Annotated in this window: 41 protein-coding genes and 6 tRNA genes (1 of these 47 only partly in view); 38 read left to right on the top strand and 9 right to left on the bottom strand. The window is 34.3% G+C overall.

Features of this window, described 5'->3' with window-relative positions; all coding sequences use genetic code 11:
* Positions 1-49 precede the first annotated feature (49 nt).
* Positions 50-661 (top strand): nucleotidyltransferase family protein, encoded by a 612-nt coding sequence (locus tag KMW28_RS09460; RefSeq protein WP_169665362.1) that lies wholly within the window; start codon positions 50-52, stop codon positions 659-661.
* Positions 662-715: 54 nt separating this feature from the next.
* On the opposite strand, the gene KMW28_RS09465 is transcribed toward KMW28_RS09460, so the two are convergent.
* A complete protein-coding gene (locus KMW28_RS09465; protein WP_066207940.1) occupies positions 716-1,519 on the bottom strand; it encodes a 3'-5' exonuclease in 804 nt (267 codons plus the stop codon).
* A gap of 21 nt (positions 1,520-1,540) precedes the next feature.
* Positions 1,541-3,394 (bottom strand): M61 family metallopeptidase, encoded by a 1,854-nt coding sequence (locus tag KMW28_RS09470; protein WP_169665361.1) that lies wholly within the window; start codon positions 3,392-3,394, stop codon positions 1,541-1,543.
* Between the two features lie 286 nt (positions 3,395-3,680).
* Between KMW28_RS09470 and KMW28_RS09475 the strand changes: the two genes are divergently transcribed.
* Both KMW28_RS09475 and KMW28_RS09480 read left to right on the top strand, forming a co-directional pair.
* The gene (locus KMW28_RS09475) at positions 3,681-4,568 is read left to right on the top strand and encodes an MBL fold metallo-hydrolase (protein WP_169665360.1); all 888 of its coding nucleotides are present in this window, start codon (positions 3,681-3,683) and stop codon (positions 4,566-4,568) included.
* 23 nt (positions 4,569-4,591) lie between these two features.
* Positions 4,592-5,758: a sodium:calcium antiporter gene (locus tag KMW28_RS09480; RefSeq protein ID WP_066207934.1), complete on the top strand. Its 1,167-nt coding sequence runs from the start codon at positions 4,592-4,594 to the stop codon at positions 5,756-5,758.
* Between the two features lie 409 nt (positions 5,759-6,167).
* Here the strand turns inward: KMW28_RS09480 and KMW28_RS09485 are convergent, their stop codons facing one another.
* Together KMW28_RS09485 and KMW28_RS09490 are read right to left on the bottom strand one after the other, a co-directional pair.
* Positions 6,168-6,980 carry a hypothetical protein gene (locus KMW28_RS09485; protein WP_169665359.1) on the bottom strand — a complete coding sequence of 271 codons (813 nt, stop codon included), beginning with the start codon at positions 6,978-6,980 and terminating at the stop codon, positions 6,168-6,170.
* Between the two features lie 87 nt (positions 6,981-7,067).
* Entirely contained in the window at positions 7,068-8,573 is a 1,506-nt protein-coding gene (locus KMW28_RS09490) for an MBOAT family O-acyltransferase (RefSeq protein ID WP_169665358.1), read from the bottom strand.
* Positions 8,574-8,748: 175 nt separating this feature from the next.
* Here KMW28_RS09490 and radA point away from each other — a divergent pair, with 175 nt between their 5' ends.
* The 4 genes from radA (at position 8,749) to KMW28_RS09510 (ending at position 15,241) form a co-directional block, all read left to right on the top strand.
* On the top strand, positions 8,749-10,152 hold the full coding sequence (gene radA / locus KMW28_RS09495; protein WP_066207927.1) for a DNA repair protein RadA: 1,404 nt from the start codon (positions 8,749-8,751) through the stop codon (positions 10,150-10,152).
* 5 nt (positions 10,153-10,157) lie between these two features.
* Positions 10,158-12,065: an OmpA family protein gene (locus KMW28_RS09500; RefSeq protein WP_169665357.1), complete on the top strand. Its 1,908-nt coding sequence runs from the start codon at positions 10,158-10,160 to the stop codon at positions 12,063-12,065.
* Between the two features lie 177 nt (positions 12,066-12,242).
* Positions 12,243-14,141 carry a ribosomal protection-like ABC-F family protein gene (gene abc-f, locus KMW28_RS09505; RefSeq protein WP_169665356.1) on the top strand — a complete coding sequence of 633 codons (1,899 nt, stop codon included), beginning with the start codon at positions 12,243-12,245 and terminating at the stop codon, positions 14,139-14,141.
* Complete coding sequence (locus KMW28_RS09510; RefSeq protein ID WP_169665355.1) at positions 14,105-15,241, top strand: hypothetical protein; 1,137 nt, start codon at positions 14,105-14,107, stop codon at positions 15,239-15,241. Before abc-f ends, KMW28_RS09510 begins: the two co-directional genes overlap by 37 nt.
* 99 nt (positions 15,242-15,340) lie before the next feature.
* Here the strand turns inward: KMW28_RS09510 and aceA are convergent, their stop codons facing one another.
* Together aceA and aceB are read right to left on the bottom strand one after the other, a co-directional pair.
* Positions 15,341-16,615, bottom strand: a complete 1,275-nt coding sequence (gene aceA / locus KMW28_RS09515) for an isocitrate lyase (RefSeq protein WP_169665354.1) — start codon at positions 16,613-16,615, stop codon at positions 15,341-15,343.
* A 181-nt stretch (positions 16,616-16,796) separates the two neighbouring features.
* Positions 16,797-18,401, bottom strand: coding sequence for a malate synthase A (gene aceB, locus KMW28_RS09520; protein WP_169665353.1), 1,605 nt, complete (start codon positions 18,399-18,401; stop codon positions 16,797-16,799).
* 481 nt (positions 18,402-18,882) lie between these two features.
* Here aceB and KMW28_RS09525 point away from each other — a divergent pair, with 481 nt between their 5' ends.
* The 7 genes from KMW28_RS09525 to KMW28_RS09555 all read left to right on the top strand — a co-directional run bounded on the left by KMW28_RS09525 (position 18,883) and on the right by KMW28_RS09555 (position 21,518).
* Positions 18,883-19,533, top strand: a complete 651-nt coding sequence (locus KMW28_RS09525; RefSeq protein WP_066207911.1) for a hypothetical protein — start codon at positions 18,883-18,885, stop codon at positions 19,531-19,533.
* 80 nt (positions 19,534-19,613) lie between these two features.
* The gene (gene surE / locus KMW28_RS09530) at positions 19,614-20,375 is read left to right on the top strand and encodes a 5'/3'-nucleotidase SurE (RefSeq protein WP_169665352.1); all 762 of its coding nucleotides are present in this window, start codon (positions 19,614-19,616) and stop codon (positions 20,373-20,375) included.
* Between the two features lie 171 nt (positions 20,376-20,546).
* Positions 20,547-20,630: transfer RNA gene (locus tag KMW28_RS09535), tRNA-Leu, on the top strand.
* Positions 20,631-20,656: 26 nt separating this feature from the next.
* Positions 20,657-20,740: transfer RNA gene (locus tag KMW28_RS09540), tRNA-Leu, on the top strand.
* Between the two features lie 30 nt (positions 20,741-20,770).
* Positions 20,771-20,854, top strand: a tRNA-Leu gene (locus KMW28_RS09545).
* A 19-nt stretch (positions 20,855-20,873) separates the two neighbouring features.
* Positions 20,874-20,957: transfer RNA gene (locus KMW28_RS09550), tRNA-Leu, on the top strand.
* Between the two features lie 186 nt (positions 20,958-21,143).
* Positions 21,144-21,518 carry a hypothetical protein gene (locus KMW28_RS09555; RefSeq protein WP_169665351.1) on the top strand — a complete coding sequence of 125 codons (375 nt, stop codon included), beginning with the start codon at positions 21,144-21,146 and terminating at the stop codon, positions 21,516-21,518.
* Positions 21,519-21,569: 51 nt separating this feature from the next.
* On the opposite strand, the gene gcvT is transcribed toward KMW28_RS09555, so the two are convergent.
* Positions 21,570-22,667 (bottom strand): glycine cleavage system aminomethyltransferase GcvT, encoded by a 1,098-nt coding sequence (gene gcvT, locus KMW28_RS09560; protein ID WP_169665350.1) that lies wholly within the window; start codon positions 22,665-22,667, stop codon positions 21,570-21,572.
* Positions 22,668-22,911: 244 nt separating this feature from the next.
* Between gcvT and cysM the strand changes: the two genes are divergently transcribed.
* Genes cysM through KMW28_RS09575 form a run of 3 tightly spaced genes read left to right on the top strand, consistent with a single transcriptional unit; the run spans position 22,912 to position 24,920 of the window.
* The gene (gene cysM, locus KMW28_RS09565) at positions 22,912-23,790 is read left to right on the top strand and encodes a cysteine synthase CysM (RefSeq protein WP_169665349.1); all 879 of its coding nucleotides are present in this window, start codon (positions 22,912-22,914) and stop codon (positions 23,788-23,790) included.
* Positions 23,791-23,796: 6 nt separating this feature from the next.
* Positions 23,797-24,306: a DUF3347 domain-containing protein gene (locus KMW28_RS09570; RefSeq protein WP_169665348.1), complete on the top strand. Its 510-nt coding sequence runs from the start codon at positions 23,797-23,799 to the stop codon at positions 24,304-24,306.
* The gene (locus tag KMW28_RS09575) at positions 24,306-24,920 is read left to right on the top strand and encodes a MarC family protein (RefSeq protein ID WP_169665347.1); all 615 of its coding nucleotides are present in this window, start codon (positions 24,306-24,308) and stop codon (positions 24,918-24,920) included. Before KMW28_RS09570 ends, KMW28_RS09575 begins: the two co-directional genes overlap by 1 nt.
* 81 nt (positions 24,921-25,001) lie before the next feature.
* Here KMW28_RS09575 and hisD read toward each other — a convergent pair whose 3' ends face one another.
* Positions 25,002-26,288: a histidinol dehydrogenase gene (hisD, locus tag KMW28_RS09580; RefSeq protein WP_169665346.1), complete on the bottom strand. Its 1,287-nt coding sequence runs from the start codon at positions 26,286-26,288 to the stop codon at positions 25,002-25,004.
* Between the two features lie 14 nt (positions 26,289-26,302).
* Entirely contained in the window at positions 26,303-27,160 is an 858-nt protein-coding gene (gene hisG / locus KMW28_RS09585; protein WP_205958214.1) for an ATP phosphoribosyltransferase, read from the bottom strand.
* Between the two features lie 399 nt (positions 27,161-27,559).
* Here hisG and KMW28_RS09590 point away from each other — a divergent pair, with 399 nt between their 5' ends.
* The 21 genes from KMW28_RS09590 to KMW28_RS09690 form a co-directional block, all read left to right on the top strand.
* Positions 27,560-30,640, top strand: coding sequence for a tetratricopeptide repeat protein (locus KMW28_RS09590; protein WP_169665345.1), 3,081 nt, complete (start codon positions 27,560-27,562; stop codon positions 30,638-30,640).
* Positions 30,641-30,646: 6 nt separating this feature from the next.
* Positions 30,647-32,329: a TonB-dependent receptor gene (locus KMW28_RS09595; protein ID WP_169665344.1), complete on the top strand. Its 1,683-nt coding sequence runs from the start codon at positions 30,647-30,649 to the stop codon at positions 32,327-32,329.
* Positions 32,330-32,510: 181 nt separating this feature from the next.
* Positions 32,511-33,512 (top strand): HU domain-containing protein, encoded by a 1,002-nt coding sequence (locus tag KMW28_RS09600; RefSeq protein ID WP_169665343.1) that lies wholly within the window; start codon positions 32,511-32,513, stop codon positions 33,510-33,512.
* A gap of 27 nt (positions 33,513-33,539) precedes the next feature.
* The gene (locus KMW28_RS09605) at positions 33,540-34,232 is read left to right on the top strand and encodes a MotA/TolQ/ExbB proton channel family protein (protein ID WP_169665342.1); all 693 of its coding nucleotides are present in this window, start codon (positions 33,540-33,542) and stop codon (positions 34,230-34,232) included.
* A gap of 5 nt (positions 34,233-34,237) precedes the next feature.
* Positions 34,238-34,645 carry an ExbD/TolR family protein gene (locus KMW28_RS09610; RefSeq protein ID WP_066207882.1) on the top strand — a complete coding sequence of 136 codons (408 nt, stop codon included), beginning with the start codon at positions 34,238-34,240 and terminating at the stop codon, positions 34,643-34,645.
* A gap of 2 nt (positions 34,646-34,647) precedes the next feature.
* Positions 34,648-35,577 (top strand): hypothetical protein, encoded by a 930-nt coding sequence (locus KMW28_RS09615; RefSeq protein WP_169665341.1) that lies wholly within the window; start codon positions 34,648-34,650, stop codon positions 35,575-35,577.
* 50 nt (positions 35,578-35,627) lie between these two features.
* Positions 35,628-36,170, top strand: a complete 543-nt coding sequence (locus tag KMW28_RS09620; protein WP_169665340.1) for a hypothetical protein — start codon at positions 35,628-35,630, stop codon at positions 36,168-36,170.
* 132 nt (positions 36,171-36,302) lie between these two features.
* On the top strand, positions 36,303-36,893 hold the full coding sequence (locus KMW28_RS09625; protein WP_169665339.1) for an HAD family hydrolase: 591 nt from the start codon (positions 36,303-36,305) through the stop codon (positions 36,891-36,893).
* Between the two features lie 300 nt (positions 36,894-37,193).
* Positions 37,194-38,492, top strand: coding sequence for a phosphopyruvate hydratase (gene eno, locus KMW28_RS09630; RefSeq protein ID WP_066207875.1), 1,299 nt, complete (start codon positions 37,194-37,196; stop codon positions 38,490-38,492).
* 222 nt (positions 38,493-38,714) lie between these two features.
* On the top strand, positions 38,715-39,773 hold the full coding sequence (locus KMW28_RS09635) for a DUF4856 domain-containing protein (protein WP_169665338.1): 1,059 nt from the start codon (positions 38,715-38,717) through the stop codon (positions 39,771-39,773).
* Positions 39,774-39,867: 94 nt separating this feature from the next.
* Positions 39,868-40,947, top strand: coding sequence for an imelysin family protein (locus tag KMW28_RS09640; RefSeq protein WP_169665337.1), 1,080 nt, complete (start codon positions 39,868-39,870; stop codon positions 40,945-40,947).
* The gene (locus KMW28_RS09645; protein ID WP_169665336.1) at positions 40,937-42,286 is read left to right on the top strand and encodes an HTTM domain-containing protein; all 1,350 of its coding nucleotides are present in this window, start codon (positions 40,937-40,939) and stop codon (positions 42,284-42,286) included. The genes KMW28_RS09640 and KMW28_RS09645 overlap by 11 nt, the downstream gene beginning before the upstream one ends.
* A gap of 5 nt (positions 42,287-42,291) precedes the next feature.
* A complete protein-coding gene (locus KMW28_RS09650) occupies positions 42,292-44,685 on the top strand; it encodes a TonB-dependent receptor domain-containing protein (RefSeq protein WP_169665335.1) in 2,394 nt (797 codons plus the stop codon).
* 176 nt (positions 44,686-44,861) lie between these two features.
* On the top strand, positions 44,862-45,443 hold the full coding sequence (locus tag KMW28_RS09655; RefSeq protein WP_169665334.1) for a TetR/AcrR family transcriptional regulator: 582 nt from the start codon (positions 44,862-44,864) through the stop codon (positions 45,441-45,443).
* 184 nt (positions 45,444-45,627) lie between these two features.
* Positions 45,628-48,627: a golvesin C-terminal-like domain-containing protein gene (locus tag KMW28_RS09660; RefSeq protein ID WP_169665333.1), complete on the top strand. Its 3,000-nt coding sequence runs from the start codon at positions 45,628-45,630 to the stop codon at positions 48,625-48,627.
* A gap of 386 nt (positions 48,628-49,013) precedes the next feature.
* Positions 49,014-50,348: a dihydroorotase gene (locus KMW28_RS09665; RefSeq protein WP_066207863.1), complete on the top strand. Its 1,335-nt coding sequence runs from the start codon at positions 49,014-49,016 to the stop codon at positions 50,346-50,348.
* 149 nt (positions 50,349-50,497) lie between these two features.
* Positions 50,498-50,571 (top strand) — tRNA-His (locus KMW28_RS09670).
* Between the two features lie 29 nt (positions 50,572-50,600).
* Positions 50,601-50,674, top strand: a tRNA-His gene (locus tag KMW28_RS09675).
* A gap of 610 nt (positions 50,675-51,284) precedes the next feature.
* Positions 51,285-54,362, top strand: a complete 3,078-nt coding sequence (locus KMW28_RS09680; RefSeq protein ID WP_169665332.1) for a SusC/RagA family TonB-linked outer membrane protein — start codon at positions 51,285-51,287, stop codon at positions 54,360-54,362.
* A 50-nt stretch (positions 54,363-54,412) separates the two neighbouring features.
* Complete coding sequence (locus KMW28_RS09685) at positions 54,413-56,047, top strand: SusD/RagB family nutrient-binding outer membrane lipoprotein (RefSeq protein WP_183363928.1); 1,635 nt, start codon at positions 54,413-54,415, stop codon at positions 56,045-56,047.
* A 723-nt stretch (positions 56,048-56,770) separates the two neighbouring features.
* A protein-coding gene (locus KMW28_RS09690; protein ID WP_169665330.1) for a SusC/RagA family TonB-linked outer membrane protein crosses the window boundary here: on the top strand, positions 56,771-57,671 show its start. It continues 2,171 nt past the right edge of the window; the window shows 901 of its 3,072 coding nt (coding positions 1-901); its start codon is at positions 56,771-56,773; the stop codon falls past the right edge of the window.

Consider the following 57,671-nt stretch of genomic DNA (forward strand, 5'->3'; position numbering starts at 1 on the left):
AAATTTTATAAATCTTAGTTCAGTAAGATCAATTTTATACAATTCATACATGCAGTCTATCGGAAAAGTAGGGGTGCTAATTATAGCAGCAGGTAGCTCTAAGCGCTTAGGTAAACCAAAGCAGTTACTTGAATATAAAGGAAGAACCTTAGTACAACATAGTATTGACAAAGCAAAACAACTACAAAACGTTGATATTGCTGTTGTGCTTGGGGCTTATTATGACGAAATTAGTGATGTAATCAAAGAGGATGGAGTTCATATTGTCAATAATGAAACTTGGCAAGAAGGGCAAGGAGGAAGTATTGCTAAAGGAGTAAAATTTTTTAATGATGCTGAAGAGAAATATTCTAAAGTATTGATCTTATTATCTGATATGCCATTAGTCGATATCCCTCATTTAGGAAATCTGATAGAAAAAGCTAAAGACAGAAGAATTGTAATGTCTAAATATGATGGATTTACAGGAGTGCCAGCTGTTTTTGATCAGACAGTATTTCCAGAATTGATGGCTTTAGAAGGTAATTTCGGTGCAAAATCGATTGTTAGAAAGAATAAACATTCTTATGCCTCTGTAGATTCAAGAGTACCTTTCTTAGATGTGGATACTGAAAGTGATTACCACAAATTATTGAAGTATTCTAAAGAAATAGGAATGTAAAACATACGTTACAAAAAAAGGGTTGAATCTTAATCGAAAGATTCAACCCTTTTTTTATTGAAACTGACTTTTAATTCTAATCTGAGTCAATTTATTTTTTGTATCCAAAGCAAAGTCATTATTTATTATCCAATCATAGTAATGTGGATCTTTTTTTAATGTATCTGCTACTGATTTACCTTTATATTTCCCAAAATTAAAAATGGGGTCACCTTCGTTATTTAGTACCATTCTACCTGCAAAATCAACCAAATTTTTAGCTGTCAGTTCATGAAGTGCATTCATGTCATTTTTAACAGGCTCATAATCCTTTCCGTTTTTATCTTTGATAGTTACCCCTTCATAATGTTTTACTTGAGCGTCGATCACATCAAGAGTAGCGATAGTGTCTGCTTCTGCAGAATGAGCATCTTCCAATTCTCTTCCACAATAGAATTTAAGTGCAGCACCTAAAGTTCTAGGCTCCATCATAAAGAAGATTTTTTGGGCATCAACTATTTTTCTTTGGCTAAAATCAAATTCTATCCCTGCTCTAAGAAATTCTTCTGTGATCACTGGTAAATCAAATCTTAGCACATTATAACCACCAATGTCACAACCTTTCATAAAAGCGGCTACTTCTTTAGCGATTTGCTTAAAAGTAGGCATATCTTTTACGTCTTCATCATATATGCCATGTACTTTAGAAGAGGTACTAGGAATATGCATTTCTGGGTTACATTTATATGTTTTGATGGTTCTTTCTCCATTTATATCCGCCTTAACCATAGAAATTTCAATAATTCTATCTTTTGTAACGTTTGTTCCTGTAGTTTCAAGGTCAAATACTACTAAGGGGTTTTTTAAATTTAAATTCATTGTTGGTAGTATGGTTATTTTTTAATTTTTTTCATCAGAGATTTTTCCTAACCATAATTCTCTTAAATGAAGGGCTTGCGGTGAGCGCTTTCCATTTATTTCGAAAATATTATCCTCAGTCTGATGATTAATTACTGTTTTCGATTTCAATTTAACAATTTTACCTTGTCTTCTTACAGTAACTTTAATATTTGTGTTTTTTTTAGGAGAGTTTACCACTTCATTAATTATGTCTGAAATGTTCTCCATAGTGATCTCTTGCTTGTTATACTTTAAAAGTACATCGCCTAACTGATAACCCATTTTTTTTCCAAATTCATCTACATCGGAGAGGTCCTCAACAAATAGTTCATCTTGATCATTGATTGAGATTCCGATATTACCAAATGTACCGGTGGCAATTTCTCTACTTTCTGCGTAATCTATACCAACTTTAGCCATCATCTCTTCAAGAGGAAGAGGGGTGTTACTGTCGACATATTTTTTGAGGTATGTGGTTGTCTCTGGTATCCCACTTAATTCGCCAATAACAGTAAAAAGTTCTTCATCCTTAAAAGGTTTATCACTGCCATATTTTTTAGACAGTTTGAGCATTAAGTCTCTTAAGTTTTGTGTCCCATTACTATGCTCTAGAATAACTAGGTCAAGCCCTAAGGCAATTAATGCTCCTTTTTCATAAACGTTAGGGTATTGATCTCCATATTTATCTAAACAGCCTTTACTCATGGTGGTGAATGCAATGTTTCTATTGTATAACTTAGTGGAGTTTAAAATCTTTTTCCCTATAGAATTCATGTAGGTCGTACGATCAATTACACCGTTTTTAACTAAAGCTAGACCTGCAAAATATTCTGTTACTCCTTCATATAACCATAAGTGTTCTGACATTTTTGGCTCTATATAATCAAAATGAGCTATTTCTTCAGAATGAATACTTAAAGGAGTGAGAATATGGAAAAACTCATGGGCAGCAATTTCCTGAATTATTGGAATGATCATTTTAGGCTTTCCAGTAGGAAGGAAATAAAATGAACTGTTCCAGTGTTCCAATGCTCCCATAGCACCTGATACACCAGGTTTGTCGGTTAGATAAATAATAAAAGTATAATGGTTGGTGGGTAAATCGCCTTTCAAAAAGGTTTGTTGTGCTTTAAGAACCTTTTTTAGTTCTTTACTAATCAATTTAGCGGTTATTGATTTTTGTGGAGACCTTAATCCAATTTTTACTATTGTATTTCCAACTTGAATACTGGCTGTGTCTGGTTTAGAATACATTATGGGATTGTCAACCAAACGATGATAGGAAGGTGCAGTATATACATCTAAGCTATCGGTGTTTATTTCTTTACTTAAGGAAGTTACTCCATAGAGTTTTTCATTATTTATTACTTTTAATACGAAAGTGTTTTCGACCATTCCATCAAAATATCCAAAAAAGCCATGGTTGTTAAGGACAAAGTTTTCATCCTTATCAATATTTGTTCCTGCAGGTTCAAATATTTTTTTTGGTAGCTTAGTATCCCATGTATCATCAACTAAATAAGAGATTTTCGATATGTTTTTAGTAGAAAGGATTCTCCAACGGTTATCATCAATTTTTTTAATTGATAGGGGTTGGCCCGAAGTATCGAATGCTTTTAAATCGGATATAAAACGACCATAATTATAAACTTTGTATGTACCAGGAACAATAGCAGGGAATTGGAAAATGAGTTCTTCTTCATTTAAATCATCAATACTTAATTCCACTTTCAGTTGATCATTATTTACCTCATTTAAATTAATCTGATATTTATAAATAAACGGGTTTTGTCCTAACAATTGAATCGCGAAAAAAAAGAATATTTGATAGCATAAGTAAAATTTAAATTTCATACTCATCATTAAATTAAAAAATGGTCAATGCTTGTTCCTAAAGATATATCTTACCACAGTCAAGTTGTCGCAAGATACAAAATAAGTATTGAATTGTTTAGTGAGTTGTTTTGATAAATTATCATCAAATTTTATCTATTTCTTAGAATTATACTTTAATTCAAGTTATATTCATTTCGAATTACAGAAATCTTAAATTAGTTATTATGATCATTTTAACACGATGATGAATATAATTTTTTTAATCAAATTCTGGTTTTTTACTTAAATACAATACATATATTCAATGAATTCAATTCAACCCATCGATTTAAATTTTTTAGAATGTAAAGAAGCCATCGCCTCTTACCTTATTGAAACTTCAGAAGGACCAATTTTAATTGAAACTGGACCTCATTCAACTTATCCAATCCTAAAAGAAGCTATAAAAAAGCAAGGTTATGAAATAGAAGACATCAAACATGTTTTTATTACACACATTCATTTAGATCATGCAGGAGCAGCTTGGAAGTTTGCTGAACATGGAGCGAAAGTTTATTTACATCCTTTTGGTGTTAGACATATGGCCGATCCTTCTAAATTAATGGCTTCAGCTAAAATGATTTATAAGGACGATATGGATAGATTATGGGGAGAGATGCATGAAATTCCTGAAGATCTATTGATCGCTCCAGAAAACGGGTCTACGATAAAAATAGGTGATGTTGACGTTACTGCTTGGTTTACACCGGGACATGCAAATCATCATATCGCATGGCAGATTGAAGACTTTTTATTTACAGGAGATGTGGCTGGTGTTAAAATAGGAGATGGCCCTGTTGTGGCTCCTTGTCCTCCTCCAGATATCAATTTAGAGAAATGGCAGGCATCAATTGATTTAATTCGTAAAATTTCTCCATCTAAATTATACTTAACTCACTTTGGTGTCGTTACTGATGTAGTGAATCACCTCATTGCACTTGAAAAAGACTTATATAAAGTTGCAGAAATTGTGAAAAACTACAGCGAAAACGACTATTCTCTAGAAAAAATGGAAGAACTTTTCACAACATATGTAAATAATGAGTTAAAATCATTAGGTTTGAAGGATGAAGCGCTCAAACAATATGATGCTGCCAACCCACCTTTTATGAGTGTGGCGGGATTATTGCGTTATTGGAAAAAAAAGAACTAATAAGTCAAATAGATTAACAAAGAATGGATATTTTTTTCGGTCTACTCATTATTTTTATTGCTTGTATTGTCATCTGGAAAGCGTGTGATGGATTTGAAGATGCCTCTGGATTTCTGGGTAGAAATATGAAAGGTGGTGTGAAGGGAGCTACAATCGATGCTATAGGTAGTTCGATGCCTGAACTTTTTACTACTTTTTTCTTCTTGGTTATTGCAGGTGATGCCAAAGGTTTTGCCAGTGGTATTGGTACTACATCAGGTAGTGCAGTTTTCAACATCATGATTATCCCAGCCGCGGTAATAATTAGTGTTATTGTAATTAATAGAACAGTTAGCTTTATTAATGTCAATCCAAAGGTTATTTTACGTGATGGTATCGCTTTGATGCTAGCCATTTTATGTTTAATCATATTTGTTTCAGAAAATGAGCTGACATGGAAACATGGGGCTTTTCTAATGAGTTTATATGTGGTTTACGTTGTTTCTTTACTATTCATCAAAATGGATGACCATGGTGACGAACACGATGATTATGAATATGAAGCAGGTGAAGGTGGACGTTTAAAAGCATTATTGCATTTAGATTTGTCTCATGCAATCATTGGCAATAAAGAAATGAATACTGGTAGAGCTTGGTTCTTGCTATTAGCTTCTACTGGAATTGTAGGTGCTGCTTGTCATTACCTTACAATTGGATGTGAAATGCTTGGACACGGTATGGGATGGGATATGTATATCGTAGCATTAATCTTTGCCGCAGCTGCTACTTCAGTGCCGGATACTATTATCTCTGTAAAAAGTGCCAACAATGGTGCATACAATGATGCGATTTCAAACGCTCTAGGGTCTAATATTTTTGATATCTGTTTTGCATTAGGAATGCCTTTAACAGTATATACATTAATGAATGGATCTATTCCAATGGAAGGTGATGATACAATGGCTTTTATCGGTCAGTTTAGAATTATACTACTAATTCTGACAGGTGTATCCACTCTTATTTTCTACATAGGAGCAAAGAGAAAACGTTTGGGAGCCAAAAGTGGTTATTTCCTCGTAACATTGTATGTAGTATTCATTATTTATACTCTTGCCTATAGATATAGCCCAGAGGCTATTAGCGGTATTCAAGATGCCTTATTGCAGATCAATGATTTTCTAGTGAATCTTAACCCTTTCCATAAGGTTTAAGGTTTAATAAAATATCTAATCAAGAAAGAGGTTGTTTCATAATTCAATGAATCAACCTCTTTTTTATTATTTCTTATATATAGAAGTAGACAAATTAATTGATAAGACCATAAATTGATGATTTACTATCATATTAAGTAATGCCTCATTGTTGTTTTTTTATCAAGGACTAAATAAAGTTATCGGAAAGACGCTAATTCTAGAAGGAATCTTTGATGTATTACGAAGAATTATCTAATGACAAAGAGATTGAATTTACTTAAATATTGATACAGAATCATTTATATAATTGCTTTAATATCTCAATAAGTCTAGAGACTATTTGATATTCACCCTTGATATATAAAAAAAGACATTGCCTCTTTATATGTAAAATGACAATGTCTTATATATGTGTTATTCTTTATTATTAAGAACCGTGATTTTTTATCTCTTTTAGAATTTCAGCATATGCATAATTAATAGATTCTTGCATGATGTTTAAGGTCTTTTCACCATCATAAGTATGCCATTTATTAATATATGACCTTAGGGTATTATCTGAAGTTCCTGTGAATACATACATCATATTAGCAATTTGATTCGTCATCATCACTTGTTTGTATTGATCTGTGAACATCCCTTCTGTATTACTAATAATTTCACTTTCGACTTTTTTCTGATCAGTAGGCAGATGTTCGTTTATTCCAAGAGAAACATCAACTAAAGTATGATACAAAACACTTTCTGACATTCTACCAATTTTAAGTAATTGGTAAATGTTGACACATAGGTTAAATCTTTCTTGATCAACACTATGCATGTCGAAATTGTTGACATACTTTGCTTTGTCTATTTTTTCAAAACGAGTTAAAGATCTATTTCTTGTGCCATGGATATCCTCGTTAATGGGATTCTCTAAGAATAAAATAGATTTATTCAGTAAGTCTTCATTAACTTGAGTCGCTATGTACTCTGTTATATGATGATTTACATTTTTATTAGTGAGATAAAGTTTAATAATCGCTTTAATCTCTAATTCTGATGGAGCATTTTCAATAAATAGAAATTCTTCATCAACTTTTGCAGATGCAATTTCATCAGTTTGCCTTGTGTAATCAGTTAATCCACTTAATCGAAGAAATTCTTGTGCTTTTTTTTGTCTAACACTCTGAGCGTTAAGATCTATACACACTAAAATAGAGCACAGAGAGATTAGATACTTTAAATATTTGTAGTTCATTATCAGTTGTTATAATCGAATGAATTGGGTAAAAGTAAGCTATTGTAAAGTTGAACAATACCTATATGTAAATATACGTGAATGTGATTAGAATTGAAAATAAATAAACGGTTGTATGTCAGAAGATCTACTTTGAAATAAAATAAACCCTACAAAAAATAAGAATGCTGCTTTAGCAAAATCAGGCATTGTGATGAATTCTAAGGCTAATTTATCTTTCCAATGTTGTGGAATCCAGTGGATAAAGAAGCCAAAACCCATTACAATGAAAACATATTTGTATGCCATAATTACCTCCAAAGCAATAGAAAGATCCATGTTTGTTAAAATCTGACTAATCATACTATTTGCGTGTTGCATGTCCTCCGCTCTGAAATATATCCAAGCATAACACACAAAGTGAAATGTTATGATACCACCGATTATATTTTGATATTTAAAATGCCCAATTTTTTTTCCAGCATACTCCATCCAAAGTTTATGTATTGCCAAAGCACCTCCATGCAAACATCCCCAAATTATAAATCTGAAATGAGCACCATGCCATAATCCACCTAATAACATTGTAATAAATAGATTGATGTATGTTCTTACTTTTCCTTTTCTATTTCCGCCTAGTGGTATGTATAAATAATCTCTTAGAAAGGAAGATAGGGAAATATGCCATCTTCTCCAGAAATCCGTGATGTCAGTTGCTTTGTAAGGCGAGTTAAAGTTGAGTGGTAATCGGAAACCTAATAATAAAGCCACTCCAATAGCAATATCAGTATAGCCCGAGAAATCGCAATAAATTTGAATGGCATAGCCATATGTGGCCATTAAGTTTTCAAAACCAGAATAGGACCAAGGTGACTCAAATATTCTATCCACAAAATTAATAGAGATATAATCGGAGATCATTATTTTTTTGACAAGCCCAGCTGCTATTAAAAATAATGCATGTCCATACTCACTTTCCTTTAGTTTATATTGTTGATGAATTTGAGGGATAAACTCAGAGGCTCTAACAATTGGACCCGCTACTAATTGAGGGAAAAAACTAACAAAAAGTGCGAAATCCCATATGTTGTCCACTGGTTTGATGTCGCCTCGATAAATATCAACCGAATAACTAATAGTTTGGAATGTATAGAAAGAGATACCTATCGGAAGGAAAATATTCGATGTATCCATTCCGGCATCAAAAAGACTATTGAAAAAGGCGGCTAAATAATTTTCTTGTTCTATTTCTAAATTGAATAAAGTATTCAACCCATCAGTAAAGAAGAAGGTATATTTAAAATAGGCCAGTAAGCTTAAATTTATGACAGCACTTATAGAGACAAGCAGCTTTCGTGTTTTCTTATCGTTAGAATCAAATATCTTTTTACCTATATAGTAGTCTATTATTGTTGAAAAAAGTAAGAGTACAAAATAAAAACCACTCGACATGTAATAGAAATACAAACTCGCTAAAAGCAAAAGAACATTTCTAGTCGTGATATTTTTATAAATAAATTGATATATCAGTATAATGGAACCAAAAAGGACCCAAAAAAGAACTTGTGTAAATAATAATGGACTGTTTTCGTGATAGGTAACTAACTCTAACATTTATAAAATTTGTGTGTTGAAAAAAATCACAAAAAAATTATTGATCGTTTGATCGTATAAAAAATGAATATCAGACAAATTACTAACTTTTTTTAGTTGAATTATAGAATAAAGTATTTATTTTTCAGATCTAGCTTTATAATTAAGCAGTTGTACAGATCGAAATAGCATAAAAATGGCTAAAAAAATAAAAACAGCATACTTCTGTCAGAATTGTGGATTTGAATCTCCAAAATGGCAAGGGAAATGCCCTGCTTGTAATGAGTGGAATACTTTTGTTGAGGAACTTCAGAAAGAAGAGGCACCCAAAAAAGGGGATTGGAAGATGAGTTCTAATCCTAAATCAGGAGGGTATGTGAATGTGGGAGCTGAAACGGCAAAACCTACTAAAATAACTGAAGTAAAGTATGAGAAGGAAGCGAGGATCATCACTTTAGACGAAGAACTGAATAGAGTTTTAGGGGGAGGAATTGTTCCTGGATCTGTGGTAATGATAGGTGGAGAACCTGGAATTGGTAAATCGACTTTAATGCTTCAGATTGCTTTATCACTTAATGACAAACAAGTGCTTTATGTGTCGGGAGAGGAATCGGGACAGCAGATTCGACAAAGAGCGGAAAGAATCCCTTTTTCATCCGAAGAAACTTATGTATTGACTGAGACTGATACTTCAAAGATATTCGCTCATGTTGAAAAAATGACGCCTGATGTAATGGTGATTGATTCCATACAGACTTTGGTGTCCCCATTTTTAGAGCAAGCAGCAGGTAGTGTGTCTCAAGTAAAAGAATGTGCGGCGGAGTTAATTCGATTTGCAAAAGACACAGGTACTCCTGTTTTAATGATTGGCCACATAACAAAAGAAGGAAGCTTGGCTGGTCCAAAAGTATTAGAGCATATGGTAGATACCGTACTTCAATTTGAGGGAGATCGACATATGAGTTACCGTATTTTGAGAACGGCAAAAAATAGATTTGGGTCAACATCCGAATTGGGTATTTATGAAATGATCTCATCGGGGTTAAGACAAGTAAGTAACCCTTCGGAAATATTGCTTTCTCAAAGAGACGATGGACTAAGTGGAATCGCAATTGGTACAGTTATGGAAGGTAATAGACCATTATTGGTAGAAATACAATCATTAGTAACACCTTCAGTATACGGTAATCCTCAAAGAAGTTCTACAGGATTTGATGCGAAACGATTAAATATGCTTTTAGCCGTATTAGAAAAAAGGTCCGGTTATAAACTCAATTTCTCTGATGTGTTTATCAATATAACAGGAGGATTGAGAGTAGAAGACCCGGCAATAGATCTTGCAGTTGTCGTTTCTTTAATTTCTTCATTTGAAGATATTGCTATTGAATCGACTACTTGCTTTGCTGCAGAAGTTGGGTTAGGTGGTGAAGTGAGAGCAGTTTCAAGAATTGAAAATAGAATTTCTGAGGCAGAAAAATTAGGATTCAAAGAAATGTTTATATCAAAATACAATACAAAAGGTATAGACTTTTCTAAATTAAAAATGAAGGTGATACCAGTTGGAACAGTAGCCGAATTGGCAGAAAAATTATTTACATAAAATTCATGAAGTACCTTTTAATAGTAATTTCATTACTAATCACTGCATCAACTTTTACTTCTGCTCAAAACAGTAGCAAAGCGAATAAATTTTTTGTAAAAGCAGAAGAAGCTATTCGTTTAAGACAGTTAGAAGATGGGAAAGCGCTGTTATATAAATCTATAGATGCTGATAGTACTTATGGAGATTCTTATTATTTGTTATCTTATTTATACATACTAGAAAAAGATTATCAAAAATCAAGAGACTTGTATGAAAAGTTGATGGAGTGTTGTGCTGATAATCCGAAATATTTGCTAGCACATTTATCTTTAGCACAATTTGAATGGTCAAAAGGAAATTATAAAAGTGCATTAGGTTATGCTAATGATTTTTTGAACTTCAAACCTGATAGAAAGTTATATAGAGAAGTTAAAACAGCGCATCGAATTATTGCATCATGTGATTATGCCATAGCAAATATGGGAAATAAACTACCTTATGCGCCTATTAATCTCGGCGCTGAAGTCAATGTTCACGATCAGCAATATTTTCCAGCTATCACAGCGAATGGTCAGGAAATGTATTTTACGGCAAGAGATGAAAAGACAGATGAAAACATCTATCGTATTCAAAAGGTAGATGGGGAATGGGCGTCTCCCGAAGAGGTGACAGAATTAAATACCAAGTTTAATGAAGGAACTTGTTCTATATCAGCCGATGGATCATTTATCATTTTTACTTCATGTGAAAGTACGAGAGAGTTGCCAGGCTATGGTAGTTGTGATTTATTTATGGCAAGAAAAGTCGGGGATCAGTGGTTGAAACCAAGAAACCTTGGACCAAATATTAATTCTAGAGATTGGGAATCACAACCTTCGCTTTCTGCAGATGGAAGAGTTTTATATTTTGTTTCTGATCGACAAGGAGGAATGGGGAAAAAAGATATTTGGGTGTCTGAGTTAGGTTCAAATGGACAATGGATGCCTGCCAAAAATCTAGGCGATCAGATAAATACAACAGAAGATGATATTTCTCCATTTATTCATGCCAATGGGAAAACTCTTTATTTTTCATCAAAAGGCCATTTAGGATATGGAGGCTTGGATATTTTTAAGTCAGAAAAAGAGGGAATTAACCGTTGGTCAAAAGTAGAGAATATCGGTTATCCGGTAAACGATCATACCGATCAAGTAGCCTTAATTGTAGGAGCAGACGGTACGAAAGGATATTTTTCAAAAGAAGAAATACAAGAAGATGGCTCAAGGAATAGTCATCTAGTTTCTATTGATATACCAAAAGATGCACAGCCATTAACAGTAAGTGGTTATTTAGAAGGGGTAGTTTATGATGCTATTACTAAGAAACCTTTAAAGGCAGAATTAGAGTTAAAACTTCTTGAGACAAAAAAGACAGAATCTACTTTATTATCTGATGAGAAATCGGGTAAATATTTGATCGTGTTAAACCAAAATGAAGAGTATGCTTTATATGTATCAAGACCAGGTTATTTATTCCAAAGTTTAACTTTTGATACTCATGATATGGGAACAGAAGGAAAAACAATGGATATATTTTTAGATAGAATAGAAAAAGGAAAAAATGTGACCCTCAATAACATCTTTTTCGATTCTAATAAATATGATCTTAAACTGAAGTCTCAGACAGAATTGGATAAAGTGTTGTTGTTTATGCAGAAAAACAAAGATATTAATGTTGAAATTGGTGGGCATACAGATAATATTGGTAACGATAATTATAATTTGGATTTATCTCAAAAAAGAGCGGAAGCCGTGGTACAGTATCTAATTGATAAAGGAATAGACTCCAATAGATTAACAGCCAAAGGTTATGGAGAGAAAAAGCCAATTGATAATAATACGACAGATGAAGGAAGAACCAATAATCGTAGAATTGAATTCTTAATTCTATAAGACTTCTTTCAAAGAAATATACTTATACAATAACCTCGAATTATTTTCGGGGTTTTTTGATACAATTTTTTACCATATCAACATCAAAAACACTCTAGAAATGATTATTATATCCTTAAAGACCTATTTAATATTCTTTTCTTCTATTTTTGTTGAGAAGTTAAAATAAAAGATAGGATGAATTTATTATCAGTCGATAATGCAACAAAATATTGGGGAGAAAAACCCCTTTATGAAAATATAAGTTTTGGAATTCAACAAGGTCAGAAAGTAGCCTTAGTAGCCAAAAATGGTACAGGGAAATCTACACTGTTAAATTCAATCGCAGGAAAAGAATCATTGGATGGTGGAGAAATTGCCATTAATAAAGATATCACTATTGGTCTTTTAGAGCAGGAGCCACTGTTTGAAGAAGGACAGAATGTTTTGGATTATGTTCTATCAAGTGATTCTCCCATTTTAGGGGCGGTAAAAAATTACGAGGCAGCTTTACAAGCTTCCTCATTAGATTATTCGGATGCGGTTTTAAAGCAATTGGATAAAGCTACAGCCAAAATGGAAGAAATGAAGGCTTGGGATGCTGAAGCAAGAGTAAAGCAAATCTTGACTGCTTTCAAAATCGAGGATACATCTCAAAGAATGGATTCCCTTTCTGGTGGTCAGCAAAAAAGAGTGGCCCTAAGTAAAGTACTCATTGAAGAACCAAATCTTTTGATTCTCGATGAGCCAACCAACCACTTGGATTTAGATATGATTGAATGGTTGGAGGAGTTCTTAACGCGTTCGAAACTATCAATTTTATTAGTTACCCACGATAGATATTTCCTTGATAGAATTTGTAATGAGATTATTGAGCTTGAAAATTCAACGATCTATACTCATAAAGGAAACTATTCATATTACATCGAGAAAAAAGCTGAAAGAGAAGCGAATGAAGCTGCATCTGTAGAAAAGGCTAAAAACTTGATGAGAAAAGAACTCGATTGGGTAAGAAGAATGCCTAAAGCGAGAGGTACAAAACAGAAGTTTAGAATGGATGCTTTCAAAGATTTGAAAAAGAAAGCACATTCTGGCAAGAAAGACGAAAAGGTAGAGATTCAAGTAAATATGTCACGTCTAGGAAGAAAGATCCTAGAATTTGAGAACGTATTTAAATCGTATGGAGAAAAGAAAATTGTTGAAGATTTCTCTTACACCTTTAAAAGAAAAGAAAGAGTAGGTATTGTAGGTAATAATGGAGTAGGGAAATCTACTTTCCTTAACATGCTTACAGGTACTGAATCCATTGATAAAGGGACAATAACAAAAGGAGAGACCATTGTGTATGGTTATTATACTCAAAAGGGATTGTCATTCGATGAAGACATTAAAGTAATTGATGTTGTACGTGATATTACCGAAAATCATCAAATGTCTGATGGGACATCACTTACTCCTTTACAACTTCTAAATAAATTCTTATTTACGCCAGAGAAACAGCATTCATATATTTCAACTCTTTCAGGAGGTGAACGTAAACGCTTGTATCTCTGTACTGTCCTTCTAAGAAATCCAAACTTTTTAATCCTAGATGAGCCGACGAACGACTTGGATCTAGATACACTAAGTGTATTAGAAGACTTTTTAGAAAGTTTCCAAGGCTGTGTTATTGTGGTTACCCACGATAGATATTTCATGGATAAACTGGTAGATCACTTATTTATTTTTGAAGGTGATGGTGTGATCAAAGACTTTAATGGGAAGTATTCTGAATATAGAGCTTACCTTGGTGAAGTGGAGAAAGAAAAGAAGCAGGCACTAAGAGAGGAGAAAAAATTAGAAGAAAAGAAAACTGTTCAAAAAACAGTAACGAAGAAGCTTTCTTATAAAGAACAGAAAGAATATGAAGCTTTAGAAGCTGAAATTGAAACTCTGGAATCTCAAAAAGAAGAATTGGAAGGGAAATTGTCTGATGGTAGTGTAACATCACCTGATGAAATCAGAGAAGTTTCTGAAAAACTTGGAGAAGTGATGGAGGAAGCTGATGAGAAAATGATGCGATGGATGGAACTAGACGAAATTGCCAATGGTGGTTAATTGGTGTACTTCAAATAATTGTATTTAACTTAAATGCACAATCTGCGGAGCAGCTTTATTTTAGAGCTGCTTATCGTGATGTGCATATTTTAGATATTGATTCTACAAAACATTTTTTTACGTTACCAATGGCTTATGGTGAATCCGAAATTTTAAATTTACCAGAAGCCAATGATATTTCACGTCTTCAAATTGATAGTGTCCTGTTAGTCTATACGGATCACCCGAAAGACTTCGATTTTTCTAAATTGAATACTGATCGAATAAAAGCATTTGCCAATTGGTTTGATGGTGCTATTGATGACCCTGTGATTCGTTGGAGAATCATAAAACAAGTAGGAGGTGAGACCAAAAAAGAGTTTTCAGATATGTTTCATGGTATCGTAGTTTATTACGATAAACATAAAAGACACGATTTAACTCCTGAAGAAGAAGTGAAACGTAGAAAGCACATCGATCAAAAGTTTCATCATTTAGTGAAAAAAAGGTTAGGAGAGGATCAAGTTCTAACTGAAACTACTTCCAAAGTATTTGAGAAAAATAGGGATAATTGGAACAAAGCAGTTGTTGTTAGTGATTGGACCGGAAGTATGTATCCTTACACTCTAGATTTACTATCATGGTTAATTAAAGAAAGAGCTCAAGATCAGGTGATCGGTTTTGTTTTCTTTAATGATGGAGATACTAAATTGAGTCATCAAAAATTAATAGGAAGCACTGGAGGGATTTATAGTATTAAAAGCTCTAAAGTGATGCCGGTGATGGACTTAATGTCCAAGGTGAAAAAGAGAGGGGATGGAGGAGATATTCCTGAAAATGATATAGAGGCCATTATAGAAGCACAAACAAATTTTCCAGATGCAAATACTTTCATATTGGTGGCTGATAATCAATCTAAAATACGAGATTTGGAATTGATAGGTAACGTCAATCATCCTATTCATATCATATTAAATACCGCCGAGGAAGATCATTTAGGAATTCCAATAGTTCTTGATGATTATAAAAAAATTGCATTATTTACTAAAGGAAGTATTTATGTCAACAATCAAGAATTTAAAACGATCGATGAAATAAAAAGTCTGAGATCGAAAAAATAACAAAAAAACCTCACCTAAATAAGGCGAGGTTTTTTAATAACAAGTAACATATAAAGTTAGTTGGAAGTTGTCTGTTAGAAATGATTGAAAATAAATGCTTTAGAACTGAGCTGTCTCTGTACTACCCTTCATAGCTGTTGTAGACGATGTACCATTGGTCACCGTATTTTGTACAGCATCAAAATAAGTAGTACCCACAAAAGCTTGGTGTTTCACTGCTCTGAAACCATCTTTTTGTAAGCTGAACTCTTTTTCTTGTAACTCAGAGTAGCCGGCCATTCCATTTTCTTTGTAGGCTTTAGCCAATTGGAACATACTTGTGTTTAAAGCATGGAAACCAGCTAGAGTAATGAATTGGAATTTGTAGCCCATAGCAGCAAGCTTTTCTCTGAATGTGCTCATTTCTTCTTTACTAAGCTTAGATGCCCAGTTAAATGATGGAGAACAATTGTAAGCAAGTAGTTTACCTGGATATTTTGCGTGAATTGCATCTGCAAAAGCTTGTGCTTCTCCTAAATCAGGGTGAGATGTTTCACACCAGATTAAATCGGCATAAGGAGCATAAGCTAAACCTCTTGATATTGCTTGATCCAAACCATTATTTACCTTGTAGAAACCTTCAGATGATCTTTCACCATAGATAAATTCTTGATCTCTCGGATCGATATCTGAAGTGAGAAGATTAGCAGCATCAGCATCTGTACGTGCAACAATAATAGTTGGAATACCGCAAACATCAGAAGCTAAACGAGCAGCTACTAATTTATTTATCGCTTCTTGAGTAGGTACAAGTACTTTACCACCTAAGTGACCACATTTTTTTGCAGAAGATAATTGATCTTCAAAATGTACTCCAGCGGCACCTGCTTCAATCATCATTTTCATAAGTTCGAAGGCATTTAAATTGCCTCCAAAACCAGCCTCGGCATCGGCAACAATCGGCACCATATAATCAATGTCGTTTTTATCTGCAACTGACTGAATTTGATCCGCACGTCTAAGCGCATTATTAATTCTTTGAACAACTTTCGGTACAGAGTCGGCAGGGTATAAAGATTGATCAGGGTACATTTGACCTGCCAAATTCGCATCAGCAGCTACTTGCCATCCACTTAAGTAAATCGCTTTTAAACCTGCTTCTACTTCTTGGATAGCTTGGTTACCCGTCAATGCTCCCAATCCAGCCATGAATTCTTCAGTATGTAAACCCTTCCATAATTTTTCAGCGCCCATTCTCGCCAAAGTGTGTTCAACGACAACATTACCTTGAAGCTTAATTACTTCCTCAGCTGTATATGGTCTTTCAATATTGGACCATCTTGGGTTATTTGCCCATTCTTTCTTTAGTGCTTCAATTCTTTCATTCTTAGTCATAATCGATGTTGTTTTTTGGTTTTATAAAAATTTAGGGTGTACGATACCAGGGCATAAAAAATAGCCTTTTCAAGTACGTATTAAAAAAAGTGATTAAACCACCATCCAATTGGATGAGAACATCAAGAAGATGATGGTTCTAAGAGCATGTCCCAAATAAGCTCGTTAGATTTTATCTTAATTAATCAATTTGCTGATAAGCAGGTAACGTCAAGAATTCAACGAATTCATCAGTTAATACCAATTGATCAAATATGTCTTTTGCTTTTTGTAACTTACTTTGGTTGAATTTTTCTTCTCCCATGATGGTTCTGAAATGCTTCATCACATCGTCAGCAACTTGATGATACAATTGTTCATCAATCAATTGTCCATCATCTGTCTTCGCATTGTTTTTTATCCATTGCCAAACCTGAGATCTAGAAATTTCTGCAGTAGCAGCATCCTCCATCAGGTTGTAGATCGGAACTGCACCTTGGCCGTCTAACCATTTACTGATGTACTGGATTCCTACATCAATATTAGTTCTCAAGCCTTTTAAAGTGATATCACCTTCAGGTACCTTTAATAAATCCTTGGCAGTGATTTTCTTAAATTCAACCGGCTTTTTGATGTTATTCGGTGCTCCCATATATCTATCGAATACTTCTCTAGCTACAGAAACTAATCCCGGATGAGCTACCCAAGTGCCATCATGACCTGCTAAAGCTTCGCGAGTTTTGTCTTTCGCAACTTTGTCAATTGCCTTTTGATTGGCTTTTTGATCATCTTTGATTGGAATTTGTGCGGCCATTCCTCCCATAGCAAAAGCATTACGTTTGTGGCATGTTTGGATTAACAATTCACAGTATGATTTCATAAAGTGTACGTTCATTGTCACCTTTGCTCTATCGGGAAGGGTATACCCTGGAATATTTCTCAATTTTTTGATGTATGAGAAAATATAATCCCAACGGCCACAATTCAATCCTGCTGAATGTTCTTTTAGCGCGTACAGGATTTCATCCATTTCAAAAGCTGCTAAAATAGTCTCAATCAATACAGTAGCTTTAATAGAGCCTTGTGGAATATTAATATATTCTTGAGCGTAAATAAAGATGTCATTCCAAAGTCTTGCCTCTAAATGACTTTCAATCTTAGGCAGATAAAAATAAGGAGCACTTCCATTTTCAAGTAAGGTTTTTGCATTGTGGAAGAAGTACAAGCCAAAATCAACAAGTGACCCTGAACAAGCTTTACCATCGTACTCTAGATGTTTTTCTTCTAAATGCCATCCTCTAGGTCTAACGAAAAGCGTAGCAATTTCATCGTTTAGAGAATATTCCTTAGCTGTGACCGGATGCGTAAAGCTAATTGTTTTGTTTACAGCATCTTTCAAGTTTTGCTGTCCCTCCATACAATTTGTCCAAGTTGGAGAATTAGCATCCTCAAAATCAGCCATAAATACATTTGCACCAGAGTTCAAGGCATTGATGATCATTTTTCGATCAACTGGACCTGTAATTTCGACCCTTCTGTCTTGAATGTCCTTTTTTACCTCAGCAACAGTCCATTCGCTATTTCTAATATAGGCTGTAGCCGCAAGGAAGTTAGGTAGTTTTCCACTATCCAATTCCTCTTGTCTTTTTGTTCTTGCTTCTAAAAGAGCAAGTCTTCTTTTATTGAACCTTTTATGTAAGGCTGCAACAAAATTCAAAGCTTCATCAGTTAAGATTGCTTCGTGATCCATCATCATATCGCCCATGATATCGATGGTTTTCTCGGTTAAAGTAGACTTAAGATTCATTTATACAAACGTTAGCTGTTGGTGATTTGATGTTGATACAAATATATAGAAAGCGAAATGAATAAAAAAAGCGAAAATTCGCTAGAAATATTTTTTTGATCATTAAAAAATATAATTATAGAATGATTGATACTTATTTAAATTATTATAAATGAATATAAATATGTAAATATATTTATAAATGTTAAAAAGCGAAAATTCGCTAAAAAAATGAATAAATATTCATTTATACAATTTCAACTTAGTATAATACAATTTGTCGATTTCATTAATCAAAGGAATACATAGGATCTATTTGATACACATTGAGAAGAATTTGTCTGATTATTTCAATTTCACAAATAATAAATGTATTTTTATTTAGAAGGTCGATGAGGAAAAGTCAAATACAGATGAAGATATTTGTCAGTTTCTTTTCTTTTGCTTTATCACTTTTCAGCTTTTCAATTTTTATATATAAACTTGACTCAATTATCATTCAATGTTAAGGATCAAAATTCTAGGACTAATAAGTGCTCTTTTTCTATCATTTAATATTAATGCTCAGGAATTTCCATCAGAATACTGGCACTTTGGAGAAGTAGATCTAAATGACGGGACTACTCTGAAAGGAAAGCTTAAATATTCCTTAGAAGAAGGAGTGGAGTCTATTCAGATAATAGTGAATGGCGTTATTAAATCTTTTGGTGCTCAAAATGTAAGATCTTTTCAGATAATGGATGCCATGACACGCAGGGAAAGGTATTTTTATTCTTTGCCATTTAAACAGTCTAAAGGGTATGTGAAGAATCACTTTTTCGAATTATTAGAAGATGGTGAACCTTATATATTATTGATCAGAGAAAGAATAGCTGAAATTTCTGAGACATCCTACGATCCTTATTGGGGATCTAACTATAATAGTAGGAGAAGAGTTTTGGTGTATGATTTCTATTTAATGGATATGTATGCTGAAATTAGGCAAGTGGATACTAGAAAATTGGAGACGATGCTTGTGTACTTTGGTAAGTATAAAGATAAAGTGGAAGCATTTATCAAAGTAAATAAATTGGATTATCAAGATCGTGAAGACTTTTTACAAATAGTGCGTTACTATGATACTTTAGTTGAACCTGAAGTAACAAATAAATAACGCTTATTATCAGAATTTAATCAGTAAATACTTATATATTTAACGGGCAATATTGCCCGTTTTTTAATTTAAAAGAAAATATGAAACCCCTTATCTTAATTACCAACGACGATGGTATTACATCTAAAGGAATTGGATTTTTAGTCAACATTATGCATCAAATAGGAGAGGTGGTTGTAGTTGCACCTGATAGTCCTCAATCTGGAATGGGACATGCAATTACAATTCATGATCCATTAAAATATTATGAATCTGATATTTTTAGCGAATTAGGAATTAAAGCCTACCAATGTTCGGGGACTCCAGCAGATTGTGTGAAGTTGGCAAAGAATCATATCTTAGATCGATTGCCTGATTTAGTTGTAAGTGGAGTAAACCACGGGAGTAACTCATCAGTAAGTATTCTTTATTCAGGAACAATGAGTGCTGCATTAGAAGCAACTATTGAAGGATTGCCTGCTTTAGGTTTTTCAGTATGTGATTATAGTTATGATGCAGAATTTGATCATACAAAAGAATTAGTTTCTGAAATTGCTAAAAAAGTAATTGAAAAAGGATTGCCTAGCGGTACTGCTTTAAATGTGAATTTCCCTAAAGTAAGTGATGAACCTATTAAAGGATTTAAATATTGTCGACAAGCTAAAGGGAAATGGCAAGAAGAATTTGATGAAAGAACAGACCCAAGTGGAAGACGATATTTATGGTTAACTGGTAAATATGTGCTCTTTGATGAAGGTAATGATACTGATGAATGGGCTATTAACAATAATTATGCAAGTGTAGTGCCTGTAAAAATTGACTTAACAGACCATGATTATCTTCAAAAACTTCTTTCAGAATAGGTTTTTTGGGGTGTTCAAGAAAAAAAATAGAAAATTTTAATGCTAAATTTCAAATGGTTAAGGATTGGATATTGTCAACTACATTAAAGTAGTTTGGTTTCTAATTTTTAACCATGCATATTTGCATCGCTTTCGAACGGAGAGCTGTAGAAGAAATACATTTCTTGAAATGCCTGGGTGGCGGAATTGGTAGACGCGCTAGACTCAAAATCTTGTGTGGGTAACCACGTGTGGGTTCGAGTCCCACCCCAGGTACTTTTTTCAATAAATATATTTTTTAAGCCTAGGTGGCGGAATTGGTAGACGCGCTAGACTCAAAATCTTGTGTGGGTAACCACGTGTGGGTTCGAGTCCCACCCTAGGTACTACAAAAACATATTATTATAAAAACATTTGCTCGGGTGGCGGAATTGGTAGACGTGCTAGACTCAAAATCTTGTGAGGGTGACCTCGTGTGGGTTCGAGCCCCACCCCGAGTACAATAATGTTTTTATAATCGCCTGGGTGGCGGAATTGGTAGACGCGCTAGACTCAAAATCTTGTGAGGGAAACCTCGTGTGGGTTCGAGCCCCACCCCAGGTACAAAAGGTATTGTTAATTCAATACCTTTTTTTTGCGTCTATAAAAAAGTTCCTCATGTAAATAAAATTAAATATTTTAACAAAATTTCAACATTTATGATCTACTACCGTTAAAATTTAGTATATTTGCATAACGAAATTATAATATTAAGTGCTTTTGTTAAAACGATTACTATACGGGATATTATTGCTACTACTAATAAGTAGTTGTGAAGAAGACATTCAAGGAGATTTGAATGGCGATATTCTATATACAAAAAAGTATGAGTTAACTTACAGTAAGCCACTTAAGTTGGATACGTTTCAAGCTGAACTAAGAGGTGAAGATCTCGATACATCAGTTCTACACTTTACAATAACCAGATACGACGGTGTATTGCTATATGAAGAGTATGTAGATGCACAAAGTATCCTAGGAGATGGAAAAGACTTGGATTCTTTGGATGTTGATTCAAAAAATAGATTAGTTCATAGTAGAGTAGACAACTTTTTACAAGATAAATCAGAGTTAATCATTTTATTCGAAAAACTCAGGCCTCAGGTCAAAGATATATTACAATAAAAAAACCTTATCAAATTAATGATAAGGTTTTTTTATATCTATATGTATCAATTAACTTTTGTAAAAAGGAGGTTTTGAAACAACAGCTTTCAATTTTCTATTTCTTACTTCAATAAGAATTTCAGAACCAGGTTTCGTTAGTGGTCTATTTACATAGCCAAGAGCAACGCCTTTACCAAGCATAGGAGACATAGTGCCAGAAGTTAATTTACCAATTACTTCACCTTCTTGGTTTAATACGTTATATCCACCTCTTGGTACACCTCTGTCCAATAATTCAATACCTACAAGTCGTCTAGTAACACCTTCTTCTTTTTGTTTCTTAAGGTTTTCTGAGTTAACGAAATCTTTAGTGAATTTAGTTACCCAGCCTAATCCAGCTTCAAGTGGAGAAGTAGTATCATCGATATCGTTACCATAAAGGCAATAACCCATTTCTAGACGAAGCGTATCTCTAGCACCTAAGCCAATTGGTTTAATGTCAAAGTCAGCTCCAGCTTCAAAAATTTTCTCCCAAACAGTTTTTGCAACATCGTTTGGTACATATAATTCAAAACCACCAGCACCAGTGTAACCAGTAGCTGAAATGATTACATTATCAACACCTGCAAATTTACCTTTAGAGAAAGTATAAAACTCCATTTCAGATAAGTTTACATCAGTAAGTGATTGCATTGCCTCTGCAGCTTTTGGACCTTGAACGGCAAAAAGAGACATTTCATCTGAAATGTTTTCCATTTCAACGCCATCAGTATTGTGGCTAGAAATCCAATTCCAATCTTTTTCGATATTAGAAGCATTCACCACTAGCATGTATTCTTCATCTTTGATCTTGTAAATGATTAAATCATCAACAATACCACCTTTGTCATTAGGAAGACAAGAATACTGTGCTTTACCATCAAACAATTTAGAAGCATCGTTTGAAGAAACCTTTTGAATAAGGTCCAATGCTTTTGGTCCTCTTAACATGAATTCACCCATGTGAGATACATCAAAAACACCAACACCATTTCTTACTGTTTTATGTTCCTCGATGTCCGAAGAGTATCTAACAGGCATGTTGTATCCTGCAAACGGAACCATTTTAGCTCCTAGTGCTTCATGCACATCGTTTAGGGCAATTGTTTTTAATACTTGTTCTGACATAATTATTTAAATATATGTGTTTTATGTGGTGAGCTTTTTATAAAAAATAGGCTCAAAAATAGAGATCGAAGACGACCTTTGTATTGAATTGCCAAAAGTAAGAGATAGGATTCGAATTTCATATACTTTTATTAATATACATTACTTAACTTTTACTAAAACATTGAGGGTCTAAATATTGAAAACCAACAAAAAAATGAAGAAATTAGCGTTTGTATTATTCTTACATTCAAACTAAAAATATATGTCCTCAGTACTTTCATTAGTAGGAAATACTCCCTTAGTAGAGTTACAAAATATAAATCCCAATCCAAACGTTAGAATTTTTGCAAAATTAGAAGGTCAGAATCCAGGTGGTAGTGTAAAAGACCGTGCTGCTTTTAATATGATTAACGAAGCAAAAAAGCGTGGAGACCTTAAACCAGGGATGAAACTAATTGAGGCAACAAGTGGAAATACAGGAATTGCTCTAGCCATGATGGCAAGTCTAATGGGTGTGGAAATTGAATTAGTAATGCCTGATAGTGCAACGATCGAAAGAGTGAAGTCGATGAAGGCCTATGGAGCAACTGTTACATTAACTCCTCAGAAAATATCGATGGAAGGTGCTAGAGATTATGCATTATCTAAAGTTGAAGAGGGTGGTTATTTTATGTTGAATCAATTTGATAATCCGGATAATTATTTAGCACATTATAAGACAACAGGTCCAGAAATCTGGAGAGATACTAATCAAGAAGTGACACACTTTGTTTCTGCAATGGGTACTACGGGTACAATTATGGGAACATCAAAATATTTAAAAGAACAATCGTCAGATATCACTATAGTAGGAGCACAGCCAGCTGATGGAGCAAGAATACCAGGCATCAGACGTTGGCCTAAAGAATACCTGCCAAAGATTTTTAATGAATCACGCGTTGATCAAAAAATGGATGTTTCTAAAGAACAAGCAACTGATACTGCTAGAAGGTTAGCAAAAGAAGAAGGTATTTTTGCAGGAATGAGTAGTGGAGGTTCATGTTATGTGGCTTTAGAAACGGCCAAAAAAATGGATAAAGGCGTTATTGTATTTATCGTTTGTGATAGAGGAGACAAATATCTTTCAACTGATTTATTTTAATATAGAATGAGAAAATTAATTTTATTACCTATCTTTTTAGTAGCGTTGTTGTTTTCATGCCAATCAAATGAAGGTAAAAAACAAGTGAAGGAAGAAGAAAAAGTCGAGCTTAAACCCGTAGTATATGATACTGCTAAAGCAAAAGGTCACCAAGCTTATTTTAAGTTATCTGAATGTTTAGTGAAATCAAATCCTACTGCAGCTCAAACTTATGCAAAACGTCTTTTAGCTACAATGCCAGAAGGGATTGATGTTGGGGTGAAAACAGCAACTGAAAATATTATTGCAAGTGCCGACTTAGCAACTCAGAGAAAGGAGTTCCAAGCAGTAACAGCTTATTATCAAAAAGTAGCAGAAGAAGGAAATGCAGGTATGGATGTGTATGTTGTTCACTGTCCAATGGCATTTAATAATACTGGTGCTGATTGGTTAAGTGCTACTAATGAGGTGGACAATCCTTACTTTGGAGATGAAATGCTACACTGTGGTAGAGTAATGAAGGAAATCAAAAAATAATGAATGAGTATTTGACATTTTCACTAACAGTGTTTTTAAGCTTTTTTGCTGTGATGAACCCTATTGCTAATACGCCTATATTTTTAGGGGTAGTAGAAGGTAAATCTAAAAAAGAAATAAAACACATCGCCAAGAAATCTACATTAACAGCTTTCATTATAGTGGTTGTTTTTGTTATTGCCGGGAAGTACATTTTCCAATTATTTGGAATTACTATTCCAGCATTTAAGATCACTGGGGGAGTATTACTCTTCTATGTTGGTTTCGAAATGTTGATGTCAAAGAAATCAAAGATTCATAATAATGATACCGAAGAAAGTTCGGACAGTATTGCTATATCTCCTTTAGCCATACCGATTTTAGCAGGTCCAGGAACTATCGTCACAGCTATGAATCAAGTGACTGATGCAGGATATGATAAAATAGCTATTGTTTGTATTGTTTTCGGAGTGATGATATTGCTTACCTACTTGGCATTCATATTAAGTGATAGAATCCTTGAGAAATTAGGAGCTAATTTAATTGCCGTTGTGGGTAAAATTATGGGATTGATTCTGGCAATAATAGGCACAGATATGCTGGTTGCAGGAGTAAAGTTAGCGTTTGATTTATGATATTGGATCTATAAAATTAAAAGGCTTCTCTAAACATATACAGTTTAAAGAAGCCTTTTTACTTTTATCTTAAATATAAGATTATTTCTTCAACGAATTCAACCTTACAGTCACCGCATTTTTATGTGCTTGCAACTCTTCGGCTTCAGCCATTCTTTCTACGTGAGGTCCAAGTGCACTTAAACCTGTTTCGTTAATCTTTTGGAAAGTGATTTTTCTATAATAACTATCCAAAGAAACACCAGAATAGTTTTTAGCATAACCGTACGTTGGAAGTGTATGGTTAGTGCCAGAAGCGTAATCTCCGGCAGATTCAGGAGTAAGGTGACCTACAAAGACAGATCCAGCGTTGATAATTTTGTCACAGATGTCATCGGCATTATCAAGAGATAATATCAAATGTTCTGCGGCGTATTCGTTCACAAGATCTAAAGCTGTTTTTGGATCTTCAATTAAGAAACTTCTCGAGTGAGTTAAAGCTTTCGCAGCAATTTCTTGACGAGGTAATGTTTTTAATTGATTTTCCACTTCAACCATTGTATTATCAATCACTTCTTGAGAAGAAGAAACGAGAATTACTTGGCTATCAGGTCCGTGTTCAGCTTGCGATAATAAATCGGCAGCAATGAATTCTGGGTGAGCAGTTTCATCGGCCCAAACTAAAACTTCTGATGGACCTGCAGGCATATCAATGGCAACACCTTCTTTAGTAGCCAACTGTTTAGCTGCAGTAACGTATTGGTTGCCTGGTCCAAAAATTTTAGATACCGCTGGTATGGTTTCAGTACCGAAAGTCATGGCAGCAATTGCTTGTGCACCACCTACTTTAAATACGTTTTTGATACCAATTTTATGGGCAGTATATAAAATAGCAGGGTGGATGTTTCCTTCTTTGTTAGGAGGAGTACATAAACAAACCTCTTCACAACCTGCAATAATCGCAGGAGCACCGATCATAATGACGGTAGAAAATAGGGGAGCAGATCCACCAGGGATATACAAACCTACTTTTTGGATAGGAACACTTTTTCTCCAGCAATTGATGCCGTCCATAGTTTCTACTTGTAACGTTTCTGTTTTCTGAGAAGCGTGAAAAGTAGTAATGTTTTGGATAGCAATATCTATAGAAGCTTTAAGGTCGCTATCCACCAATTGGATAGCGTCCTCAAATTCTTTTTCAGAAACAATAATAGAATCCACCTCTGCACCATCGAACTGACGAGAGAATGCTCTAAGAGCAGAATCGCCGTCGGTAGCTACGGTTTTAAGAATGGGTGCGACTTGTTTTTCAATTTCCTCCATTCGCATGGCAGGTCTTTGAAGCAATTCTCCCCAAGTGGATCTATCAGGATTTTTATAAAACTTCATAAGCCTTCTTTTTACTAAAGAATCATTTTCTCGATAGGTACAACTAAGATACCTTCTGCACCTGCTTCTTTTAGAGCTTCAATTTTGCTCCAGAAATCATCCTCTGCAATTACTGTATGAATAGAAACATACTCTTCGTTAGCCAAAGGAAGGATAGAAGGAGATCTCATACCTGGTAAGAGATTGATGATTGTTTGAAGGTTCTCCTTAGGAGCATTCAAAAGAATATATTTGTTGTTATCAGCTGTTTGAATCGAATTGATTCTAAATAATAACTGATCAACAATGGCTTTTTTCTCGTCAGATAAACTTGGAGTAGCTATCATTAATGCTTCAGAATCGAAAATACTTTCAACTTCTTTCAAATTGTTTTGCATCAATGTCGACCCTGTACTTACTAAGTCACAAATTGCATCAGCAAGACCAATATTTGGAGCAATCTCTACAGAACCAGAAATTTCATGAATATCTGCAGATACACCATTTTCTTTAAGGTAATCACCTAAAATTTTAGGATAAGATGTAGCGATACTCTTTCCGTCTAAGTCCTTTAGACCGTTATATTCTTTTTCTTTTGGAATAGCAATGGATAAACGGCATTTAGAGAAACCTAGATGATGGATAGTGTCTACATTTTTATCTTTTTCAACCGCCTCATTGGCACCTACGATACCGAGATCCGCAACGCCATCTTGTACGTAACCCGGAATGTCATCATCACGAAGGAATAAAAATTCTAGAGGGAAATTGCTAGCTTCTGCTTTTAAAGCTCCCTTCATTCTAGGAATTTTAATTCCACACTGACGGATCAAGTTTAATGATCCCTCACTCAAACGACCTGACTTTTGGATTGCAATCTTAAGTTTTGTCATAATTGTTTTGTGTTATCCTTTGATAGTCAAACACTTTAAAAAGTTAATAATGTAGTTCAGTTCTTTAAATGAACGTATTATATGATCTAACTTTTTTAGTTAAATCAATTTTATATCAAATCTACTTATATTTTTAGAAAATTACATCAAATAAATGTTTTTAAAGGTAGATTTATAAATAAATAAACGAATTGTTGATAATTAAGAAATGTAAGTGCTTATATATATTTCTGCTTTTAATAATGGCTTCAATCATCGTATAACGTGAAGAATATTTAATAAATTGACAAAAACACACATTTTATCACCTCGTTAAGGGATTTATGAGATAAAATATTTATTTTGAAATACTTTTTCAATTGAACTAATTAGAAGTTACTTCAATCCCCGATACACGTAATGAATCAAAGACTGATCATATACCTTTTCTTTTTTGCCTTTACTTTGAATAGTACTGCATCACTTTTCGCACAAGGGCAACTATATTACTCAGAACAAGAAAGAATGTTTAATAAAGCGAAAGTTTTATTTTCTGAGAATAATTTTTCGGCTTCACGTAGGCTATTTAAGCAATTCACTAATAAATATTGTGGAGAGAACGAGAAATGCATTGAGGCAGAATATTATTTAGCACTTTGTCAGATGGAATTGGCACATCCCGATGCCGATAAGCAAATTGAGTTTTTCGTTAAAAAATATCCTGTACATCCGTTTTCTAAAAAAGCCTATAAAGCATTAGGGTCTCATTATTTTGAGAAAGGGGAGTATGCCAAGGCATTGGAGGCGTTTAATAAAGATCCGTTTTTTGATTTTTACGATGATAACGATAGAAAAGTAGCCTATCAAGCAGCTTATGCCAATTTTGATCAAGGCAACTATAAAGAAGCCAACAAGCTTTTTCAAGTATTAAAGAAAGGCACTCACCCTTATGCAAATAAATCAAGTTATTATGCCGGTTATTTAGAATATGATAATGGAGATTATGAAACTGCTGCCACTGATTTAGAAAAAGCAGTCAATGACCCTGAAATTAGACCATACGCTTATGCTTTATTGCCATTAGCTTATTATAAGCTTGGACAAGAAGATGAAATGCTAAAAATGATCGCTGAAGCCAGAAGTAATGATATACACCTTCCTTCAGATGCTATGTTATTTGCCGCAAAAGTCTATTTCAAAAAGAATAATTTCGAAAAAGCCAATTTGTATTTTGATGAATATTTAAAAGATATTCCATTATTCGCTGTAGATCGAGTAACCTCCTACCAAATTGGATATACAAAGTTTAAAATTGATGACCCGAAGGATGCTTTGCCTTATTTGTCTAATGCAGCAGATAGTAAAGAAAAGGATAAATTAGCTCAATTATCAGCTTATAATTTAGGAGTAGTGGCCCTTAGTTTGGGTGATAAAGAAAAAGCGATGATTGGTTTTGAGCAAGCGTCCAAATTAGAATTCAATAAAACAATACAAGAACAGTCGTCTTATAACTATTGCAAATTATTATTTGATCTTGAATTGTATTCTTCAGTACCACGAGCATGCGATTACTTTTTGGCTTACTTCCCTAATTCGGGTAGATATTCAGAAGTGGAAAATCTAATGAATGTTGCTTTTGTGAATTCTGGAGATTACTCAAGAGCATTAAAGATATTAGATAAGAAATCGTATTTGACGGAAGCTGAACAGAGAGCGTATCAAGAAGCAGCCTTTAATAAGGCAGTAGAGTTAGGGAATGATAATAATGAGGAAGGAGAGGTGAAGCTTCTGAGGAAATCTCAAAAATATCCTTTTAATGATGATCTTTTGCAGGCATCAAATTTCTTTTTGGGTGAAGGATATTCAGCACTAAATTATTTTGATACCGCAGCTTATTATTACAAGAAAATCCCCCAAGAATCAGAATATTACTTAAAATCAAGATTCGGACTAGCCTATGTACAATATGCTGAAGCGGATTATACATCAGCAATTGATAATTACTCTTATTATATCAATAATGGCAGAAGTTCTGAACCAAGATCTAGAATAACAGAAGCTATAGTGAGAAGAGCCGATTGTTATTTTGGAACACATAAATACGAAGTGGCCGATCGATCGTATGCTATGGCAGAAGGTAATAATTCGGAAGAGCAAGATTATATTGCTTATCAAAGAGCACAGATAAAAAGAGCAAAAGGAATGAAAACAGACGCTTATAGAGAATATAAATCTATTGTGTCTGAGTATGGTTCATCTGCTTTCGCTCCATTATCGGCTTATCATGCTGCTAATTTGTTAAGAGAAGGATATAAATACAATGATGCGATTAAAGAATACAGCATTGTAATTGATAAATATCCTCAATCATCTGTATATATATCAGCTATTGCTAATAGAGCGTTGGTGTATTCATTGTTGGCTCAAAATGATTTAGCGGAAAAAGATTATAAATACCTGATTGATAAAGATCCGGTTTCTCCAGAAGCAGAAAATGCCATTGAAGCACTTCAGGAGATGGATAATGATACGTATGTGGTATCTGAATTGGATCACTATAAAGCTATTTTTAAAGAAGCAAATCCAGAAAGTAACGCAACCTTGATAGATGATTTCAATACTGCAATGAAACCGTATCAGGAGAAGGATTATGCTAGAGCTGTACAGACTTTAAATCACTTTTTAGTAACAACGCCTTCTTCAAAATTCTCTGATGATATTTATTTTTCATTAGGTTTTTCTCATAAGATGTTGAAAAATAATCAGGAAGCAATTAAGGCTTTTGAAAAGGTAGAACACATGCCAGAAAAGGAAAAGTCGTTGAGGTATGTGAGTGATTTACATTTGGAAGAAAAAGAATACAAAGCAGCTATAGAGTCGTATAACGAATTGGATAAAATAGCTACACGTAGAACTACCAAATGGGCAGTGAATGTAGGTTTAATGAAAGCACATTTTGAAGAGAAGGATTATACTGCATCTTCTGCTTATGCGAATAAGATAATTGATGAAAAAATGTCTCGCTATGTTTTAGAAGCAAGGTTATTTCTATCAAAAATAGATTTTGAAAAAGGAAACTATAATAAAGCGTTAACTAGTTTTGATCAATTATCGAAGGAATCAAGTAGTGAAATTGGAGCACAGGCACAATATTATACAGGTGTTTGTTTAAGAAAGGTTGCCTTGATTTATCAAGAGGGAAATCAATCGATTGGCACTTCAGAATCTAAAAAATTAATTGATCAGAAATTCACAACAAGTACACAGGCTTTATTAGGTGTTCAAAAGAAATTTGCAGGCTATCCAATATGGACATCGAAAGGGTATTTATTAATTGCAGAAAATTATATTTCTATAGATGATCTTTTTAATGCAAAAGCAACTTTAGAATCGATTCAGCAATATTCGGTTTCTCAAGAGGATAAAATTTCCGCGACTAAACGATTGGAGGAAATTAAGCAAATCAAATTAGATAAAAGTACTGTAGCACCAACAAACTAAGATAAAATGAGAAAGTTAATGATATATATGCTCATTTTTTGTGGAGCAACGACAATAGGTTTAGGACAAAATTCTAATCTGGAAAATGCAGAGGTAGTGATCGAAAAACAATCGAGTTTTGAACTACCTGTGATGAGTAGAGATTATGAGAAAATAGATAAGATTCAACGTAAAAATAAGAAGGTTCCTCAGCAATATAATGTTACTCTCATTAATGAAGAAGTGGCTGATTCCTTGCCACAACAATTACCTGCTGTACTAGATCAAAGAGAGGAAAAGAAGTTTTACGATAAATATATCCGTGCCGGTTTCGGTAATTATATCACTCCATATGTTGAGTTAGGCATTAACGGGAATACCAATCCAAATTTCGATTATGGAGTAAAGTTTTATCATAAATCATCTCAAGAGGGAGCAGTTGGAAGAAAACTTTCGGCAGAAAGTAGAAACGAATTTGATGCGTTTGCAACAAAATATTCGGATTATGGAATTACAAATGCTTCTATCAACTATAATCGACAGGGAACACACTTTTATGGTTTCACTGCCGATCCGAATATGATTTCTCAAGACAGCATCAAACAGATTATTCAATCTATAGGCTTTGATGTGAGTCATGAAATCCCATCTTATTTAACTGGGAATGATCTTTCATTTAAAGGAGGGTTGTTATTTGATTATACTTTTGATCATTATAACGCTAATGAAGTTGAGTTGGGTCTTCAATTAGAGGGAGATTATCAATTAAATGAGGATGCAAAAATCAATGCTCACTTAAAAGGAGCCTATAATCAGTATAACAATAAAACACTCACAGATACAGAAATCAGCCAAAATAGAAGTTGGTTTAAATTGGGAGTGAATTACCAGACTTTTTTAGATGATATTTATATTAAAGCGGGATTGAAATTAGCTTACTCAGGCGACACTTCTCAGTATGATAAAGGCTTTTATATATATCCCGATATCCTAGTGCGTTATACCATTAGTGAGGATGAACTAGCTGCTTTCTTTAAAGTAGATGGTGACTTAGAATTGGTCAATTATAATAATGTGACAAGCATGAATCCTTGGGTTAATAATAATCTAAACTTATTACATGAGGATAAAGCAATAAATATTCAATTAGGAGCAGAAGCAAATTTATCTGATGAAATTGGCGTGAAAGGTAGTATTGGTTATGCATTATCAAACAATATGGGCTTTTTGATAAATTCCCCAACAGATGTTTCGAGATTTGAAATGGTCTATGCCACTAATGACAAGACTGGCAATTTCAAAATTGATCTTGAGGGCATGTGGAGTAAAAGAGAATGGGAAGTGATCGCTCAAGCAAGATTGAACGCATACAATGTTCAAGATACTTTAATAGGTAAGGCGTATCATCGACCAATTTCAGAAAATACTATTTCAGTGAAATATAAATATTTATCCAATTGGAAATTCGGTGCTGTAGTATATAATAAGATAGGGATAAAAGCTGTAGAATTTGATCCACAAACGGGAGCAAGAAACGAAATTAATTTGCCCGTAATATTTGATTTGAATCTAACAGCACAATATCAATTCAACGAAAATCTATCTGCTTTTGGTTTAGTCAACAACTTGTTTAGTCAAAAATACCAAGAGTATTATAGATACAATGTTAGAGGATTTCAATTGATGGCAGGGGTGAGTTATAAATTTTAATTCCTGTAATACGTAGAAATCAGTAGAAAAATATAATAATGTGTAGCATATTTAATTATATAACACAAAAAGAATTTTCATTTTACAATTGATTCTTTAATTTAGTGTATGATGAATGGTGTGTTTTGTATAAAAAATCCATTATTCAATTTTTTGGCATTTACTCTTTAATTATAAACGCATGATTGCAGATGCAATAAAAAACGCACTTTTAGATTGGTGCGTGGTGGTTATTCCTGACTTGGGAACATTTTGGTCAGAAGAAAGTGGGGCAGAATTATCGCCTTCAGGTAATCTGATTAAACCACCTCATGTTAATATCTCATTTAAGACAGAAATTGAAGACAAAGATAGCGATGTCTATTCTTTGGTGGAATTTATTTCTAAAAATGAGGATTATGATGCTGAAGAAATAGCGATTCAAATCAGTATGTTTGTTATGAACATCAAACAGCGTCTTGAGGACGGAGAGACCGCACCAATTGGTGATTTAGGTTATTTCGTTCAGGAGGATGGTGAAGAAATTGAGTTCAGACAAAGAAGCGAGAGTAATATCATTCCAGATAGCTTTGGATTGCCAAAAATAACTGCAACTCCACTCGTTCAAGAAGAAATTCTTGAGGACGAACCAATATATGATACCGAAGAAGAAGTTTTTGAGGAAGAAACGAAATCGAAAAAGCCTATTTGGTTATTTGTGGCTATTCCATTGATTATAATTTTTACAGCAGCAGCCTATTTCTTCTTCAAGCCAACAGTAGATACACCTATGGCTGAAAATGAAACAGAGGAGACGGTGCAAAATGAACAAGAAGAAGTTTCTACAACTTCGGATGATGAAGTTAGTGAAGAAGATAATGAAGAACCCGCTGCGGTAACTTCTGATAATTCAGAAACAACGATTACTCAAGAAGAGGAACCAAAAGAAGAAATTGTTTCTCCTGTTTCATCAAGTGAAAGAAATGGAAACGTTCATATAGTTATTTCTTCATTTGGTGCAAGAGTAAATGCTGAAAAAGCAGTGAAAGAAGCAGAGGCAAAAGGATTTAGTCATGTAGGAGTAATAGCTACTAAAGATAAATTTAGAGTGGCTATTAAAGGATTCAATTCTCACCAAGAAGCAAAAGCAGATTTAGCTGATGTCCAAAAAGTATATAAAGGTGCTTGGATTATCAGAAATTAAATTGACACAATATAAACCATACTATAGATGAACTTTTTAATGAGTGTTTTACAAGACACGGAAATGCCAGAAACTGGTATGCAAGGAGTTTTTGAGGAATCACTTTCTTTATTTGAATTGATCGAAAAAGGAGGTATCACTATGATAATCTTAGGGGTACTATTCGTGATTGCCTTTTATCTTTTAGTCAATAAACTTTTAACCATTAGAAAAGCGAAAAAAGATCCCACTAAAATGTTGGATAAAGTAACCGCTTATGTTCTAAAAGGAGATATTGATACCGCCAAAAAGTATGCAGATAAAGAGCCTACTCCAATGGGGAAGATGATTAAGACTGGCTTAAACTATATTGGTACAACTTCAAAATTAGATATGATTGAAAAAAGTATCGAAAATGTTGCAAAAATTGAGTTATATAAGCTTGAGAAAAATGTGGCATTAGTAGGTATGATTTCAGGTGCTGCACCAATGATTGGTTTCTTCGGGACAGTAATAGGTATGATCAATGCATTTATTGCTATCTCTCAGGAAGAAGGATCAGTAAGTCCTAAGCTTTTATCATCTGGTATTTACGAAGCAATGATTACTACTGCGGGTGGTTTAGCAGTAGGTATTTTTGCATATATCGCATACAACTATTTAGTAAGAGCGATGGCAGACGTTGTTCATAAAATGGAAGTGGTGACAATTGAGTTTATTGAATTACTTCAAAACAATTAATCATCATGGGATTAAAACAAGAGAATAAAATTGACCCATCATTTAACATGTCGTCTATGACGGATATGATCTTCTTGTTGTTGGTCTTTTTTATGTTGACATCCAATTTTGTAACACCTTCTGGTTTACCTATATCAGTACCAAGTAGTAAGACCTCTACTAAGGTAATGCCTAAAGTGTCTGTAAGTATTACAAAAGATTTAAAATACTACGTAAACGAAGTGGAGGTTCCTTTAAACTATCTAGAGGAAGAATTAAAAAATGTACTACCTCAAAAAAAGGAGGGAGTAGTCGTTTTAACAGTAGATAAAGAGGTTCCTGTTCAACATTTAGTGAATGTTGCCGGAATAGCAGCAGGTTTAAAGGCAAAAGTGTCAATTGCCACAAAACCGACATCGAAAGTGGGTAAGTAATTATGGCCTTGAAGAAAACCAAAGCAGAAAGAGATCAAGATTTTAAGCATAGATGGATATCTATTTTCTTTACTATGTTAGTCACTGCAGGGATATTAATTCTTGCATGGTACACTATTGTTTGGTCGCCACCCGATCCACCTATTCCGCAATATGGTATTGAGGTGGCTTTTGGTTTGGATGAAGCTGGTTCTGGAGCTGTAAAATCAGAAGCACCTGTTGTGGAGGATAATGATATTCTGGATGAGCCAAAACCATCAGAACCTACTCCCGAACCTGAACCTCAAGAAACTATAGAAGAGACTGTTGAAGAACCCGTTGAGGAGGTGGTAGAAGAAGCACCTACTGAACAAATTCCTTCAAATGATCCGGCACCAGTTACAGATCAAGAAGTAGAAGAATCTGTGCCTGTAGCTGAAAAGCCTGCTCCTAAAGAAGAGAAAAAAGAAATTAAAGAAAAGCCTAAAGAGGTAGTTAAAAAAGAAGAACCTAAACCTAAGACACCTCAACATACTATGGGACCTGCCAATAGTACTGGTACGGCTGATCAACAAAAATCAAATAATAAAGGTAATGTTGATGGAGCAAAAGGAAACCAAGGATCCGAGAAAGGTACATTAAATAGTGATACAATGATGAAATCGGATGGAGGTTCAGGTGGCTCAGCATTGAGTATGCCGGGTTGGAATTGGATCGATCCACCTCAAGTAGATGATACGTCTACAGCTACAGGTAAGATTGTTATTGATATTCAAGTAGATGAATACGGTGATGTTATTGCTCTTAAAACAGTTTTTAGGTCCGTACCAAGAGCAGTGGTTCTTAAGTATGAAGCTGCTGTAAGGAATTTATCTTTTGCACCTACAAGAGCTGATGCCGATATTCAAGGAATTACTAATGGATCGATTACATTTATTTTACGCAATAAATAAATTTTAAAAATTAAACTCTTCAACAAACTATTATTTTATACTATTTACTGATGGAACAAGCTATTACCGATCAAGTGATTTGCAGAAATTGTAAAACACCTCACAGATATGATATTGAAAATTGTACAGTTTGTGACTTCCCAATTTACGGGACAGATAAAGAACAATCTGTGTTTATTGCTAAACAAATCACACAAAAAGCAGATGTAAAAGACTCATTTAGAAAGATGCAATTGTCTAGAAATTTACTGTTTGGGATAGGGGCCTTCAATATTTGCATGGCTCTATTTTCTTTAATCATTGAAAAATCATTCGGCATTGAATTGTTTTTTGGTATTGCTTTAGGAGGTTTATTTATTTTCTTTTCATTATTGACGAAGAAGAACCCTCTTTTCGCTACCGGAGGTCCAATTGTATTATACCTAATCTATATTGTGGCTTTAACTACTATTGATTCCAGGTATTTAACGGATGGAGTAATTTTTAAAATCGCCTTTTTTATGATTTTAGGATATGGTTTTTTTAGTACAATTAAGGCCAATTCTATTTTAAAGAAAAATCCGTATTTGGTTTCTCTTATTGATAAGAAATAAGAATAATGATTATTCATTTTTGAATCTCATGGTGAATAAACTAACATTAGTATATCATGATTTATTTAATCATCAAAGCAGTTTTGATATCCGTTATTTCTGATTAATTTCGCTAAAAATAATCCTTATAAAATGAAAAAAATCAATATCCCAGCTCAGATCAGAGGTCTTATCTTTGATATGGACGGAACTGTTGCCGATACAATGCCAACACATTATTTAGCTTGGAAAGTAGTATTTGATGAAATTGGATACAATTTTACCGAAAAAGAATTTTATGAATTGGCAGGGGTGACATCAGTAGAAATCCTTGAAAAGATAGCAAATGAACATGGTTTTGATGTCGATGCTCAACATTATGCAGATAAAAAAGATCAAGAGTATCTTAAATTGGTAGCTAAAGGTGAAGTGAAGCCTGTTGAACCTATTTTTAACATCGTAAAGGAATATTTTGGAAAGTTACCTATGGCTATTGGTACAGGTAATAACGATGAAGTTATTGAACATACTTTAACTGGTTTGGGTGCCTATCACATGTTTGATGTGAAAGTAGGGGCAGACCAAGTGGAAAATGGAAAACCTGATCCGGAAACATTCTTGCAATGTGCTATCAGAATGAATATTGAGCCTCAATATTGTATAGTTTTCGAAGACGGAAATCCTGGTATCGAAGCTGCAAAAAGGGCAGGAATGAGAGTAATTGATGTAAGAGAATATATTTAGCAAAAATGAGATTGTTTTTAAAGTACAAAACAATCTCATTTTTTTTATAAAACATTGATTACTAATGTGTTGAAATTACACTTATTCAAAAAATATTTAAAATAATTGTTAATTATTTATTGGAATATTTTAATCTTGAAGATTTGTAAATAGGTCAAATACAAAGAGTTATTTGTATTAAAAGTGGATTGCTATTGTTATCTATACCCTAGACTGACAATAGTCATGTTTTAAACCGATTTGATTGTCTAGTATTGTACCGTTATTTAAAAAATCAACAAATATTAAATTTACGAAGACATGAGTTTAATCGTAGACGTTCACGCAAGACAAATCCTTGATTCAAGAGGTAATCCTACAGTAGAAGTAGACGTAACAACAGAAACAGGTACAGTTGGTCGTGCTGCAGTTCCATCTGGAGCATCAACTGGTGAGTACGAAGCTGTAGAATTACGTGACGGTGGATCGGAATACTTAGGTAAAGGTGTTTTGAAAGCGGTTGAAAACGTTAATGAAATTATTGCTGAGGAATTAATCGGTGCTTCTGTATTCGAACAAAATGCAATCGACCAAGCAATGATCGCTTTAGACGGTACTCCTAACAAAGCAAAATTAGGTGCTAACGCTATCTTGGGTGTATCACTTGCAGTAGCTCACGCAGCAGCAGCTGAATTAGGTCTTCCTTTATATAGATATGTAGGTGGTGTTTCTGCAAACACAATGCCTGTACCAATGATGAACATCATCAACGGTGGTTCTCACTCTGATGCACCTATCGCATTCCAAGAGTTCATGATCCAACCTGTATCAGCTACAAACTTTACTGATGCTATCCGTATCGGATGTGAAGTATTCCACGCATTGAAGAAAGTAATCCATGACCGTGGTCTTTCTACTGCAGTAGGTGACGAAGGTGGTTTCGCTCCAGCTTTCGATTCAACTGAGGATGCTTTAGATTCAGTTAAAATTGCAGTAGCAAACGCTGGTTACGAGTTCGGTAAAGACATCACTATCGCTTTAGACTGTGCTGCTTCTGAGTTCTTTGTAGACGGTAAATACAACTACGAGAAGTTCGGTGACATGAAAGGTGGTATCAAAACTTCTGAAGAGCAAGCTCAATACTTGGCTGAATTAGCTGAGAAATACTGTATCACTTCTATCGAAGACGGTATGGATGAGAACGATTGGGACGGTTTCAAGAAATTGACTGACCTTTGTGGTGATAAAGTACAATTAGTAGGTGACGATTTATTCGTAACTAACGTTGAGAAATTAGAAAGAGGTATCAACGAAGGTATCGCTAACTCTATCTTGATCAAAGTTAACCAAATCGGTTCATTGACTGAGACTATCGCTGCAGTTGAAATGGCACACAGAGCTGGTTATACTTCAGTAATGTCTCACCGTTCTGGTGAAACTGAAGACAACACTATTGCTGACTTGGCAGTAGCATTGAACTGTGGTCAAATCAAGACTGGTTCAGCTTCACGTTCAGACCGTATGGCTAAGTACAACCAATTACTTCGTATCGAAGAAAAACTTGGTTCTACTGCTAAATACTTAGGTTTGAAAGCATTCAAGCAAGACTTCAACTTCTAATTAGAAGTTAAATATAATTTCGCACTGTAATTCATTTACAGTCGGGTGGAGGCTATCTTTTATAAGGTAGCCTCTTTTTTTGTTGGAACAAATATTATTTTTATTTAAACTCATTATAAATAATATGTTTATTATTTGTAATTAATCTTAATAAGCTTTAGGTTTGTCATGACAATAAAATTTTTCAACTCACTACTTTTTTTGAAAATGAATCTTTCAAAGATGAACACTAAATTATTCATTTCTCTTATAGCTTTAAGCTCAATCTTTTTCTCTTGTTCTGATGATACAGACACTACTCCTGCAACAAGAGTTAATTATGATTTTGATAATGTAGATTACTCAGGACAAACAGCTAGAATCATGATGTTAGATTCTTTAGAGTCTTACATTAAGTCTGCAAACGATGGTACAACTGCTATAACAGCAACCCATATGAATGCTATCTACACAAACGAATCAGGCGATCTATTCGGGTCTTCTAAGGATTTAGAAAGTAAAACAGCAAATGATCCTACTTTAATTGCCAATGTATATGATCAAGTGCCAGCTTATTTTGCATCTGCGGAAGCTGCATCAGGTAATGCTGATAACATTATTGGAGGTCGTTTATTTGATGCGCAAGGTCACGAACCTGCTCAAATGGTGGGTAAAGGATTAATGGGTGCGGTGTTGTATTACCAATCAGTTTCTTATTATTTAACTGCTGAGAAATTAAATGCAGGAGATAATGAAACAGTTACAGAAGGTAAAGGTACAGATATGGAACACTATTGGGACGAAGCTTTTGGTTATTTTGGAGCAACAACAGATTACTTGACAAACGAAGAAGCTACTAATTACTACTGGGCTAAATATGCAGCATCAAGATCATCTGTATACGATGTTAGAGCTGACATATTTAATGCATTCATTGCAGGTCGTCAAGCAATAGCAGATAAAGACTATGAAGAAAGAGATGTTCAAGCAGCAATCATTCAAGCAAAATGGGAAGAGTTAGTGGCTATTAATGTTGTTCATTATGCTAACTCTGTAATTTCTGATACTGAACTAGGAGATATCTTACACCACTGGTCGGAAGCAGTTGCTTTTGCTACTGCATTACAGTACAATACTTCTAAAACTATCACGAATGAAAATATTGCTATCATACTTGCAGCTTTATATTCTGATGATATCAAAAATGAAGATAAAACAGCTTTAAATGCTAAAATGGAAGCAGCAAAAGCGGTAATTAAGTCTACTTATGGCTTCTCAGACGAGGTTATGAGTAATTTATAATTATCTTTGCAAAATATTTACAAATAATAAACTAACTCAGCAGACAATCTATCTGCTGAGTTATTGTGCATACACCTAAATTTGATTTTTTCTGATGAACAAAATTAACCTATTCATAGCACTTCTATGTTGTACAATGTTCTATTCATGTGATGATTCCTCTGGTACTTTAAGTGTAGAGTTTTCTCAAGTGGATATGCTGAAAAACTATTCAGATAACCTTATCGTACCAGCATTTAAAGCATACTCAGAAAGTGCTACTGAACTACAAACGGCTACTGAAAACTTTTTAGAAAACACAAACGAGGAAACATTATCAGATGTTAGGGTAAAACTAAATGATACATATCAAAAGTGGTCAAAAGTAAATGCATATCAGTATGGTGAGGCTGTATCAATGAATTTATTGGTGAACACAAACTCATTTCCTACAAAATTTTCTGATATCGAATCTAAAATAGAAGCTGGAGATTTTAATATTGGATCAATTTCATCATTCAATGTTAAAGGTTTACCTGCTTTAGATTATTTATTGAATTCAGAGGCAACATTAGACTTATATACTTCTGACACCAATCAGGCGAATCGTCGTCAATACCTAACTGCAGTAGTAAGTGCGGTTAAGAATGAAGCAAATTCTATTTATAACATATGGTCATCGGGATATGATGTTGAGTTTGCAGCCAATGATGGTATTGATCCAAGTAGTTCTATTTCATATATCGTCAATGAATATAACAAAGCTTACGAAAGATGTAAGAACCAAAGAGTAGGGTACTCTTTAGGAAAAAACTCCATCTCAGGTAATTCATCACCAATGTCAGTGGAAGCTTATTATAGCGAAGAGTCATTAAGTTTATTAAAATCAAATGTTGAGTCATTAAAAAATATCTTTAATGGTGGTAATGGACTTGGGTTGGCAGATTACCTAAAAGCTTACTATACAGCAGGTGCGTTAGAAGAAGATCTTTCAGAAAAAATCAATAATCAGTTCGATGTTATCCTTGCTCAATTGGACAAATGTTCTGATCCCTTTTCAGATCATATAGAAGCAAAGGACGAAACAGTCGAAACTTTATATACTGAAATGTCAAAATTGGTAGTGATGATTAAATCAGAAATGCCATCTGTTCTTTCAGTAAAAATTACTTATCAAGATAGCGATGGTGACTAAGATCGATAAATATATCAACCAACAAGTCTCAATTGCTCCATTAGTGGTTTTTAGAATCATTTTTGGTTTAATGATGGCGGGTAGTGGAATAAGATTTTGGGCCAACGGTTGGATAGATAGTCAATTTATCCAACCTTCCTTCTTTTTCCATTATTACGGATTCTCATGGATTTCACCTTTAGGTGAATCTGGGATGTATTTAATTTTTATTCTTATGATCATAGCGGCCATTGGTGTCGCTTTCGGTGCTTTTTATAGAATTTCTGCAATCACCTATTTTTTGACATTCACTTATGTCGAACTAATTGACCTAACCAATTATCTCAACCATTATTATTTTGTGAGTTTGATGGCGTTCATTATGATATTCCTTCCTGCTCACAGACGTTTTTCGATAGATGTTTATAGAAATCCCGAAACTTTTAGAAGAGAAGTATCTGCTTGGACTATCAATGTAGTTAGACTACAATTAGGTATCGTTTATTTTTATGCAGGCATTGCTAAAATAAACGCTGATTGGTTATTCAAAGCTCAGCCATTAAAGTTATGGTTAGCTTCAAGAACAGATATGTGGCTCATTGGTCCGCTATTCAAATACAAATGGGTGGCGTTCTTCTTTTCATGGGCTGGGTGTTTATACGATTTGTTGGTGCCATTATTCTTGGCCAACAAAAAGACAAGAGTATTGGCCTATCTAGCTGTTATATTCTTTCATATCATCACCTCTGCTCTATTTCCCATTGGAATGTTCCCATTCATTATGATTCTCAGTACGCTGATATTCTTTTCTGATGAGTTTCACGAGAGAATCATATTATTCTTGGGTAGAATTTTTAGTACAGAAAATCTTGATTTTAAAGTGACTCGTGGTAGAATTAATTCATTACCTCAGCATTTGATAAAAATCGGATTTGCTGCCTTCTTCCTACTTCAATTACTATTTCCTTTCCGATATGCTCTTTATTCTGATAACTTATTTTGGACAGAACAAGGTTTCAGGTTCTCATGGAGGGTAATGTTGATGGAGAAATCAGGTGCTGCAACCTTTTATGTAGAAAACCCAGAGAATAATCATAGAATTGAGATTACCAATAGTGATTATCTCACGCCATTACAAGAAAAAATGATGGCCACTCAACCAGATTTTATTTTACAATACGCTAAATTTTTAAAAGAAGAATTCACAAAAAAAGGAATCGAATCGCCGAAAGTGTTTGTTGATTCTTATGTTTCTTTAAATGGGAGACCAAGCAAAAGATACATAGATCCAACGGTCGATCTTTCTCAACTTTCAGATACTTTCAAACCTAAATCGTGGATTTTACCTTTTAAAGGATAATTTTTATGCTACATAGATTACTATATATTTTCGGTATTATTTTATTATCTCTTACTTCTGCCTTTGCTCAATATAGTATTAAGGGTAGAGTTGTTGATGTTAAGGATCAACAACTTGATGCTGTCGATGTTTTTATCAAAAGTAAAGCATTGAAAGTATCAACGAATAATAAAGGAGAATTTATCATCGATGGATTATCAAATGGTAATTATGTAGTTGGAGTATTTAAGTACGGTTTTTCACCTATTGAAAAAACGGTTACGGTTGAAAATGAAAATCAAACGATCAACTTTACATTAAAACCTCTAGAGACTGTTTTAGACGAAGTAAATATTACAGATGCTTCAACAACAGCAGAAATCAAAAGATTAGAAGCGGTTGTAGGTACATCCATTTATGAAGGGAAGAAAAGTGAAGTGATTTTGGTCGATAACCTAACAGCCAATTTAGCGACGAATAATTCAAGACAAGTATATAACCGTGTGCCGGGACTGAACATTTGGGAAAGTGATGGTGCAGGTATTCAGTTGGGTATTGGTGGAAGAGGATTAAGTCCGAATAGAACATCAAATTTCAATACAAGACAAAATGGTTATGATATTGCTGCAGATGCATTAGGATACCCTGAGAGTTATTACACCCCTCCAATGGAAGCCGTTGAAGAGGTTCAAATTGTGAGAGGAGCGGCGTCTTTACAGTATGGGACTCAATTTGGTGGATTATTAAACTTCAAAATGAAGAGAGGGAATACCGAAAAGCCTTTTGAGTTTACAACGCGTCAGACAGTTGGATCTTTTGGCCTATTTAATTCATTCAACAGTATTGGTGGACAAAAAGGGAAGGTAAATTATTATGCAATGTACCAATACAAAAAAGGTGAAGGTTGGCGACCAAACTCAGATTTTAATGTCAATACAGTGTTTACAGGGGTACAATATGATGTAACGGATAAATTTAAGATAGGCGTTGAAATTACTCATATGGATTACCTTGCACAACAGCCGGGTGGTTTAACCGATGATGAATTTTATAGAGACCCAAGAGCATCTTACACGGATCAAAATTGGTTTAAGGTGAATTGGAATATAGCTAGCGTAAACTTTCAATATCAATTTACTCCAAAAGCTAAAATAGAAATGCGAAACTTTGGTTTATTGGCTAGTCGCGATGCTTTAGGAATCAATTTAAATAAATTAGATCCTTATAACGAACCAAGGTTGTTAGTTGCCGATGAGTTTAGAAATGTAGGTACAGAAATTAGGTACATGCAACATTATGACTTGAAAGGAAAGCCGTCTGTTTTTGTAATTGGATCTCGTCTTTATCATGGTAATGATGATAAAAAACAAGGTGACGCTTCTGATGGGAATGATGCCAAATTTGAATTTTCTCATCCTGATTCCTTATTGTCTGATCATAATTTCAGAATCAACAACTATGCTTTTTTTGCTGAAAATATCTTTCAGATCAATGATAAATTTTCAATCACTCCGGGTATCCGATTTGAATACATTCAAACAACAGGTAAAGGATATTATCAGCAAACATTCTTTGAACCTGGTGATGATGGTTTGATTGAAGAGATTACTCGACCTATTGAGGATAATATCAATAATACTAGAAATATATTCATAGCAGGTGTTGGTTTCAGCTACAAACCTATTCAAGATTTAGAAGTGTATGCGAATATATCTCAAAATTATAGAGCAATTACTTATTCAGATTTAAGGTCGCTAAATACTAATGTTAGAATAGATCCTAATCTAAAAGATGAGAAAGGTTATTCTGCTGACCTTGGATTGAGAGGAACACTTCCTTGGTTAAATTATGATGTCAGTACTTTCTATTTAAGATATAACGATAAAATTGGTTTGGCTAATCCTGCCAATCCAATAAGAACTAACATTGCTGATGCTTATACTTTAGGTATCGAGTCTTATACGGAGATTAAGTGGATGGATATTTTCTCTCCATTAAGTGATTATCATTTCAATCTCTTTGCAAACGTAGCATTTATTCGAGGAAAATATATTTCTGAGGATAGAGTATATGATGGGAAAAATGTTGAATTGGTTCCTCCATTTAATATTAAGACAGGAATTAATGCAGGATATAAATCGTTTAATCTTTCCTTACAATATACTTATGTGGAGAAGCATTACACAGATGCAGCCAACACAGAAGAACCTTTAGCAGATGCCGTTTATGGACCGATTCCAAGTTATTATGTAATGGATTTGTCTGCTAAATATTCATTTAAATGGTTTGGAATAGAATTAGGTATTAATAACCTAACAGATAATATGTACTTTACTCGTAGAGCCACAGGTTATCCGGGTCCTGGTATAATTCCTTCTGATGGAAGAAATTATTATTTCACCTTACAGTTCAAGATTTAGTTCGTTCTAATTCGGAAACTTTAAAAAATAAGAACTTACTTTAATAGAAAATTTGATAAATCTATTTAATATATCCTTCTAAAAAATTTGTATGCTTATAGGTTTCGTATATTTTTGTAAATTGGTTAATGAAAATTTGTTCATTCATTTATAATTATAACTGTTGGTAATTCGATATGGCAAAAAGTATAGACGAAACGAAACTACAAAGAATTAAAGAAGCAACTATAGAAATGGTCGTTTCAAAAGGATATGGGGGAGCATCAGTTTCGTCAATTGCCAAAAAAGCACAAGTAGCAGATGGGTATTTATATAGACATTATCCAAGTAAAGCTGCACTTGTTCAAGCGTTATATCACTCTAATATTGAATACTTCCGTAATTTGATCTTCAAATACATGGAAGAGCATGACAAATTAGAAGAGGTGATTTATCATTTCTGTAATGAAATTTTTACATTGGCGAATGATAATCCTTCAAGAGCAAAATTTATCAATATGCTGATGAATGATTATACCTTCTTGATGAGTAAAGAAATGGTTCTAAAAATACCAGAAAGCTCTAAAAGAATGGTCGAGAGAGGATATAACACAGGTGAGATTAATGAAAATATCAATGTAGAAATGTTCAACGCGGTATTTCCTGCTATTCCGATTCAATATGCATCGTCAAGAGCAACAGAAGTATTTAGTAAAGAACGTTTAACAGAAAATGATGCTAAAATTGTAGCTCATTTAGTGATAAATGCATTAAAGTAATTATTTTTGTATTTGATAAAGGTGAAAGCCTTTAAATTATATTACTGAAGGTGAAACAGACGGATAGTTTATCCGTCTTTTTTATTTTTGGTCAATTTATTGCAACACACAAAAGAGATTGATGATAAATTTATCGAATAGAATCAATCGACAGATCTACTAAATAACAATTACACTTTTGAAAATGAAAAGGATTTTTTTCTGCCTTTTATTACTTCCCATCTTTAGTTTTGCTCAAACGAAATCAGATGCCATCATAAAATTTAAAGTGTATCTTGAAAAAGCAAAGAATAAAGAATTTCATTACGTACCTGATTCATCGGCAAAACTAGAAACAGCTCAAATTCAACCTAAAAGTAAAAGAGTCAATTTCTTTTTAGGAAAACAGTTTGAATACACTCCAGTAAGAAACGAAGATGTAGAAGATCTGTATCATCAAGTAAGAGATATTTTAGGCAAAGCCTATCAATCTTACGACCTTAAATTTTATGTAGGTAAAACTTCAGAAAAGGAGATGGTGCGATTTGCAAAAAAACAACGTTGGCCTATCACTCCAAAATGTGAGTTCAAAGATCTTGTTCCCAACTATTTAAGAAGTGAACATAATATAGATGAGTCTAGAAATATTGTACACGCTGAAAATGATTCGATCAAAATTCCTTTAGTGATCAACTTGGGGAATCAACCTACTAAAAATGGATTGAGTAATAAAACGATTGCTTTATGGAATAGTCATGGTTGGTATTATGAACAATCTTTGGATAGATGGGAATGGCAAAGAGCAAGATTATTTCAAACAGTAGAAGATTTACTACCCACTTCGTTCGTTTTACCTTATTTAGCTCCAATGTTGGAAAATGCAGGTGCAAATGTATTATTGCCAAGAGAGCGGGATATTCAAAGTGAATCATTGGTAGTAGATAATGATGGTGACAGAAAAGGTTATAAAGAAGAGGGAGTTGTGTTTGCTGGTGGTGAAGGCTTCCTTCAAAAGAATATATATAACGATAATGAATTGCCGTTTCAGTTAGGTACATCTAGAAAATTCAAAGCGAACCATCACGATAAAGAAGTAATTACGTGGAGTACGCAAGGAAAGGTAAAAGGTGATTATAGTGTTTATGTAAGTTATGCGACTTTAGAAAATAGTGTAAATGATGCAAAGTACACTGTGTATCATCAAAATCAGAAAAAAGAGTTTCTCGTTAACCAAACTATGGGTGGAGGTACATGGGTCTATTTAGGTACTTTTGAATTCAATGGACATCCATCTGAGAAGGTTACTTTATCAAGTAAAACCCATTCGAAAACACCCAATTTGATGGTTACCTCCGATGCTGTTCGTTTTGGAGGAGGAGTGGGTAATATTCAAAGAGGAACCTCTACAAGTCATAGACCAAGGTTTATGGAGGGAGCACGATATCATTTACAGTATAGTGGGGCGCCAGTTAATGTGTTTACTCCTAATGAAAATAAAAACGATTACAAGGACGATTATCAGAGCCGAGGAGAATGGGTCAATTGGTTAACTGGATCAACTTATGCCTTAAATCCAGATATCGAAAATAAGGGACTGAACATACCTATAGATTTAGCTGTGGCTTTACATACAGATGCTGGTATCTCTGAATCGGATACAACTAAAGGTACTTTAATGATATATAGTTCCACAGATATGGACAAGGAAACTAAATTTTCATCCAATCAATCAAGATATACCAATAGAGATTTAGCCGATTTAATTCAAACGCAAATAGTAGAAGATCTTCGTGTGACTCATGATAGTATTTGGAACAGAAGGGAATTGTGGGATAAAAGGTACAGTGAAGCAGTGTATCCAAATGTTCCATCCGTTTTGATTGAGTTATTATCACATCAAAATTTTAAGGACATGCAATATGCCTTAGACCCAAAGTTCCGTTTTGATGTCAGTCGTTCAATATATAAAGGCATATTAAAATATATCGCCTATCAGAATAATTATGAATATGTAGTATCTCCTTTAAAACCTACCCATTTTTCTATTGGATTAGAGAAACATAAAGCGATATTAAAATGGAAACCTCAATTTGATCCCTTAGAAAAATCAGCTAACCCCACTCATTATAAAGTATACACTCAAGTAGAAAAAGAAGGTTGGGATGTGGGTACAATCGTTAAGGATACTGTTTTTGAAGTGAAAGTCACTAAAGGGAAGCTATATCAATTTAAAGTCACCGCAGCAAATGATGGTGGAGAGAGTTTCCCAACGGAAGAGTTGGCTATGGCTAATTTTCATAATGATCCAGTGTTGATCGTTAATGCTTTCGATAGAATTGGAGGGCCTACTTATGTAGAGTCTGAGAATTACACAGGTTTTACTTCTGAAAATGATGGAGTACCTGACGGTATAGATGTTAGTTTTACAGGCAAGCAATACGATTATAATCCTAACTCAGAGTGGTTGGATGATGATACTCCTGGACATGGAGGAAGTTATGCTGATGCTGAAACAATTTTAGTTAGAGGAAATACACACGATTTTACTAAAATACATGGTAAAGCACTTCTATATTATCAAAGATCTTTTGTGTCGTGTAATCGAAAGGCAGTTGAGGATGGAATAGTAAACCTAAATGATTATCAAATTGTAGACATCATGTTAGGTGAGCAGAAATCAACGTTAAGATCATTTGATAATAAATTAGAGTATCAGTGCTTCACACCGAAGTTTAAAGTGAGTATTCATGAATTCACCAAGAAACCTCAATCAAAATTATTAATTTCAGGAGCTTTTGTAGGTTCAGATTTGGTGTTTAGTCAAGATGGTAAACATAAGGGAAGGAAACATAAAGATGTCATTTTTGCTCATAGTGCTTTACATTTTAAAAGCAGAGGATCTCATGCAGATAGAACTGGAAACTTGTACAACGTTCACCCAGCATTTAATTCCTTTAAAGATTTGACGTATGCAAAAAATATCGATACACATTTATATGCCGTAGAAGCGGTTGATGCTTTGGACCCTTATGATTCAAATACTGAAGTTATAGGGAGGTATTTGGGGAGTAACAAAAGTGCAGGCATAGCCTTTAAAGATGAGCAAAATAAAGTGATTGTTATTGGTTTTCCTTTTGAGACTATCAATTTGGAAATCAAAAGGATAGAGTTAATGGGGGAGATTCTTCAATTTTTTGAGAAATAATTAAATATGTGGTGCTTTTTGTTTATCTCAAGTAATAATTTGATAACAAGAGAAGCATGCATTTGATTGTTTTGTTCAAAGTAATTATTGCAAAACTTTACATAAGTTAAATGTGAATAAAAATTCATTCATTTATCTTAAATTAGTGTTAATCTTGTTAAGAGGGGTGAATTTTATAGTCCTCAAGTATCATATCGCCGTATTTTAATATGTACTTAATTAAACAGTTATGATACAACAAAGAGCGAAAAAAGTTCTTTCCACTAATATAGACTAGACAAACAAACGAATTAAGACCTCAGTTAAGAGGTCTTTTTTTATGTCAAATTTTTGAACTGAAGTTTTGCACAGTATCTTCGTGTATCAATTTTAAACCATAAGAGAATATGTCGAAGATTCTGATCAAAAACGCCCAAATGGTCAACGAAGGGCAAATCAAACAAACAGATGTTTTAATCAGCGAAGGTAAGATTGAAAAAATAGCAGCATCTATTCCTCATAGCGGAGAAAAACTAATTGATGCCACTGGAAAATACCTTCTTCCAGGCTTAATCGACGATCAGGTGCACTTCAGAGAGCCTGGTTTAACACAGAAAGCAAACATTCAAACAGAATCTAGAGCGGCAGTAGCAGGAGGGGTAACTTCTTTTATGGAAATGCCAAACACAAAGCCTCCTACAACAACAATTGAAAAGCTAGAAGAAAAGTATGCTATTGCTAAAGAAACATCTTTGGCAAACTACTCATTCTATATTGGTGCATCAAACGATAATTTGGATGAAGTACTAAAAGCAGATCCAAAAAATGTTTGTGGTATCAAAGTATTCATGGGTTCTTCAACTGGAAATATGTTAGTGGATAACGAACAAACGTTAGCTAATTTATTTCAAAAAGCACAGATGATTATTGCTTCTCACTGTGAGGATGATCCAATGATTGCGGAGAACTATGAAAAATATAAAGAAAAGTACGGAGAGGATATTCCTATGGAATGTCACCCAGAAATTAGAAGTGCAGAGGCATGTTATTCATCTTCTTCTAAGGCCGTAGCTTTAGCTAGAAAACATGGTGCAAGATTGCATATCCTTCACATCTCAACAGCCAAAGAATTAGAGTTGTTTGATAACGATATTCCTTTGAAAGACAAAAAGATTACTGCTGAAGCATGTGTACACCATATGTGGTTCTCTGATGAAGACTACAAAGAGAAAGGAGCGTTCATCAAATGGAATCCAGCTGTGAAAACTAAAGCAGATGGTGCAGGTGTTCTTGCAGGTGTTCTTAATGATAAAATTGATGTGATTGCAACAGATCATGCTCCTCATACAATAGAAGAGAAAAGCAATAAGTACGGAAGTGCACCTTCTGGAGGTCCTTTGGTACAACATTCATTACAGGTATTGTTCGACTTCTACAAACAAGGTAAAATCTCATTAGAGAAAATTGTAGAAAAAGCATGTCATAATGTTGCCATATTATTTGATGTAGAGAAAAGAGGATACATTAGAGAAGGATATTGGGCAGATTTAGTATTGGTAGATGATAATAAACCTCAAGAAGTGACTAAAGATAGCTTACATTACAAATGTGGTTGGTCACCTTTCGAAGGTCATACCTTCTCATCGAGCATTACTCACACGATTGTTTCTGGTCATTTGGCTTTTGAAAATGGTCAGTTCAACGACTCAGTAAAAGGTCAGAGATTAACTTTTGACCGCTAAAAAAGGGATTAAAATACTTTTTTTAAACATCATCTGTTATTTATCTTGTTAAATAACAGATGATTGTATTTTATTTGGATTCGTTTACGAAATAAAATTAGGAAAAAGGGTTTTAATTGTATTACCTTTGCACAGCAAAAAACAAAATGGCGGTTGTAGCTCAGTTGGTTAGAGCACCGGTTTGTGGTTCCGGGGGTCGTGGGTTCGAATCCCATCATCCGCCCAATTTTTGTTTTTCGTTATATAATTATGGCGGTTGTAGCTCAGTTGGTTAGAGCACTGGTTTGTGGTTCCAGGGGCCGTGGGTTCGAATCCCATCATCCGCCCAAAGTCATTGAAACTCTAGATTATTATCTAGAGTTTTTTTTTGCTCTCAATTTTCTTCGAAGTATTTATGTTTCCAATTTAATTAAAAATGGAAATGATAACATATTTACATAAGGATAAATATGTACTGATCAATTAAAGTTTATTTATTCTGTATAATTAGCACTTACAAGTGAAAAATATTGCAAATCTATTAAATTGTGATATATACGTTTATTAGAATTTAAAAACACTAAATGTTATAGAAAACTAAAAACCTAAAAGGTTACATCAATTTGAGGTAAAAAAAGTTAAGTGATTTGAACTAAAATTATTCTTTATAGTATTCTTGTAACTATAAATTAAAACTAAAATCAAATCAGATGGCCCTTTAAGGTTATCACTTAAATTAATTAAACTAAAACCTAAATCAACCTACGAGAGTAGGATCTAAATAAAGACACTTAACATTTTATTTGCACTTCATCTTACAATTTACGTATGGCATTCTACCTCATAACTTTTATGTCGTAATTACTATTTTGTAAACTCAAGACAGCTAAATATTAAGTACACTCAATTTTGGAGACAAACTCCATTACAAAAACCAATTAATTATTTAAATTTTTCATGAAAAGAATTTTATTATTCTTCTCTTTGACTTTGTGTGCAATTACTTCTTTGTACGCTCAGGATAAGAAAGTAAGTGGTGTTGTTTCTGACGCCTCAGGAGAATCTTTGCCAGGAGCCACAGTAATGGTTGTGGGAACAACTGTAGGTGCTGTAACTGACTTTGATGGTAATTTTGCTATCGATCTTCCAGAAGAAGCAGCTGAATTAGAGGTTAGACTTATTGGTTACGCAACTCAAAGAGTAGCTATTGGAACGCAATCGGTTATCAACTTCACAATGGAAGAAGACGCTCAAGAGCTAGAAGAAGTTGTTGTAACAGCCCTTGGTATGGAAAAAGACAAAAAGTCTTTAGGTTACTCAGTAACGGAAGTAAAAGGAGATAACCTTAAATCTGCTGATAACGACATTTTAGGAGCACTTAACGGTCAAGTTGCTGGTGTTCAGGTAACACAATCTTCAGGTGCAGTAGGATCTTCATCTCGTGTAGTTATTCGTGGTAACTCATCTTTAACAGGTGATAACCAACCGTTATATGTTATTGATGGTGTGCCAGTAGATAACACATACAACTCAGGTAACACTTCTTCAGGTGGAGCTGACTTCGGTTCACCAATCTCTGATTTGAATCCAGATGACATTGAGTCAATGACAGTTCTTAAGGGACCAAACGCAGCCGCTTTATATGGTTCAAGAGCCGTAAACGGTGCAATTATCGTAACTACGAAAAAAGGTAAGGGAGCAGATGGTCTTGGTATTACATTATCAAACACAACTACATTCCAAACACCTTTACTTTTACCTAACTACCAAAACGAATATGGTCAAGGTATGAACGGTGAATTTGCCTTCGTTGATGGCCGTGGTGGCGGTACTCACGATGGTTTTGACGAATCATGGGGTCCTCGTTTAGATGCAGGTTACAGAACAACTCAATACAACTCAAATGGTGAGCTTGTTGAGATGACTTCTAATCCTAATAACGTGAGAGATTTCTTCGAAACTGGTCACGTTTCTACAACAAACTTGGCTATTGCTCACGGTACAGAAAACACTAACATGAGATTCTCATTGATGTACTCAGATCAGAAAGGTATGGTACCAAATACTGGTTTGAACAATATTAGTACTTCAATGGCAATTGGTCATAAAATCAATGAAAAATTACGTTTTGATGCTAAAGCGACTTACTCGAACAGAGCATCAGACAACTTGCCTTCTCAAGGTTACGGTGCAAACAACGTAATGCAACAATTCGTATGGTTCGGTCGTCAAGTCGATACTAACGATTTGAAAAACTATAAAAAAGCAGATGGTACTCCATATAACTGGAACTACAACTACCATGACAACCCGTACTGGATCGTAAACGAAAACACGAACTCTCAACGTCGTGATCGTTTGAACGGTTATGCATCAATGAAGTATAACTTTACAGATTACTTAAGCTTACAAGTGAAGGGTGGTACAGACTTCTACTCTGAAAATCGTATGGCTAGAACTGCAAAATACTCTATCAACAACCCAACAGGTGGTTTCGTAGAGGAGAATTACTTCGTAAGTGAGTCAAACTTTGACTTCTTATTATCATTCTCAAAAGACTTCGGTACAGACTGGAACATTTCTGCTAACGCAGGTGGTAACAACATGTACAGAAACTACAAAAGAGATGCTATGACAGTAACTGGTTTAGCAACAGCGGGTATCTATACTCCAGCAAACGCAGTAGGTCAGGTAGGAGCAGAAACTTGGTTTGAAGAGCAAGTAATTAACTCATTGTATGCAACTGCAGCAGTAGGTTTTAGAGATTACTTATTCTTAGACTTATCAATTCGTAATGACTGGTCTTCTACACTTCCAGCAGCTAATGATAGCTTCTTGTATCCTTCGATTAACTTATCGTATGTATTCTCTGAGCACTTCGAATTACCAAACTTCATCAGTAATGGTAAAGTTAGAGGTGGTTGGGCACAAGTGGGTGCAGCTGCCAATCCTTACATGTTGAGAAACACTTATGGTTCTCCACTTCCATGGGACGGTAATCCAATGTTTAAATATGGTGATATCCAATCTAATCCTAACTTAAGACCAGAGACTACAAACTCTTGGGAAACTGGTTTAGAGATGTCATTCTTGAACAACAGAATTGGTTTTGAGGCAGTTTACTACCAAAAGAACACTTACGATCAAATCGTAAACGCAGACGTTTCAGCAGCATCAGGTTATAGATATACTACAATCAATGCCGGTGAAATTGAAAACAAAGGTGTTGAATTCATGATCTATGGTACGCCAGTTCAAACTGCAGACTTCCAATGGGATGTTTCATTGAACTTAACGAAAAACGTAAACACAGTGAAGTCATTGGCTGACGGTGTAGATTCATTCGTTTTAGGTGAATACTGGGGTCTAACTACTGAGGCTCGTCCAGGTGAAGCTATGGGTACATTATACGGTATTAAATACCAAAGATCACCAGAAGGAGATATCATTGTAAACGAGCAAGGTATTCCAATGCGTGAAGAAGAAAAAACAGCTTTAGGAGATATCAACCCTGACTGGAGAGGTGGTATTAGAAACACAGTAACATATAAAAACTTCGTATTCTCAGCATTGATTGACATGTCATTCGGTGGTAGCATCTTCTCAGTAACGAACATGTTCGGTGAGTACGCAGGTGTACTTGATGTAACTGCAGTAAATAGAGAAGCAGGTAGAACAGTTGGTGTTGTATCAGACGGAAAAGGTGGTTATGTACCAAACGAAGTAGCAGTTGATGCGATGACGTATTACCAATCGCTTTACGGTATCCACGAAGAGTATGTTTATGACGCTTCTTACATCCGTTTAGCACAATTATCAATTGGTTATAGATTACCAAAAGAGTGGTTAGGTAACTCAGGTATCAAAGGTGCTACATTCTCACTAGTAGGTAATGACCTTTGGATGATGTACAAAAATGCTCCAAACATCGACCCTCAAGCAGGTTTTGGTGCAGGTATGTCAGGTCAAGGATTTGAATTCGGTCAGTTACCAACAGCAAGAAGCTTTGGTTTCGATATCAAATTGCAATTCTAAATCTACCCAATTGAATAAGGAATTTTATTCCCTTTAAACTGAAATCAATGATGAAAAAATATATAAAGATTATTTCAGCAGTTGTTATCGCATTCTCGTTAACATCATGCTTTAAAAACTTTGAAGAATTAAGAGAGAATCCAAACTTACCATCTGAGGTGGATCCTGAAAGTTTATTTGCGAACGTATTGTTCACATCAACAGGTTCTAACTATGGTATCCAAGGTCAGTACTTCAATCAAACTGCTGCTGGTATTTGGGCACAGCATTTTGCTAAAATCCAATACTTAGACGAGGATTGGTATGAGTACCGTCCATCTGTAATGGATGAGATTTGGAAAAGAATGTACGCTGGTATTTCTAATTCTCCAACAACTCCACACATGGCAGGTCTTCATGATTTGGAGTTAGCATTGAAAGGTTCATATGAAAGATTAGCAATTGCAGAAGAGACAGATAATGCTGCTCAAGCGAGAGATGCAAAAGCGTTAATCGGTGCGTTAAAAACTACAAGAGCATACATTTACCTTAGTATGACTGATGCTTTTGGTGATATCCCTTATACTGAGGCTAACCAAACAATGGCTTTAGGTTACGAGCAAACAAACTTCCAACCTGTTTACGACGATCAAAAGTCGATTTATGAAGCATTGTTAGAAGAGTTAGAAGAGGCGAACAGTTACCTAGCTGAAAATGGTAAAATGGATACAGGTACTGACTTGATCTATAGAGGTAACACTTCAGCTTGGAGAAGATTATCAAACTCTTTAGCGGCAAGAATCTACATTAGAATGAGTTATACTGATGCATCTTTTGCAACTCAAGGTTTAACTACATTATTTGCAGATGCTAACCGTCCAGTTTTCGAAGGTAATTCAGATGATGCTGAGTTGAGATACATCGGTTCTCAACCTTACATGCACCCATTCTACTACAACAGATATATTGACAATAGAGATGACTTTGCAGTATCTAAAACTACTGTTGATATGTTGAAGGAGAATGATGATAAGCGTTTATACATCTATGCTTTACCAACGCCAAACTCTGAGGAAGATGATCCTAAGTATGTTGGTCAAGAGAACGGTGTACCAAGAGATGAGATGCCTGTAATGAGTGCAGTATCAAGAATCGGTAGCCTTTACAAAGATCAGCCTGCGGGTAAATCATACTGGATGTCATATTCAGAGTTGTTGTTTATCAAAGCTGAAGCTGCATTTAGATTGGGTGTTCCAGTTGGTGCTTACAATACTTTAATTGAACAAGGTATTCAGGCGTCATTTGAGAAGCAATATTCTGAAGTTGAGGAGTATAATGCAACTGTAATTCCTGAGGTGGGTGTTACTATGGGTACTGCAAATGAAGATGCTCAAATCGTAATCGATAGAGTTAATTCAAGTGGAAAAGACCCAATGACAATGATCATGGAGCAAAAATTCTTAGCATTATATACAAACGGTGCTGAAGCATATGCTGAATTAAGGAGAACAGGTTTGCCAAGAATTTATTTTGTTAGAGGAGCTACTCAATATGAGAGAGGCCTACCTAACAGATTCCCTTATCCATTCTCTGAGCAAACTTCGAACTACGAGAACTTCTCGAGAGCTTCTGAAGGTATCGAGCAAACAGTTTATGGAAAGAAAGTTTGGTTCGCTGAGAATTCACCAGAAATTGATTACAAGTAATCATAAAGTTATTCTAATGGATGTGGAAAAGTGAGCTTTGAGATATCCAATGGAATAGTAAAATAGCAATCATAAAAGATATAAAGCCACTTCTAATTTTAGGAGTGGTTTTTTTATGTTCAGAAAAAGGTTACCAAAAATATGTCATCTATAGTTAAATTATTTAAAAAATTACTTTTGGATAAAGTAATTGATATTACAGATTATTTTTTGTGTATAAAGGAAACAATGTTACTATCGTGATTGATTAATGTATTTATGATTGAAAGCTATAAATCAGAAGGTTATGGTATTTGTTTTGTGTAGTACGCATAGAAACAGTGTTACTTTAAATGTTTGTATTTAAACATATTTTATCAATTATGTATCTGCCATAATATCAATTAGTTATCTTTTTTTAGTGTCAAAATTGGTTTTCTTTCTTAATGTTAAAGGATTTTGTAAATGTGACCTGCACGTTGTTAAACTTGTAGTGTAATCATCAGGGCATCCAAAGCTAAACTGTAACATTTCAAAAGATGCTATAGTCAAATTTTTAAACTGTTCCCTACGCTTACATCATAACTTTTATGAGTTTTATAACTCTGATTTTTAACTAATTAAAAACTATTGGGTTTGTTTATTTGCTATCAATTTTAAGAAAAAAGGATCTTTTTTTCTGTCGGATTCCTAGTGCCTAATCATCCCTGTATTTATCAATCAATCAATTATTAACCTATTATCATGAGTAAAAGAGTACTTCAATTTCTCTTTTTATTCTTGGGGTTGGTCTTTACGTCCAATGCTCAGGAAAGAAAGATCGAAGGTGTAGTGATGGACGCCTCTGCCAACACTTTACCGGGAGCCACAGTAATGATCGAAGGTACCACTATTGGTGCAGTGACATCATTTGATGGAACTTTTCACATTGATGCACCCGCAAATGCTGAAAAAATTATTGTTCGTCTGATCGGGTACAAATCGCTAACTGTTGACATTGGGACACAATCAAAATTTGAGTTTGTATTAGAAGAAGATGTAGAACAACTTGAAGAAGTCGTAGTAACTGCATTGGGTATTGAGAAAGACAAAAAGTCATTAGGTTATTCAGTATCAGAAGTTAAAGGAGACGATTTGAAAGGATCTGATAACAATGTTTTGAATAACTTAAATGGTAAAGTTGCCGGTGTGATGGTCAACACTTCGTCTGGTGCACCAGGTGCTTCATCAAGAATTACGATACGTGGTAACTCTTCTCTTACAGGTAACAACCAGCCATTATTTATAATTGATGGTGTACCTGTAGATAACTCTTACAACTCTGGGAATACATCTAGTGGTGGAACCGACTTTGGATCGCCAATTAATGATATCAACCCAGACGATATTGAGTCAATGTCCGTTTTGAAAGGGCCAAATGCAGCAGCGCTTTATGGATCAAGAGCACAGAATGGTGCAATTGTAATTACCACAAAATCAGGTAAAGGGTCAGAAGGTTTAGGTGTTTCATTATCAAACACAACCACTTTCCAAAAGCCATTATTATTACCGAATTACCAAAACGAATACGGTCAAGGTTTAAATGGACAATTCTCTTTTGAAGACGGTGCAAATGGTGGTACTTACGATGGGGTAGATGAATCTT

Source organism: Flammeovirga yaeyamensis, from assembly GCF_018736045.1.
Lineage (GTDB): Bacteria > Bacteroidota > Bacteroidia > Cytophagales > Flammeovirgaceae > Flammeovirga > Flammeovirga yaeyamensis.

Coding starts and splice junctions, on each gene's coding strand:
- KMW28_RS09635 (WP_169665338.1), top strand. CDS start 38,715: ATGAACACTAAATTATTCATTTCTCTTATAGCTTTAAGCTCAATCTTT.
- KMW28_RS09465 (WP_066207940.1), bottom strand. CDS start 1,519: ATGAATTTAAATTTAAAAAACCCCTTAGTAGTATTTGACCTTGAAACT.
- cysM (WP_169665349.1), top strand. CDS start 22,912: ATGTCCTCAGTACTTTCATTAGTAGGAAATACTCCCTTAGTAGAGTTA.
- KMW28_RS09620 (WP_169665340.1), top strand. CDS start 35,628: ATGGAACAAGCTATTACCGATCAAGTGATTTGCAGAAATTGTAAAACA.
- KMW28_RS09640 (WP_169665337.1), top strand. CDS start 39,868: ATGAACAAAATTAACCTATTCATAGCACTTCTATGTTGTACAATGTTC.
- KMW28_RS09625 (WP_169665339.1), top strand. CDS start 36,303: ATGAAAAAAATCAATATCCCAGCTCAGATCAGAGGTCTTATCTTTGAT.
- KMW28_RS09650 (WP_169665335.1), top strand. CDS start 42,292: ATGCTACATAGATTACTATATATTTTCGGTATTATTTTATTATCTCTT.
- KMW28_RS09590 (WP_169665345.1), top strand. CDS start 27,560: ATGAATCAAAGACTGATCATATACCTTTTCTTTTTTGCCTTTACTTTG.
- aceB (WP_169665353.1), bottom strand. CDS start 18,401: ATGAATCTTAAGTCTACTTTAACCGAGAAAACCATCGATATCATGGGC.
- KMW28_RS09680 (WP_169665332.1), top strand. CDS start 51,285: ATGAAAAGAATTTTATTATTCTTCTCTTTGACTTTGTGTGCAATTACT.
- hisG (WP_205958214.1), bottom strand. CDS start 27,160: ATGACAAAACTTAAGATTGCAATCCAAAAGTCAGGTCGTTTGAGTGAG.
- KMW28_RS09500 (WP_169665357.1), top strand. CDS start 10,158: ATGAAGTACCTTTTAATAGTAATTTCATTACTAATCACTGCATCAACT.
- KMW28_RS09490 (WP_169665358.1), bottom strand. CDS start 8,573: ATGTTAGAGTTAGTTACCTATCACGAAAACAGTCCATTATTATTTACA.
- KMW28_RS09610 (WP_066207882.1), top strand. CDS start 34,238: ATGGGATTAAAACAAGAGAATAAAATTGACCCATCATTTAACATGTCG.
- KMW28_RS09665 (WP_066207863.1), top strand. CDS start 49,014: ATGTCGAAGATTCTGATCAAAAACGCCCAAATGGTCAACGAAGGGCAA.
- KMW28_RS09685 (WP_183363928.1), top strand. CDS start 54,413: ATGAAAAAATATATAAAGATTATTTCAGCAGTTGTTATCGCATTCTCG.
- surE (WP_169665352.1), top strand. CDS start 19,614: ATGAAACCCCTTATCTTAATTACCAACGACGATGGTATTACATCTAAA.
- KMW28_RS09460 (WP_169665362.1), top strand. CDS start 50: ATGCAGTCTATCGGAAAAGTAGGGGTGCTAATTATAGCAGCAGGTAGC.
- KMW28_RS09485 (WP_169665359.1), bottom strand. CDS start 6,980: ATGAACTACAAATATTTAAAGTATCTAATCTCTCTGTGCTCTATTTTA.
- KMW28_RS09655 (WP_169665334.1), top strand. CDS start 44,862: ATGGCAAAAAGTATAGACGAAACGAAACTACAAAGAATTAAAGAAGCA.
- KMW28_RS09660 (WP_169665333.1), top strand. CDS start 45,628: ATGAAAAGGATTTTTTTCTGCCTTTTATTACTTCCCATCTTTAGTTTT.
- KMW28_RS09525 (WP_066207911.1), top strand. CDS start 18,883: ATGTTAAGGATCAAAATTCTAGGACTAATAAGTGCTCTTTTTCTATCA.
- KMW28_RS09575 (WP_169665347.1), top strand. CDS start 24,306: ATGAATGAGTATTTGACATTTTCACTAACAGTGTTTTTAAGCTTTTTT.
- KMW28_RS09570 (WP_169665348.1), top strand. CDS start 23,797: ATGAGAAAATTAATTTTATTACCTATCTTTTTAGTAGCGTTGTTGTTT.
- abc-f (WP_169665356.1), top strand. CDS start 12,243: ATGAATTTATTATCAGTCGATAATGCAACAAAATATTGGGGAGAAAAA.
- KMW28_RS09645 (WP_169665336.1), top strand. CDS start 40,937: ATGGTGACTAAGATCGATAAATATATCAACCAACAAGTCTCAATTGCT.
- KMW28_RS09605 (WP_169665342.1), top strand. CDS start 33,540: ATGAACTTTTTAATGAGTGTTTTACAAGACACGGAAATGCCAGAAACT.
- KMW28_RS09595 (WP_169665344.1), top strand. CDS start 30,647: ATGAGAAAGTTAATGATATATATGCTCATTTTTTGTGGAGCAACGACA.
- KMW28_RS09510 (WP_169665355.1), top strand. CDS start 14,105: ATGGATGGAACTAGACGAAATTGCCAATGGTGGTTAATTGGTGTACTT.
- KMW28_RS09615 (WP_169665341.1), top strand. CDS start 34,648: ATGGCCTTGAAGAAAACCAAAGCAGAAAGAGATCAAGATTTTAAGCAT.
- radA (WP_066207927.1), top strand. CDS start 8,749: ATGGCTAAAAAAATAAAAACAGCATACTTCTGTCAGAATTGTGGATTT.
- hisD (WP_169665346.1), bottom strand. CDS start 26,288: ATGAAGTTTTATAAAAATCCTGATAGATCCACTTGGGGAGAATTGCTT.
- KMW28_RS09475 (WP_169665360.1), top strand. CDS start 3,681: ATGAATTCAATTCAACCCATCGATTTAAATTTTTTAGAATGTAAAGAA.
- KMW28_RS09470 (WP_169665361.1), bottom strand. CDS start 3,394: ATGAAATTTAAATTTTACTTATGCTATCAAATATTCTTTTTTTTCGCG.
- aceA (WP_169665354.1), bottom strand. CDS start 16,615: ATGACTAAGAATGAAAGAATTGAAGCACTAAAGAAAGAATGGGCAAAT.
- KMW28_RS09480 (WP_066207934.1), top strand. CDS start 4,592: ATGGATATTTTTTTCGGTCTACTCATTATTTTTATTGCTTGTATTGTC.
- eno (WP_066207875.1), top strand. CDS start 37,194: ATGAGTTTAATCGTAGACGTTCACGCAAGACAAATCCTTGATTCAAGA.
- KMW28_RS09600 (WP_169665343.1), top strand. CDS start 32,511: ATGATTGCAGATGCAATAAAAAACGCACTTTTAGATTGGTGCGTGGTG.
- gcvT (WP_169665350.1), bottom strand. CDS start 22,667: ATGTCAGAACAAGTATTAAAAACAATTGCCCTAAACGATGTGCATGAA.